The 45,460-nt window shown below is 68.1% G+C and carries 38 protein-coding genes, 1 tRNA gene and 1 pseudogene (1 of these 40 cut by a window edge); 19 read left to right on the top strand and 21 right to left on the bottom strand.

All coding sequences use genetic code 11. The annotated features are described in order from the left end of the window. A pseudogene (locus GA0116996_RS28130) lies at positions 1–154 on the bottom strand (amino acid permease); the annotation flags it as partial. A 266-nt stretch (positions 155–420) separates the two neighbouring features. Further along, positions 421–1,515, bottom strand: coding sequence for a branched-chain amino acid aminotransferase (locus GA0116996_RS23865; protein ID WP_092316539.1), 1,095 nt, complete (start codon positions 1,513–1,515; stop codon positions 421–423). Positions 1,516–2,072: 557 nt separating this feature from the next. Here GA0116996_RS23865 and GA0116996_RS23860 point away from each other — a divergent pair. The 3 genes from GA0116996_RS23860 to GA0116996_RS23850 all read left to right on the top strand — a co-directional run bounded on the left by GA0116996_RS23860 (position 2,073) and on the right by GA0116996_RS23850 (position 4,510). After that, positions 2,073–3,440: a patatin-like phospholipase family protein gene (locus GA0116996_RS23860; protein ID WP_244159968.1), complete on the top strand. Its 1,368-nt coding sequence runs from the start codon at positions 2,073–2,075 to the stop codon at positions 3,438–3,440. A 184-nt stretch (positions 3,441–3,624) separates the two neighbouring features. After that, positions 3,625–4,104 carry a carboxymuconolactone decarboxylase family protein gene (locus GA0116996_RS23855; protein WP_092316536.1) on the top strand — a complete coding sequence of 160 codons (480 nt, stop codon included), beginning with the start codon at positions 3,625–3,627 and terminating at the stop codon, positions 4,102–4,104. Between the two features lie 4 nt (positions 4,105–4,108). After that, positions 4,109–4,510, top strand: a complete 402-nt coding sequence (locus GA0116996_RS23850) for a cupin domain-containing protein (RefSeq protein WP_092316534.1) — start codon at positions 4,109–4,111, stop codon at positions 4,508–4,510. Positions 4,511–4,543: 33 nt separating this feature from the next. On the opposite strand, the gene GA0116996_RS23845 is transcribed toward GA0116996_RS23850, so the two are convergent. From GA0116996_RS23845 to cyoA, 7 genes are all read right to left on the bottom strand, one after another. Beyond that, positions 4,544–5,335 carry a transporter substrate-binding domain-containing protein gene (locus GA0116996_RS23845; RefSeq protein WP_092316532.1) on the bottom strand — a complete coding sequence of 264 codons (792 nt, stop codon included), beginning with the start codon at positions 5,333–5,335 and terminating at the stop codon, positions 4,544–4,546. Between the two features lie 130 nt (positions 5,336–5,465). Next, positions 5,466–6,293 carry a MipA/OmpV family protein gene (locus GA0116996_RS23840; RefSeq protein ID WP_244159966.1) on the bottom strand — a complete coding sequence of 276 codons (828 nt, stop codon included), beginning with the start codon at positions 6,291–6,293 and terminating at the stop codon, positions 5,466–5,468. 172 nt (positions 6,294–6,465) lie between these two features. Beyond that, a complete protein-coding gene (locus tag GA0116996_RS23835) occupies positions 6,466–6,714 on the bottom strand; it encodes a hypothetical protein (protein ID WP_092316528.1) in 249 nt (82 codons plus the stop codon). Positions 6,715–6,752: 38 nt separating this feature from the next. Continuing rightward, a complete protein-coding gene (gene cyoD / locus GA0116996_RS23830) occupies positions 6,753–7,130 on the bottom strand; it encodes a cytochrome o ubiquinol oxidase subunit IV (RefSeq protein ID WP_092316526.1) in 378 nt (125 codons plus the stop codon). Next, the gene (gene cyoC, locus GA0116996_RS23825; protein ID WP_092316524.1) at positions 7,127–7,771 is read right to left on the bottom strand and encodes a cytochrome o ubiquinol oxidase subunit III; all 645 of its coding nucleotides are present in this window, start codon (positions 7,769–7,771) and stop codon (positions 7,127–7,129) included. The genes cyoD and cyoC overlap by 4 nt, the downstream gene beginning before the upstream one ends. A 2-nt stretch (positions 7,772–7,773) precedes the next feature. Next, positions 7,774–9,750 (bottom strand): cytochrome o ubiquinol oxidase subunit I, encoded by a 1,977-nt coding sequence (gene cyoB / locus GA0116996_RS23820; protein WP_092316522.1) that lies wholly within the window; start codon positions 9,748–9,750, stop codon positions 7,774–7,776. Between the two features lies 1 nt (position 9,751). Then, a complete protein-coding gene (cyoA, locus tag GA0116996_RS23815) occupies positions 9,752–10,762 on the bottom strand; it encodes a ubiquinol oxidase subunit II (RefSeq protein WP_092316520.1) in 1,011 nt (336 codons plus the stop codon). Between the two features lie 185 nt (positions 10,763–10,947). Here cyoA and GA0116996_RS23810 point away from each other — a divergent pair, with 185 nt between their 5' ends. Next, positions 10,948–12,312 (top strand): aminotransferase-like domain-containing protein, encoded by a 1,365-nt coding sequence (locus tag GA0116996_RS23810; protein WP_243419756.1) that lies wholly within the window; start codon positions 10,948–10,950, stop codon positions 12,310–12,312. A gap of 31 nt (positions 12,313–12,343) precedes the next feature. Here the strand turns inward: GA0116996_RS23810 and GA0116996_RS23805 are convergent, their stop codons facing one another. From GA0116996_RS23805 to GA0116996_RS23795, 3 genes are all read right to left on the bottom strand, one after another. Continuing rightward, positions 12,344–13,378 carry an endonuclease/exonuclease/phosphatase family protein gene (locus GA0116996_RS23805; RefSeq protein WP_092316516.1) on the bottom strand — a complete coding sequence of 345 codons (1,035 nt, stop codon included), beginning with the start codon at positions 13,376–13,378 and terminating at the stop codon, positions 12,344–12,346. Positions 13,379–13,496: 118 nt separating this feature from the next. Continuing rightward, positions 13,497–13,718 (bottom strand): DUF2798 domain-containing protein, encoded by a 222-nt coding sequence (locus tag GA0116996_RS23800; RefSeq protein ID WP_167355545.1) that lies wholly within the window; start codon positions 13,716–13,718, stop codon positions 13,497–13,499. 100 nt (positions 13,719–13,818) lie between these two features. After that, positions 13,819–14,622 carry an SDR family NAD(P)-dependent oxidoreductase gene (locus tag GA0116996_RS23795; RefSeq protein ID WP_092316514.1) on the bottom strand — a complete coding sequence of 268 codons (804 nt, stop codon included), beginning with the start codon at positions 14,620–14,622 and terminating at the stop codon, positions 13,819–13,821. Positions 14,623–14,796: 174 nt separating this feature from the next. Between GA0116996_RS23795 and GA0116996_RS23790 the strand changes: the two genes are divergently transcribed. The 9 genes from GA0116996_RS23790 (at position 14,797) to GA0116996_RS23750 (ending at position 27,260) form a co-directional block, all read left to right on the top strand. Continuing rightward, on the top strand, positions 14,797–15,747 hold the full coding sequence (locus tag GA0116996_RS23790; RefSeq protein WP_092316512.1) for a GlxA family transcriptional regulator: 951 nt from the start codon (positions 14,797–14,799) through the stop codon (positions 15,745–15,747). A gap of 134 nt (positions 15,748–15,881) precedes the next feature. Next, positions 15,882–18,008 carry a polyphosphate kinase 1 gene (gene ppk1 / locus GA0116996_RS23785; RefSeq protein ID WP_092316510.1) on the top strand — a complete coding sequence of 709 codons (2,127 nt, stop codon included), beginning with the start codon at positions 15,882–15,884 and terminating at the stop codon, positions 18,006–18,008. 32 nt (positions 18,009–18,040) lie between these two features. Further along, positions 18,041–18,937, top strand: coding sequence for an AraC family transcriptional regulator (locus tag GA0116996_RS23780; protein WP_092316508.1), 897 nt, complete (start codon positions 18,041–18,043; stop codon positions 18,935–18,937). A 126-nt stretch (positions 18,938–19,063) separates the two neighbouring features. Beyond that, entirely contained in the window at positions 19,064–19,732 is a 669-nt protein-coding gene (locus GA0116996_RS23775) for a 2Fe-2S iron-sulfur cluster-binding protein (RefSeq protein ID WP_092316506.1), read from the top strand. After that, positions 19,729–20,727 carry an FAD binding domain-containing protein gene (locus GA0116996_RS23770; protein WP_092316504.1) on the top strand — a complete coding sequence of 333 codons (999 nt, stop codon included), beginning with the start codon at positions 19,729–19,731 and terminating at the stop codon, positions 20,725–20,727. The genes GA0116996_RS23775 and GA0116996_RS23770 overlap by 4 nt, the downstream gene beginning before the upstream one ends. Positions 20,728–20,810: 83 nt before the next feature. After that, positions 20,811–23,090, top strand: coding sequence for a xanthine dehydrogenase family protein molybdopterin-binding subunit (locus tag GA0116996_RS23765; RefSeq protein ID WP_092316502.1), 2,280 nt, complete (start codon positions 20,811–20,813; stop codon positions 23,088–23,090). 276 nt (positions 23,091–23,366) lie between these two features. Beyond that, the gene (locus GA0116996_RS23760) at positions 23,367–24,053 is read left to right on the top strand and encodes a (2Fe-2S)-binding protein (RefSeq protein ID WP_092316500.1); all 687 of its coding nucleotides are present in this window, start codon (positions 23,367–23,369) and stop codon (positions 24,051–24,053) included. Continuing rightward, positions 24,053–25,036, top strand: coding sequence for an FAD binding domain-containing protein (locus GA0116996_RS23755; RefSeq protein WP_092316498.1), 984 nt, complete (start codon positions 24,053–24,055; stop codon positions 25,034–25,036). The genes GA0116996_RS23760 and GA0116996_RS23755 overlap by 1 nt, the downstream gene beginning before the upstream one ends. A 13-nt stretch (positions 25,037–25,049) precedes the next feature. After that, entirely contained in the window at positions 25,050–27,260 is a 2,211-nt protein-coding gene (locus GA0116996_RS23750; RefSeq protein ID WP_092316496.1) for a xanthine dehydrogenase family protein molybdopterin-binding subunit, read from the top strand. 40 nt (positions 27,261–27,300) lie between these two features. Here GA0116996_RS23750 and GA0116996_RS23745 read toward each other — a convergent pair whose 3' ends face one another. Continuing rightward, positions 27,301–30,204 carry an ATP-binding protein gene (locus GA0116996_RS23745; RefSeq protein ID WP_092316494.1) on the bottom strand — a complete coding sequence of 968 codons (2,904 nt, stop codon included), beginning with the start codon at positions 30,202–30,204 and terminating at the stop codon, positions 27,301–27,303. Between the two features lie 387 nt (positions 30,205–30,591). On the opposite strand from GA0116996_RS23745, the gene GA0116996_RS23740 reads away from it, so the two are divergent. The 5 genes from GA0116996_RS23740 (at position 30,592) to GA0116996_RS23720 (ending at position 35,912) form a co-directional block, all read left to right on the top strand. Further along, on the top strand, positions 30,592–31,491 hold the full coding sequence (locus GA0116996_RS23740) for a beta/alpha barrel domain-containing protein (RefSeq protein ID WP_116602777.1): 900 nt from the start codon (positions 30,592–30,594) through the stop codon (positions 31,489–31,491). A 173-nt stretch (positions 31,492–31,664) separates the two neighbouring features. Beyond that, on the top strand, positions 31,665–31,991 hold the full coding sequence (locus GA0116996_RS23735) for a hypothetical protein (protein ID WP_141693762.1): 327 nt from the start codon (positions 31,665–31,667) through the stop codon (positions 31,989–31,991). A gap of 168 nt (positions 31,992–32,159) precedes the next feature. Further along, positions 32,160–33,386, top strand: coding sequence for an alpha/beta hydrolase (locus GA0116996_RS23730; RefSeq protein WP_092316488.1), 1,227 nt, complete (start codon positions 32,160–32,162; stop codon positions 33,384–33,386). A 226-nt stretch (positions 33,387–33,612) separates the two neighbouring features. After that, positions 33,613–33,689: transfer RNA gene (locus tag GA0116996_RS23725), tRNA-Asp, on the top strand. 288 nt (positions 33,690–33,977) lie between these two features. Beyond that, positions 33,978–35,912, top strand: a complete 1,935-nt coding sequence (locus tag GA0116996_RS23720; RefSeq protein WP_092316486.1) for a SurA N-terminal domain-containing protein — start codon at positions 33,978–33,980, stop codon at positions 35,910–35,912. Positions 35,913–35,987: 75 nt separating this feature from the next. Here GA0116996_RS23720 and GA0116996_RS23715 read toward each other — a convergent pair whose 3' ends face one another. Further along, entirely contained in the window at positions 35,988–36,674 is a 687-nt protein-coding gene (locus GA0116996_RS23715; protein WP_092316484.1) for an arylesterase, read from the bottom strand. On the opposite strand from GA0116996_RS23715, the gene GA0116996_RS23710 reads away from it, so the two are divergent. Next, the gene (locus GA0116996_RS23710; protein ID WP_092316482.1) at positions 36,673–37,371 is read left to right on the top strand and encodes an ABC transporter ATP-binding protein; all 699 of its coding nucleotides are present in this window, start codon (positions 36,673–36,675) and stop codon (positions 37,369–37,371) included. The two genes, GA0116996_RS23715 and GA0116996_RS23710, sit on opposite strands and share 2 nt — an antisense overlap. A gap of 4 nt (positions 37,372–37,375) precedes the next feature. Here the strand turns inward: GA0116996_RS23710 and pgi are convergent, their stop codons facing one another. The 7 genes from pgi to GA0116996_RS23675 form a co-directional block, all read right to left on the bottom strand. Then, positions 37,376–39,019 carry a glucose-6-phosphate isomerase gene (pgi, locus tag GA0116996_RS23705; protein WP_092316480.1) on the bottom strand — a complete coding sequence of 548 codons (1,644 nt, stop codon included), beginning with the start codon at positions 39,017–39,019 and terminating at the stop codon, positions 37,376–37,378. Between the two features lie 271 nt (positions 39,020–39,290). After that, positions 39,291–40,880: an NAD(P)H-hydrate dehydratase gene (locus tag GA0116996_RS23700; protein ID WP_092316478.1), complete on the bottom strand. Its 1,590-nt coding sequence runs from the start codon at positions 40,878–40,880 to the stop codon at positions 39,291–39,293. A 7-nt stretch (positions 40,881–40,887) separates the two neighbouring features. Further along, positions 40,888–42,195: a D-amino acid dehydrogenase gene (locus GA0116996_RS23695; protein WP_092316476.1), complete on the bottom strand. Its 1,308-nt coding sequence runs from the start codon at positions 42,193–42,195 to the stop codon at positions 40,888–40,890. Positions 42,196–42,240: 45 nt separating this feature from the next. After that, positions 42,241–43,551 (bottom strand): TRAP transporter large permease, encoded by a 1,311-nt coding sequence (locus GA0116996_RS23690; protein WP_092316474.1) that lies wholly within the window; start codon positions 43,549–43,551, stop codon positions 42,241–42,243. Then, on the bottom strand, positions 43,551–44,102 hold the full coding sequence (locus GA0116996_RS23685; RefSeq protein ID WP_092316472.1) for a TRAP transporter small permease subunit: 552 nt from the start codon (positions 44,100–44,102) through the stop codon (positions 43,551–43,553). Before GA0116996_RS23685 ends, GA0116996_RS23690 begins: the two co-directional genes overlap by 1 nt. A gap of 87 nt (positions 44,103–44,189) precedes the next feature. Beyond that, positions 44,190–45,155 carry a TRAP transporter substrate-binding protein gene (locus tag GA0116996_RS23680; protein WP_092316470.1) on the bottom strand — a complete coding sequence of 322 codons (966 nt, stop codon included), beginning with the start codon at positions 45,153–45,155 and terminating at the stop codon, positions 44,190–44,192. Positions 45,156–45,280: 125 nt separating this feature from the next. Continuing rightward, positions 45,281–45,460 carry the 3' portion of an amidase gene (locus GA0116996_RS23675; protein ID WP_092316469.1) on the bottom strand. Its footprint extends 1,194 nt past the window's final position, so the window shows 180 of its 1,374 coding nt (coding positions 1,195–1,374); its start codon lies off the right edge, out of view; it ends in the stop codon at positions 45,281–45,283.

The following is a 45,460-nucleotide window of genomic DNA, read 5'->3' as shown; positions in this document are numbered from 1 at the left end:
GCGCGCCGGTGCCGGTCAGCACGAAGATGCCGGTGCCGATGATGGCGCCGATGCCCATCAGCACCAGGTCGACCGGACCCAGCACCTTTTTCAGGGCGGCGACGTGGCGCTGCGCCAGCATGGCGTCAATGTCCTTGGTTCGGAACAAGCTCATATAGGGATCTCCTAAATGGGTCTTGCCGCGCGCTCGCACGGCTGCGCGCCGGAGATGGCGGCGAGGCATGCGGTGCGCTGGCATACGGGCAGCGTGCCGACGGGTAGACGACACCGCTTGCCGGCACGCAGGTCGCGCGCCGGTCCCGGTAGTTTTTTGGGAATGGCCCAGACCGCCCAGGCGGTGGGACAGACGTCAAATCAGATCAACGCGGCGAGCGTTGCACTGCGATGCCTTGCTCGCCGCCGAGGTCAATCACGCCGATCTCAATCGACGTGATGCACCCATCCGAACGGGTCGGCGATGCTGCCGCGCTGGATGCCGGTCAGCAAGCCACGGAGGCGTTGCGTGACTTCGCCTTCGCCGCCGTTGCCGATGGTGAATTCGCCGCCGGCGTGACGCACCTGCCCGATGGCGGTAACGACCGCGGCAGTGCCGCAGGCGAAGGTTTCCCTGACCCGGCCACTGGCTGCGTCGGCGCGCCACGACTCGAAGTCGTATGGCGTTTCGCTGACCGGAATGCCCTCGTGCCGGGCCAGTTCGATGATCGAAGCGCGGGTAATGCCCGGCAGGATGGTCCCTTTCAGGGGCGGCGTGCGCAGCGAGCCGTCATCCATCACGAAGAACACGTTCATGCCGCCGAGCTCCTCGATCCAGCGGTGCTCCGCAGCGTCCAGGAACACGACCTGGTCGCAGCCCTTGGCCGCGGCCTCGGTCTGCGCGATCAGGCTGGCGGCGTAATTGCCGCCGCATTTGGCGGCGCCGGTGCCGCCGGAAGCCGCACGGGTGTATTGATCCGACACCCAGACGGTCACCGCGGACTTGCCGGGCTTGAAATACGGGCCGACCGGACACGCGATCACGCAGAATATGAATTCGGCCGAAGCACGCACCCCGAGAAAATTCTCCGAGGCGAACATGAACGGGCGCAGGTAAAGGCTGCCCTGGCTGCCAGGAATCCAGGCGCGGTCAATATCGACGAGCGCTTCCACGGCTTGCAGGAAGGTGGCCTCGGGCAGGTCCGCCATCGACATGCGGGCAGCGGAGGCGCGAAAACGCTTCGCGTTCTCCTGCGGCCGGAACAGCGAGATCCTGCCGCCCTCGCCACGGTATGCCTTCATGCCCTCGAAGATCTCCTGCGCATAGTGCAGCACTGCGCAGGCGGGATCGATCTGGAAAGGACGGCGTGCTTCGACCCTGGCGTCATGCCAGCCGCGACCGTCGGTCCAACGGATCGTGACCATGTGATCGGTGAACACGCGACCGAAGGCGGGGTTCTCCAGCCTGGCAGCGATCTGCCCGGCGGGGGTGGGGCCGGGATGGGGCTCCACAACGAACTGCAATGGATTTTCGGTGGTCATGCTTCAGTGCTCGGGGGATGTTGGGCCGTATGGCCTGGCCGCCGCGGTAGCGTTTTCCGGGACGGGTGCGCTGCAAGGGAGGAGTATTGGGCAAAGGCGCGGCGCGGCCGCGGGCGACCGACCGCGGCCTGGTGCAGGCTGGCGCGCAGGGTGGCATTCACGATGTCTGTCTCCTGATGCTTCTTTTTGTCCGGACGAGTGTATGAAGCGGCCGCCCCGCAGTAAATTCAAGAATTCCAACATCTGGTATGTGCAAAACGAATAGCGGGCGACGGTTCTCAAGGCGCTGCCGACCCGAGGTCTTCAGGTCTGGGATCGTGACGGCGATCCCCTCGGTGGCGAGGTACGTGCCGTGCCCGACGTGATGCCATATCATGGCGAGGCAACCGCCATCGGATGCTTGCGGCAACGCATCTCCACTATCCCATCCTGCACCCCGGGCCACGCCAAGCATGTCTCGTCACGATCCCTCTCTCCGCCGGAACAGCTGCCTGCCCGGGTCACCCGGGCGGCCAGGAAGCGGGCGCGGCACCTGCGGCAAGGCCGTCCGCGCCCTGATGGTGCTTGTGCTTGCGGGAGTCGGTGCCTGCGGCTCGCTTTCTCACAATGTCCCCCGCAATCTGCCCCAGGCAACGGCCGCCAGCGCTGCCGTGCCGTTGCGTGAACCTGCCGATGTCGCCGGGCCGACGACCATCGCGATGGCGTTCTCCGGCGGCGGCACGCGGGCCGCGGCCTTCGCCTTCGGCGCGCTCCAGGGGCTTGACGCCATGGGGGGTCGTGACGGCGCTTCCTTGCTCGACGACGTGGCCTTTATCAGCAGCGTGTCCGGAGGCTCGCTCACCGCCGCCTACTACGGCCTGCATGGCAAGGACAGCCTGGCGACGTTCCGCTCGGTGCTTCTGAAAGACGGCGAGGCGCGGCTGCGCTTCAGCCTCCTTAACCCCCTCAACGTTGCGCGGCTCTTTGGCGGGGGCCTCAATAACCGGGAAGACCTCCGGACCTGGCTGGACGAAGACGTGTTCAAGGGGGCCACCTACGCCGACATGTTCCGCCGCGGCAAGCCGCTGGTGTGGATCAACGCCACCAACGTCTATTATCGGGTCGCGTTTCCGTTCAGCCAGCTGGCATTCGATGCGCTTTGCAGCGATCTCGCCAGCTTTCCCGTCTCCGAGGCCGTCGCGGCTTCCATGGCGGTGCCGCTGTTCTTCGCGCCCATCGTGCTGGAGAAGCACCCGCAGGCTTGCCGTGCGCCGCTGCCCAACCTCGATCACGCCGATGCGCCGGGGCAATCGCTGCTGATCGGCGCGTTGGCGGTTGCCGTGCGCGGCCACCGGGATCTGTCCAGGGGCAAGTACATCAAGCTGGTCGATGGCGGCGTGACCGACAATTACGGCCTGGCCACCATCTTCCAGTCGCGCCTGCTGCTGGGCACGGCCTACGGGCCCATGAGCGAGAACGACGCGATCAAGGTGCGGCGGCTGCTGTTTGTCGTGGTCGATGCCGGCCAGGGGCCGCGCGGCGACTGGAACCAAAGCCAGGTCGGCCCGTCGGGGATCGAAGTGGCAAACGCGTCCATCGACGCGGCCATGGCCACCAACGTGCGCATGAGCTATGACGCCTTCGTTCCGATGATGAGGCAGTGGCGCAACGACCTGGTGGCGTATCGGTGCGCCATGCCGCTTGAACGGCAGCAGGCTATCGCCGCAAGTCGTCCGGGCTGGCGCTGCGACGACGTCGAGTTCTTCGTCACACGGATCGCCTTCGACGCTCTCGACAAGGCGCGTGCCGCAAGCCTGAACGAGCTGCCGACCAGGCTCCGGCTGCCCGAGAAGGATGTCGACCGCCTGATCGAAGCTGGCAGGGACGCCATCCTGGGCAACCCGGTGATCCGCGCGTTCGAGCGCGAAGCCAACGCGGCGCGGTAGTTCCGTTGCAGGCCGGTCCGGTGCCGCCGCATCGTGCCCGACGATTGGTGTCGGCGCGGTAACAGTGCGTGTACTTCTGCGGCACTACCGGTGCGCCCGGCGTACGGCTACGCTTCCTTCCACGCGGTCCCTGCCATCCGGCGCAGGCCCGCCGGGTATCCCCGCCATCTCAGCAGGAGCGATCATGACGCAACGCCTAAACTTCTTCCAGCAATCCCCGGAGCTTTCCAAGAAGCTCATGGAACTCAGCAGCCTGTTCCCGAAAACGACGATCGAGCAGCACATTCGCGAGCTCGTCGAGATTCGCGCGTCGCAGCTCAACGGCTGCGCGTTCTGTGTCGACATGCACGTCAAGATGGCGAAAATCCACGGCGAGCGCGAGCTGCGGCTGCACCACGTGGCGATCTGGCGCGAATCGACGCTGTTCTCGCCGCGCGAGCGCGCCGCGCTGGCCTGGACCGAGGCGCTGACCCAGCTGCCCGCGCACGGGGTGCCGGACGACGTCTACGAGCGCGTGCTGACGCAGTATTCCGAGAAGGAGCTGTCCGACCTCACTTTCCTGGTGGGCTCCATCAACACCTGGAACCGGCTGAACGTCGCCTTCCGCACGGTGCCGGGTTCCTCCGACAAGGCCTTCGGCCTGGACAAGGCCAACCTGGAGTAATGCCATGAAACGGTCGATTGCCATGGCGGCGAGCCTGCTGCTGCTGATGTCGGCGCCGCTGGCCAATGCCGCGCCGCCCGAGGTGGTGGTCAAGTCGCTGACCACCAAGGCACTGCCCGATTATGCGGGCAAGGAAGTCGAGATGATCACGGTGGAGTACCCGCCCGGCGGCTTCGACCCGGTGCACCGCCATGACGCGCATGCGTTTGTCTATGTGCTCGAAGGCAGCATTGTCATGGGCGTGAAGGGCGGCAAGGAGGTGACGCTGAAGGCGGGCGAGACCTTCTACGAAGGCCCGGACGACCTCCACACCGTCGGTCGCAATGCCAGCAAGACCAGGCCCGCGAAGTTTGTCGTGTTCCTGCTCAAGAAGCAGGGGGCGCCGGTCTTTACCCCGGTGAACTAGCGGTTTGCGCCGGCGCCAATCTCATGCGCAACGCTACTTCCCCAGCCAGGCCGCACGGCGCGCGTCGAATTCCCCGCCAGCCCTGGCCAGGTGCAGCCACTGGTCGACGTACCGCTTGAACACCTCGTCGCCATTGGGCAGCAGATAGCCCATTTCAGCGTACTGCAGCGGCTTGTCGGGATTGACCGCGCACAGCTCGGGATGGGCCTTGCTCTGGACGATGGCTTCGGCGGCCTCGGTGACGAAGACGTCGGCGCGGCCCTGGATCACCTCGTCGAAGATCGTCAGGTTGTCCTTGTGCATGGTCAGCCTGGCCTGGGACAGGTGCGTGCGGGCGAAGCGCTCGTTGCTGCCGCCCGGATTGGCGATCACGCGCACGCCGGGGCGGTTGATGGCCTCCACGGTCTGGAAGCGCTGCACATTCTCGCAGCGGGTGATCGGCGTCTTGCCATTGACCATGTAGGGCGCGCTGAAATAAGCCTGCTTCTGGCGTTCCAGCGACACCGAGATGCCGCCGGCGCCGATATCGCACCTGCCGCCGACGAAGTCCGGCATCAGCGTGGCCCAGCTGGTCTTGACGAATTGCGGCTTGGCGCCGAGCGAGCTGGCCAGCGATGCCATCAGGTCCACGTCGAGCCCCTCGTACTGGCCTTCCGACTTCATGAAGCTGAAGGGCTTGTAGTCGCCGGGCGTGCAGACGCGCAGCACGCCCGATTGCGCGACGCGGGTCAAAGTGGGCGACAGCGCGGGGGCCGGCGCGGCCGGCTGCGAGAACACCGGGGCGGCGCAGAGCAGGGCAACGGCGCTGACGATCGTCCTTGTCATTGGCATCTTCGTTTTTCTCTGTGTTGGGTTCGGGAAATGAGGCCGGGGCGGCATGCGGAAATATATCGCATGCGTTTGCCCGCATGCGGTCAGCCGATCCGCAACGATACGCAACGGTCCGCCCGTGGCCTTATTCCCGGCTCTGTACGTATGTCGACGACTGGCCGAAGATCCAGCTCAGTGCCAGCCCGGCGGCCAGGGCGTCTTTGCGGCGCACCAGCGGGCTGTCCTCGAAGCTGGCGCCGTCGAGCCGGTCGTAGCGGACGAAGGCGCCGAACCAGACATGGCGAAAGCGCTTGGACAACGAAGCCAGCGCCATGCTGCCGGAATAGCCGCCGCGCGCGACGTAGGCCGGACGCGCCGCGGTCGCGAACTGCGCCTCGACGGAATAGAAATACTGGTTGTAGCGCGCGGTCGAGAACAGCGGCCCCGCCATCAGGCCCAGGTTCCAGCCCGGCAGGCCGCCGACGTTGGCAACGTCGAGGTTCAGGTTCGGCGAAAAGATCCAGCCTATCGCCTTGGGCGACGATTCCACGGTCACGGCCAGCCGTACCGGCAGCCGCAGATCCAGCCTGGTGCGGTCCTCGGCGGAATGCCAGAGCGTGACCGCCAGCGAAGGCCCGATTTCCACGGCGGTCTTGAGATCCGGCATGCCGCGGCGGACTTCATCCTGGCTGCTCCTGACGGGGAGCGAGAGGCCGAGGCTGACATTTGCCTCGATGCGGTCGCTGTCGAACAGCTTGCCGCGCACCCCGCTCCGGTCCGCGCGCAGATGCTCGCCGCGGTAGACAAAGTAGGGGACCGGAAACAGCAGGTTGGCGCGCGAGTCCGAGCCGCGGTAGTGCGGCAGGGTGATGCCGCCGACTCCAAGCCCGGCTTCCCACAACGGCCGCTCGATGGCATCGAAATCCTGTGCCCAGCAGGTCGTTGCGAATGCCGCGGCAATGGCCGGGAGCACGCGGCAGTGTTTGCGCAACCTCGTCTCTGGCAAGGCATGCCGTGGTCGGCTGGCGCAATGCCCGGTTCGCATGGCGTGGCTCCGGAGAACTTCGGTGGAACTGCGGGGGAAAACCGAACACGACGAAAACCAGGGCAAGTATAACCAGAGTGGCTGGCTGTGCGGCTCACTTTCAGCCTCGGTATTTCTCCCACATTTCGCGCACGATCGATTCCGGCGGCGGCGCCGGGGTGAAACCGGCCACATTGCCGAATACTCCGGCAATGCGGCGCCTGAACGAATCGAGGTCCGCCATCGGTTCCGCCGCGGCATGGGCGCTATCGATGATGGTATGCAATTGGCCGGCGGAGAGGCCGGCGATGGCGCGCCATAGTTCTTCGGGGCTGGACAGCGTCCGGGCGACATCGGGCATGGCAAGCATGGCCTTCTCCACGCGGATCCATCAATGCGGGTGCACCGCTAGTCCCTGGCCCGTGCCCGTTCGATCGACATGTCGGTCGGCATCATGTTGAGGTCGGCGTTGTGCATCACCCACAGCGAGCCGGCGACGACGATCGCGATCAGGAAGCCGGTGCAGGCGAAGATGACGGTATTGCCGCGCTGGCCGGGGCCGGTGCCCAGGTGCAGGAAGTACACCAGCTGCACCAGCAGTTGCGCGACGCAGAGGCCGACCACCAGCGCGATCGCGGCATCGCTCCGCAGCATGCCGGTCATGACTGTGGCAAACGATGCCACGGTCAGCGCCACCGACAGCAGCAGGCCGATGGTGTAGCGGCGCACGCTGCCATGGACGGCGTGCTCGCCCGCATGGACGGAATGCAGATGGGACGGCTTCATGCGAACTCCCGCAGGTAGACGAAGGTAAACACGCAGATCCACACCAGGTCGAGGAAGTGCCAGAACAGGCTCAGGCACGCCAGCCGGCGGCGCACGATGTCGTCGAGGCCGAAGCGCCGGATCTGGTGGATCATCACGGCGAGCCAGAACAGGCCAGCGGTGACGTGCAGGCCGTGGGTGCCGACCAGCGTGAAGAACGCCGACAGGTAGGCGCTGACGCCGGGGCCGGCGCCCTGGTGCAGCAGGTGGGCGAACTCGTAGACCTCCATGGCAACGAACAGCGCGCCCAGCACGAAGGTGGCCGCCAGCCAGCGGATCATGCGCGGCGCGGCATTGGCGTCCTGCCGCAGCATCGCCAGGCCGAAGGTGTAGCTGCTGAGCAGCAGCACCATGGTCTCGGCGAACACGAACAGCAGCTCGAACAGTTGTTGCCCGCCGGGCCCGCCCGCGGTGTTGCCGGACAGCACGCCGAAGGTAGCGAACAGCACCGCGAAGATCAGGCAGTCGCTCATCAGGTAGAGCCAGAAGCCCAGCGTGGTATGGGCGGCGGCATCGTGATGGCCGTGCTCGGCGGCGTGGGTGGTCGCGTGTGTGGCGTCCGGACCCGGGTGGTGCAGGGTAGGGGATAGCGTCGGGGTCATGGTCAGGCAGCTTGCTGCAGTTGGGCATAGCGGGCGCGCTCGATGCGCTCGACTTCGGCGGCCGGCACGTAGTAGTCGACGTCGCGGTCGTAGCTGCGCAGCACGAAGGTCGCGATCGCGCCGACCAGCCCGGCAATGGCGACCAGCCACATGTGCCAGACCAGCGCAAAGCAGGACACCAGCCCGAACACCGACACCAGGAAGCCAGCCGCGGTGGGGCGTGGCATGTGGATGTCCTCGTAGTGGGCCGGCTGGCGCCAGGCGCGCCCGGCCTCCTTGTCATCCCAGTGCTGCTCCAGCGAGGTGATATGCGGCACCTTCGCGAAGTTGTAGAACGGCGCCGGCGATGCGGTCGACCACTCCAGGCTGCGGCCGTCCCACGGGTCGCCGGTGAGGTCACGGTTGTGCTTGCGGTCGCGGATGCTGACGGCCAGCTGCACCATCATCGCCAGGATGCCGGCGCCGATGACGAAGGCACCGATCATCGCCACCACCAGGTAGGGATGCCAGTCGAGGTTGGCATAGTGGTTCATCCGCCGGGTCATGCCCTTGAAGCCCAGCACGTAGAGCGGCATGAAGGCCAGGAAGAAGCCGGCCAGCCAGCACCAGAACGACACCTTGCCCCAGAACTCGTTGAGCTTGAAGCCGAACACCTTCGGGAACCAGAAGCTGATCGCGGCCAGGCAGCCGAACAGCACGCCGCCGATGATCACGTTATGGAAGTGGGCCACCAGGAACAGGCTGTTGTGCAGCACGAAGTCGGCGCCCGGCACCGCCAGCAGCACGCCGGTCATGCCGCCGATCGCAAAGGTGACCATGAAGCCGATGGTCCACATGGTCGAGGTATGGAAGCGGATCCGGCCCCGGTACATGGTGAACAGCCAGTTGAACAGCTTGACGCCGGTCGGAATCGAGATGATCGACGTCATGATGCCGAAGAAGGCGTTGACGTTGGCGCCCGAGCCCATGGTGAAGAAGTGGTGCAGCCAGACGAAGAACGACAGCACGCCGATCGACGAGGTCGCATAGACCATCGACTTGTAGCCGAACAGCGGCTTGCGCGAGAACGTGGCGATGATTTCCGAGAACGCGCCGAACGCGGGCAGGATCAGCACATAGACCTCGGGGTGGCCCCAGATCCAGATCAGGTTCACGTACATCATGGCGTTGCCGCCCAGCTCGTTGGTGAAGAAATGCATGCCGAGGTAGCGGTCGGCGGTGAGCAGGGCCAGCGTGGCGGTCAGCACCGGGAAGATGGCGACGATCAGGATGTTGGTGATCAGCGCGGTCCAGGTGAACACCGGCATCTTCATCAGGGTCAGGCCCGGTGCGCGCATGCGCAGGATGGTGACGATGAAGTTGATGCCGGTCAGCGTGGTGCCGAGCCCGGATATCTGCAATGACCAGATGTAGTAGTCGACGCCGACGGTCGGGCTGTAGCCCAGCTCCGACAACGGCGGGTAGGCCACCCAGCCGGTCGCGGCGAAGTCGCCGACGAACATCGACAGCATCACCAGCACCGCGCCCATGGCCGACAGCCAGAAGCTGAGCGAGTTGACGAACGGGAAGGCCACGTCGCGCGCGCCGATCTGCAGCGGCACGATCACGTTCATCAGCCCCACCACCAGCGGCGTGGCGACGTAGAAGATCATGATCACGCCGTGCGCGGTGAAGATCTGGTCGTAGTGGTGCGGCGGCAGGTAGCCCGCGGCATCGCCGTAGGCGATGGCCTGCTGCGTGCGCATCAGGATCGCGTCGGCAAAGCCGCGCAGCAGCATGACCAGCGCCAGGATGATGTACATCACCCCCACCTTCTTGTGGTCGACCGAGCAGATCCACTCGGTCCACAGGTATGCCCACTTGCGGTAGTAGGTGATGGCGCCGAGCAGCGCCGCGCCCAGCACGATCACCACCGCCAGCGTCCCCATGATGATCGGCTCGTGGTAGGGGATGGCCTCGAGGTTGAGTTTTCCTAGCATGTCATTGCTCCATGCGGCCGGGCAGCGCCGGCGGAACGCGCTGGAAGGCCTGCAGAGATTCGGGGGTGTCCGCGCGGCACACCGCGCCGTAGGCCTGCATGTACTTGTCGACCACCTGGTCGAACAGCTGCGGCGCCACCGAGGCGTACAGCGTGACCGGGTCCTTGCTGCTGGGCTGCTCCAGCGCGCGGTAGGTGTTCGCATCGAGCGCCCGGGCCGAAGCGCGGGCCTTGCCGATCCACGCGTCGAATTCCTCGCGCGAGGTGGCCAGGGTCTTGAAATGCATGTCGGAAAAGCCCGCGCCGCTGTAGGCCGCGGACTGGCCGAGATAGACGCCCGGCGACTCGGCAATCAGGTGCAGGCGGGTCTGCATGCCGGCCATGGTGTAGACCATGCTGCCAAGCTGCGGAATGAAGAAGGCGTTCATCATCGATTCGGAGGTGAGCCGGAAGCTGACGGGCGTGCCGACCGGGATGGCCAGCTGGTTCACCGAGGCGACGCCATACTCCGGATAGACGAACAGCCATTTCCAGTTCAGCGCGATGACGTCGACCTGCAGCGGCTTGACCTCGGACTGCAGCGGTCGGTAAGGGTCAAGCTTGTGCGTCGAATCCCAGATCAGCACCGCCAGGCAGGCCACGATCACGCACGGGATGCCCCATACCACGATCTCGATCCTGGTCGAGTGCGACCAGCGGGGCGCGTAGGTCGCGCGCGTGTTGCTTTCGCGGTAGCGCCACGCGAACCACAGCGTCAGGAAGATCACCGGGATCACGACCATCAGCATCACGAACAGCGAAATCAGGATCAGCGATTTCTCCTGCTCGCCGATGCTGCCCTTCGGATTGAGCAGTTCGAGGTTGCAGCCGCTAAGCAGGGCGCTCAGGCCGGCGGCCAGCAGCAAGACGCCGATACGGGGCGGCCGGGCTGGCGATGGACTGTGACGGGAGGACGGGCGGGGCAGCGGGCCTTGTCGATTCTGGTTTGCCGGCCCGGCGGTAGGTTTGAGCATGTCGGACACCTTGGTTACGGATTACCGAAGGCATCCGGCCACGCGCTCCGATTCAAGTGCTGCGTCAGCCCGCGCGGGCGTGGCTTGTATGGATTCCTTCGGCAATGTCTGGCATGCTATTCGAAGACAAGGGCCATACATCGAGGAAAATTTTGGCGACAGGACCCATACAAGAGGCCGACGCCGTGGCCAGGTGGGATCTGCGGATCACCACCTCCGGCGTCGCCCGCTACCTGCAGATCGTCGCTTACATCGAGCAAGCCATCGGCGACGGCCGGCTCGTGGCCGGCGACCGCGTGCCGCCTCAGCGCAGCCTGGCGCAAGCGCTCGGCGTCGACCTGACGACGGTCACGCGCGCCTATAACGAAGCCCGGCGGCGCCAGCTGATCGAGGCCAGGGGTGCGCTCGGCACCTTTATCGCCGCGCCGCGCGCGGAACTGGCGCGGGTGGTCGACATGAGCATGAACGTGCCGCCGCCGCCCGCCGGCGTGGATTTCCAGGACCTGTTGCGGCGCGGCCTGAACCAGGTCCTGCTGCGCAGCGACCCGCAACTGCTGATGACCTACCAGCTTGGCGGCGGCAGTGCTCCGGACCGCGCGGCCGGGGCGCTCTGGCTGGCGCCGATGTTCGGGCGGGTCGACACGGCGCGGCTGGTGGTGTGCCCCGGCGCCCAGGCCGCGCTGGCCGCCGTGATCCTTAGCCGGACCCGGCCCGGCGAGGCGATCGTGACCGAGCCGCTGGCCTACCCGGGCATCCGCGCCGCGGCGGCGCAACTGGGCCGGCGCGTGGTGGTCGCGCCGTGCGACGCCGACGGGATGCTGCCCGACGCGCTCGCCGCCGCCCGCGCCGACGGCGCCACGCTGGCCTACCTCAACCCGACCGCGCAGAACCCGACCACCCACACCATGCCGGCCTCGCGCCGGGCCGAGCTGGCCAGCGCGGCGCAGCGCTGCGATATCGCGCTGCTCGAGGACGACCCCTACTGGCTGCTGACGCCGTCCGCACCGCCTCCGCTCGCGCGCTTTGCTCCCGCACGCACCTACTACGTCGCGACGCTGTCCAAGGCGCTCAGCCCGGGCTTGCGCACCGCCTATGTGCTGTTGCCCGAAGGCCGCGGCAGCGACGACCTGCTGGCGCCGCTGCGCGCGTTTGCGCTGATGCCCGCGCCCATGACCGCGGCGCTGGCGACGCAATGGATCCATGACGGCTCGGCCATGCAATTGCTCGAAGGCATCCGCGCCGAAGCGCTGGCGCGTTGTGCCCTGGCCAGCCGCTGGCTGAGCGGGATGGGCCAGCTGCCGCCCAGCGGCATCCACGTATGGCACCGGCTGCCGTCCCACTGGTCCGCGCAGCAGCTGGCCAGCGCCGCGCTGGCGGAAGACCTTCGGGTCACGCCCTCCGATGTGTTCTGGGACGGCGCGGGCGCACCCAATGCCATTCGGATTTCGCTGGGCGGGGTGGACGACCGCGCCCAGCTGGCGCACGCGCTGCGCAGGCTGGCGGCGCTGCTGGAGCGCGGGCCGCGGCAGAACCCCATCACGATCGTCTAGCGGGCAGGGCGCCGGCGCAGGCGTGCCCGTGTCATGCCAGGTCGTCCCGGATGGGGCGATGCTTGAACACCGCGCGGATGATGCCGTGGTCGTTGGTGCCCAGAGCCTTGTGGTCGCCGAAGTTCAGGTGATCGTTGTTGACGACGAGGCCGTCGAACAGCCAGCGGCGGCGCCGGCTGTTGTCGTAGAGTTGCTCGCTGACCAGGATATGGTCGAGCGATTCGCGAAAGTCCTGGAACACATGGGTGTAGTAGACATCGCGCGTGTCGCGGTATTCCTGCAGCGTTTGCGCCGTATACAGGGCGATGTCGCCGCCGCCGACCGAGTCGCCGACCAGGTAGGCCGGCTGTTCGGTCAGGATATTGGCGGTGTTGCTCAGCTGCCCGTCGTTGATATCGCCCATGACGACCACCGCGGTATTGTTGCCCTTCATGCGGTTGGTCAGGATAAAGCGCAGCGCTGCCGCTTCGGCGGTACGGCGGATGGTCGACAGCGCGGCGCCGATGGCCTTTGCATGCCGGGAATAGATCTCCTTTTCATACCAGGCCTCGCCATCGATCCGGGTCGGCTGCTTCGACTTGAGATGGCACACATACATCTGCATGGCGGGCTCGTCCTCGCGCGGCCGGATGGCGAAATGCAGCACCGGCCGGGAGAAGCCGCGAATATTGACGCTGATCTGCGGGGTCTGCGGGTCGTCCCCCTTTGCCTTGAGCACGAAATCCTCGGGGAAATCGGCGATCCATTCGGACTCGCCCGCCAGCAGCCCGCGGCGGACAATGGCGGCGCAGACGATGCCCTTGCCGTCGGCGTTGTCGGGCACCACCACGTCGTAGTCGGCGGCAAGCCCGGCGGCCTCGACCGCCGCGGTCAGCGCCTCGCCATGCCATAGCTCCTGGAATCCGACCACGTCGGCATCGATCAGCTTGAGCTGGCTTGCGGTCCAGGCGATCTTGCGCTCGTATTCCTGCTCGCTCCAGCCGTTGCTGTCGGTATAGAGCGGCAGGCCCGGCAGGTTGAGGTTGTACAGGTTGAAGGTGGCGATGCTGAGGGTCTTCAGGTCCACGGCGAACTCCTTTTCCAGGGGTGGGCGAATCGCCCGTGGAGTTCAGCAAGCCGGAGACCCGCTGTCTATCTCGCTTCCATGACAATCGCGCAATCCTCGCGCGGCGCGGTACGGGGCATCAACGCACCCAGCGCTCGACCTGCGCCTGCAGGCGCGGCCCGACCAGCAGGATGGCGGGAATGACGATTACATAGCCGACGCCCCACGAGCGCAGCCAGGTCAGCGCGAATTCCTCGGTGAATCCGATATTGAGGGCCAGCAGGGCGAACGAGATGATCCCCGTGGTCACCACGCCCATCGACAGCGCGAAGGCGATTTTCCGTTTCAGTTCCAGGTTCATGGCGAATTTCCTGTCGTAAAGGTTTCGGCCGGCACGTTTGCCGGTGCCCGCGCGTGCGGCGCATATGGCGCAGCCGGGCGGGCGCTCCGGACGTGGACGATTACCGCACAATGCCGTACCGCGCGGCCGGCTGTGCACGCGAAAGATTCGGCCCGAGCGCGGCGCGTGCGGCCTCGAATGCCTGCCAGTCCCCGGCGTCCGGCAACGACGGCAGCGTGATCGCCTCGCCCTGGTCCAGGCCAGCCAGCGCTGCATCGACCAGGTCGTCGCCGTCCATCACCAGCGCTTCCGGCAGGTTCTCGACAGGCTGCCCGGCAACGTCCCAGAACGCCGTGCGGGTCGCCCCCGGCAGCACCGCCTGGACGCGCACGCCCTTGCCGGCAAGCTCATGCTGCAGCGACTGGGTAAAGGCCAGCACAAAGGCCTTGGAGCCGCCGTACACGCCGTTCAGTACCTCGGGCGCGATCGCGACGATCGAGGCAATATTGATGATCGTGCCCTGGCCCCGCGCCACGAAGGCTGGCGCAGCGGCATAGGTGAGGCGGGTCAGCGCCGTGACGTTGAGTTCGACCATTGCCTGCATCGTGTCGACGTCCGACTCCAGCAACGGCCGTGCGCCACCGAAGCCCGCGTTGTTGACCAGCGTGGTGATGCTGGCGTCCGTCCTCAGGATGTTTTCGACGTGGCGTACCTCGGCCGCCTGGCCCAGGTCGGCCGTGACGATCTCGACGGAGCGGCCGGTCTGGTCGGTGATGCGCCGCGCCAGGGCCTCGAGCCGGCCGCGGTTGCGCGCCACCAGGATCAGGTCATGGCCGCGGCGCGCCAGCCGATCCGCGTAGATGGCGCCGATGCCCGAGGAAGCCCCGGTGATCAGGGCGGTGCCAGCGTAGGTGTGAGTTGTCACGTTGAAGCTCCATAACAGTGGGAAAGCAGTGAGAAGTTCCGTGGCAGCCGGCCGTGCGTATCGCCGCTGCGTGCATCGAAGATTAGGTGCACAATGGCGATGGCAACAATGTCGTATATCCCACCTTTCATGCCATGGCGGAGAACGTGCTGCCGCCGCCATCGGGAGTTCACCATGCACCATGTGGCCCTTGCCCTCTATCCCGGCTTCCAGGCGCTGAACCTTGCGGTGTCGACGGTGCTCGAGTTCGCCAACCGGGCGCTTGGCGAGCCGCTGTACCAGGTTCACTTGCTGTCCGAACATGGCGGCCCCGTGGCAAGTTCCGGCGGCTTTGCCGTCAGCACCGCGCCGTTTGGGCGGCGTCGCTTCGATACCGTGCTGGTGGTGGGAGACAATGACGTCCTGCCTGCGCCGCCGGCGCTGGTGAAGTTCCTGCAGCGCGCGGCGCGCACGTCGCGGCGCATCGGCGCCACGTGTACCGGTGCCTTCACCCTGGCGGAGGCGGGCCTGCTGGCCGGCCGCCGCGCCACCACGCACTGGTACTACGCCGAGGAGCTGAGGCGCCGCTTCCCGGACGTCGGCGTGGAGGAGGACCGCATCTTCATCATCGACGGTCCGGTCTGGACCTCGGCGGGGATGTCGGCCTGCATCGACCTGGCGCTGGCACTGGTGGAAAAGGACGCGGGCGCCGCGGTCGCGCGCGGCGTGGCCAAGAGCCTGGTTGTGTACCATCGCCGCGCCGGCGGCCAGTCGCAATTTTCGGCGCTGCTGGACCTGGAGCCGCGCTCCGATCGTATTCGCGGCGCGCTGGATTTCGCCCGGCAGAACCTGCAACAGGAGCTGTCGGTGGAGCAGCTGGCCAATGCCGCGCACCTCAGCGCCCGGCAGTTCTCGCGCGCATTCCGCGACGAAACCGGGCAGAGCCCGGCCAAGGCCGTGGAGCGCCTGCGCGTGGAGGCGGCGCGGCTGATGATGGAAAGCGGACGCCACCCCATCGACGTGGTGGCTCGGGAGACCGGTTTCGGCGATCCCGAGCGCATGCGGCGGGCCTTCCTGCGGGCGTTCGGGCAACCGCCGCAGGCGATCCGCCGCATGGCGCGCGGCGGCGCATTGCAGACGGCCTAGCTGGTGTACGCGTCACATTGGCGAGATATGGGTGTTCCAAGGCAGAACCTCTTACGCCAACGCCGCTAGCGCAATCGCGCCGATGCGCGCTACGCCAGCTAGAATCGGAAAACAGTTTTTCCAGGCACGGCAGCATGAGACACGAATCTGGCGTCATGCAGGACGAATCGCAGGATCCCCGCAGCGGGCGCGACCCGGCGGATGCGGCCACCTTGCCCAACGGCAATGCGCGCTACATCAACCGCGAACTCAGCCAGCTGGAATTCTTTTACCGCGTTCTGCAGCAGGCGGCCGATCCCGCCATGCCGCTGCTCGAGCGCCTGCGGGCCCTGTGCACCTTCAGCAGCAACCTCGACGAATTCTACGAAGTCCGCGTGGCGGGGTTGAAGGAACAATGCGTGCTGTCGTCGCCGGTGGTCGGTCCGGACGGGCTGACGCCGCAGGCCGTTTATGCCGCGGTCCACCAGCGGGTGCGCGAACTGGTCGATCAACAGTACCGGCTGTTCAATGACGTGCTGATTCCCGCCATGGCCCAGGAGCAGATCTGCTTCTTGCGGCGGCCATCGTGGAGCGCCGCGCAGCAGGACTGGATTCGCGAATACTTCTTCGCCGAACTGATGCCGGTCCTGACGCCGATCAGGCTGGATCCGGCGCATCCGTTTCCGCGGGTGCTGAACAAGAGCCTGAACTTCGCCGTTGAGCTGGAGGGCAAGGACGCGTTCGGCCGCAGCTCCGGCAATGCCATCGTGCAGGCGCCCAGGGCGTTGCCACGCGTGATCGCGCTGCCAGCGCCGATCGCCGGATGCGAACACGGCTTCGTGTTCCTGTCTTCGATCCTGCATGCCCACGTCGGCGAGCTGTTCAGCGGCATGACGGTTCGCGGCTGCTACCAGTTCCGGGTCACGCGCAACAGCGAGCTGTTTGTCGACGAGGAAGAGGTCAAGAACCTGCGCGAGGCCCTGCAGGGCGAACTGCCGCACCGGCACCTTGGCGATGCGGTGCGGCTGGAGGTGGCCGACAATTGCCCCCGCGCCATGACCGCGTTCCTGCAGGAGCAGTTTGGGCTCGCGCCCGGCGAGGTGTTCGCGGTCAATGGCCCGGTCAACCTGGTGCGCCTGATGCAGGTGCCGGACCAGGTCGACCGGCCGGAACTGAAATACCCGCCTTTCCGGCCGGGCTTGCCGAAGGCGCTGCGGGACCAGCCCGATATCTTCCGCGCCATGCGCGATGGCGATATCCTGCTGCACCATCCGTTCCAGTCGTTTGCGCCGGTGGTCGATTTCGTCAGGCAGGCGGCGCAGGATCCGGACGTAGTCGCGATCAGCCAGACGGTGTACCGGGCCGGGCACGACTCGGCGCTGTTGTCGTCGCTGATCGAGGCGGCGCGAAACGGCAAGGAGGTCACGGCCGTGGTGGAACTGATGGCGCGCTTCGACGAAGAGGCCAACATCGGCTGGGCGGGGCAACTCGAGGATGTGGGGGCGCATGTGGTCTATGGCGTGGTCGGTTTCAAGGCGCACGCCAAGATCCTGATGGTGGTGCGGCGCGAGGAGGGACGGCTCAGGCGCTATGTGCATCTCGGGACCGGCAACTATCATCACCAGACCTCGCGCAGCTATACGGACTTCGGCTTGCTGACCTGCGATGAAGCGCTGACCCAGGATGTGGCACAGGTGTTCAGCCAGCTCACCGGCCGCGGCCAGACGCAAAGCCTGACGCATATCTGGCAATCGCCGTTTACGCTGAAGCAGCAGCTGCTGGCAGCGATCCGGCGCGAAGCCGAGCATGCCGGGGCCGGGCGCAAGGGGCGCATCGTCGCCAAGATGAATGCGCTGCTGGAGCCCGAGTTGATCCAGGCGCTGTACGATGCGTCAGGCCAGGGCGTGCGCATCGACCTGATCGTCCGCGGTGCGTGCGCGCTGCGTCCGGGTGTCGCCGGACTGTCCGAGCACATCACGGTGAAATCGGTGATGGGCCGGTTTCTCGAGCACTCGCGCATCTTCTGCTTTCACGACGGCGGGGCCGACAAGGTCATGCTGTCGAGCGGGGAATGGATGGAACGCAGCCTGTCCCGTCGCATCGAAATATGTTTTCCGGTGCTCGATCCCCGCTTGAAGGAAAGGGTTCTCTCCGAGGGCCTGGAGCCGTACCTGTCCGACCGGCGCGAAGCGTGGATGATGACGCCTGACGGCAACTACGTGCGCCAGCCCGTGCCGGACGGCGAGTCGGCGCAGCGCATGCTGCTGGCTGCGCTGACCTGAGTGCCACGTATCCCTCCGCAAAAGGAACGACCATGACCCTGACCCCCGCCATCGGTCAAGGCCGCCTCAAGGCACGCCAGGCCAGGACCGCTGCCGCGTACACGACCTCCATGCTCGGCGGCGGCCTGGTTTTTGACCATCGCCACTGGGCCTGCGGCGAGGCGGAATTCCGCTGGAGCGCGCCGCGCCACCTGATCGTGCTGACCGAGCGCGGGTCGACCGGCCGCACTTGCGTCTACAGCGAAGGGCGCCTGATGCACGACGGGCGCGACCGGCCCGGCACGCTCAGTTTCGTGCCCGCCCACGCGGAACGCAGCGGGCATTTCCGCGACGCCGACCTGGTCTACACCGCGCTGTGGCTCGATCCGGCCCTGGCGCTGCCGGGTTGCGACCGCCTGGCGCAATTGCCGATGCGCATCAATGACACCGCCGACGCGGTAGTGCAGGCACTGCTGACCTCGCTCAGCGCCGAGATGGCCGCCGGCCGCGTTCCCGAACTGGTCTACCTCGAGCACCTGGTGTCGCTGGTGGCGCTGCGCATCGCGGGCGCAGCGCCGGCCGCGCCCGCGCGCCGCGTGCAGGGGCTGGGCCAGCGGCTGCTGGCGCGCCTGACCGACTATATCGATGCGCGGCTGGACGCGTCGCTGTCGTTGGGCGACCTGGCCGGCGTCGCGGGCATGCCGGTGGACACCTTCGCGCGGCGCTTCAAGGCGCAGACCGGCATGGCCCCGTATGCCTACGTCATCGACAGGCGCGTGCGGCGCGCGCAAGCCCTGCTGCGCGGCAGCGCGCTGCCGATCAGTGCCGTGGCACTGGAACTGGGCTTTTCGAGCCAGAGCCATTTCACCTCCACCTTCCAGCGCCTGACCGGCACGACGCCGCGCAGCTATCGGCAGCACTTGCGCCGGGATTCTGATAGTTCCGCCTGATATCTGAAAGAAACGCCCCCGCTGGCGCCGACATACTGCCGGTGCCGGCTGTGGCGGCTTCCGCTGGGGAAGTCTGTCGCGCCGCGCGGCAGGGCCGGGCCCTGCCGTCCTCACCAGGAGCAGACCATGGATCAGGCGGACCATCCGCAAAACCCCGGTCGCCGCGCCGTGCTGCGCGCCAGCGCGGCGAGCGGCATGCTGTTCGCAGTCGGCCCTGCCCCGGCGCAGGGCGCAGCGGGCCCATCGTCAGTCTCGAATGCCGCGCCCGCCGCCGTGCCGCTGCGGCCGCTGACCTTGCGCATCAACGGCGCAGACCACGCGGTGCAACTGGATGTGCGCACGACGCTGTTGGACGCGCTGCGCAACCAGCTCGGCCTGACCGGCACCAAGAAAGGCTGCGACCATGGCCAGTGCGGCGCCTGCACCGTGCTGGTGAACGGCCGCCGCATCAATGCCTGCCTGACGCTGGCGGTGATGCACGACGGCGACGCCATCACCACCATCGAGGGCCTCGCCGACGGCGATGCGCTGCATCCCCTGCAATCCGCATTTATCGCGCGTGACGCGTTCCAGTGCGGCTACTGCACGCCCGGCCAGATCTGCTCGGCCGTCGGCATGCTGGCCGAGGTGCGTGCAGGCTGGCCCAGCCATGCCAGCCGCGATGTCGCCGCGCGGACGTTCGCGCTCGACGAGGCCGAGATCGGCGAGCGCATGAGCGGCAACCTGTGCCGCTGCGCGGCCTACCCGAACATCGTCGCCGCGATCCGCGATGCCGCCGACGGAGGCCAGGCATGATGACCTTCAGCTATGAGCGCGCCGGCAACGCCGCCGAGGCGGTGCAGGCCGTCGCCAGCCGGGACGGCGCCCGCTTTATCGGCGGCGGCACCAACCTGCTCGACCTGATGAAGCTGGGCATCGAGCAGCCGCGCCACCTGGTCGACGTCAGCCGGCTGCCGCTCGCCGCGATCGAGGATGCCGCGGACGGCGGGCTGCGCATCGGCGCGCAGGTGCGCAACAGCGACCTGGCGGCGGACCCGCGCGTGCGCGCGCGCTATCCGCTGCTGTCGCAGGCGCTGCTGGCGGGCGCATCCGGGCAGATCCGCAACAAGGCGTCGACCGCGGGCAACCTGCTGCAGCGCACGCGCTGCGCCTATTTCTACGATCCGCACATGCCGTGCAACAAGCGCACGCCCGGCAGCGGCTGCGCGGCGATGCAGGGCCACAACCGCATGAATGCCATCCTGGGCGGCAGCGAGTCCTGCATCGCCGTGCATCCGTCCGACATGGCGGTGGCGATGGCGGCGCTGGACGCGCGCGTGCATACCGTCTTGCCGCAGGGCGGCGGGCGCGTCATCGCGGTGCGCGAGCTGCACCGGCTGCCGGGCGCGACGCCGCACCTCGAGACCCAGCTCCGGCATGGCGAGATGATTGCCGCGGTCACGCTGCCGCCGCCGCCGGCTGGGCGCCAGCTTTACCGCAAGGTGCGCGACCGCGCCTCGTATGCGTTTGCGCTGGTGTCGGTGGCGCTGGTGCTCGACGTGGCCGGCGGCCAGGTGCGCGGCGCCCGCATCGCGCTGGGCGGCGTGGCGCCGCGCCCGTGGCGGGCGGACGGCGCCGAGCAGGCACTGCGCGGCAGGGCGGCGGATGCGGCCAGCTGGCAGGCGGCCGCCGACGCGGCGCTCGCCGGGGCGCGCGGCCATGGCGGCAACGATTTCAAGATTCCGCTGGCGCTGCGCACGGTGCGGCAGGCATTGGCCGCCGCGGCGCAGCCCGTTGCGCAGCGGACATGACACCAACCGTGCTCCGCTGCGCGGCTGCCGATCGGGCTGTCAATCGGCTTGCCGCCACGGGCACATGACGACGGACACCAACCATGACGACGACTATGCAGGGGAATGCGGGCCGGGGGCCGGGCGCTCCCGTGGGACTGCCCATCGACCGGGTGGACGGCAGGCTGAAGGTGACGGGCCGCGCCACCTATGCCTATGAACAGCCAGCGGCAGGACCGGTGCCGCCGGCGTACGGCTATATCGTGGGCGCCACCATCGCGCGCGGCCGTATCGTTGCCATCGATACCCGGCAGGCGCGGCAGGCGCCGGGGGTGATCCATGTGATGACGCATCGGAACGCGCCGGCGCAGCCGGCCTTCGGGCCATCGGTGCCGCCCACGCCGCGCGACGTGTTCACCCGCGCGCGGCCCTGCCTGGCATCGGACCGCGTGCGCTATTACGACGAGCCGGTGGCGCTGGTGGTGGCCGAGAGCTTCGAGGCGGCGCGCGCCGCCGCCGCGCTGGTGCAGGTGCGCTACCAGGCCGAGCACGGCGAATTCGAACTGGCGCCGCGGCTGGCCGGGGCCTACAAGCCCCCGCGCACCAACGCGGGATTCGCGCCCGACAGCGCGACCGGGGATTTTGCCAGCGCGTTCTCCCAGGCGCCGGTGGCGCTGGACGTGACCTATGCCACGCCGTACCAGAGCCACAACCCGATGGAGCCGCACGCCACCATGGCGGTATGGTCGGATGCGGGCCTGACGGTCTACACCGGGTCGCAGACGCTGGGCAACTTCCAGGCGGGCCTGGCCGCCACGCTGCGCATCCCGCCGGAACGGGTGCGCATCGTCAGCCCCTTCACCGGCGGCGGCTTCGGCGCCAAGCTGATCATCCATGCCGACACCGTGCTGGCCGCGCTGGCGGCGCGAGAACTGCGGCGGCCGGTCAGGATCGCGCTGACGCGCCAGCAGATGTATGCGAACGCCGGCCATCGCGCGGCCATGTCGCATCGCGTGCGCCTGGGCGCGGAGCGGGACGGGCGGCTGTCGGCGATGCGCTATGAGGTCTGGTCGGCCACCTGCCGGTTCGAGGAATATTGCGAGCAGACCGCGGTGTTCGCGCGCGCGCTGTATGCCGCGCCCCACCGCGTGACGCGGCACCGGCTGGTGCCGGTCGACCTGAACCGCGGCGAATGGATGCGTTCGCCCGGCGAGGCGCCGGGCATGCAGGCCTTCGAGTGCGCCATGGATGAACTGGCCGAGCGCCTGGGGCTCGACCCCATCGAGCTGCGCATACGCAACGAGCCCGAGCGCGAGCCCGAGACCGGCCTGCCATTCTCCACCCGCAACCTGGTGGACTGCATGCGCACCGGCGCCGCGCGCTTCGGCTGGCAGCGCCGCCGCGCCGCGCCGCGAAGCGTGCGCGAAGGACGCTGGCTGGTCGGCATGGGCATGGCCGCGGCGATACGGCCGAACTATCTCGGCGCGGCGGCGGCACAGGTGGCCATGGACGGCCGCGGGCGCGTCACGGTGCGGCTGGACATGACCGACATCGGCACAGGCACCTACACCATCCTGACGCAGATCGCCGCCGAGAGCCTGGGCGTGCCGCTGAACTGGGTGCGGGTCCAACTGGGCGACAGCCGCTTTCCGCGCACGGCCGGCTCCGGCGGATCCTGGGGCGCGGCCAGCGCCGGTTCCGCCGTGGCCGACGCCTGCACCCAACTGAAGGCCCGCATCGTGGCCGCCGCAAGGGGGCCGGACGAAGCCGCGCCCACGGCGGTGCGCTTCGCCGATGGCAGCGTTGCCCTCGGCTCGCAGACGCAACGGCTGGACGACCTGATGGCACGGGTCGCGCCCGGCGGGCTGCAGGCGGAAGGCCGGGTGGCAGGCATGGGCGAAGCGTACAAGGCGCATTCGCACCACGCCTATGGCGCGCACTTCGCCGAAGTCGCGGTCGATGCCGATACCGGCGAGATCCGCATGCGGCGCATGCTGGCCGTGATCGGCGCCGGCCGCATCCTCAATCCCAAGACCGCGCGCTCGCAGATCCTGGGCGGAATGACCTGGGGCATCGGCGCCGCGCTGATGGAGCAGACCCTGCTGGATGCGCGCTACGGCCGCTTTATCAACCACGACCTGGCCGAGTACCTGGTGCCGGTCAACGGCGATGTGGCGCAGATGGAGGTGGTGTTCCTGGACCAACCCGACCCGAACGCCAACCCGCTGGGTATCAAGGGGTTGGGCGAGCTGGGCGTGTGCGGCGCGGGAGCGGCGGTGGCCAACGCGGTCTACAACGCGACCGGGGTGCGGGTGCGGGAATTTCCGGTGACGCTGGACAAGGTGCTGGCGGGGATGGAGGCGGCGCAGCGGCTGGCATTGTGAGACCAGGCGCTGCGCCGCCTGCAAGACGCGCCGCCGCGCCTGTTAAGTCTTGTTAAGCACCCTTGTAACCATTCGATCTCCGAATAGAGTGATAGTGCCGCGACCCATCGTGCACCGTCTGTTCCCATCCTGCTTGCCTGGCCATCCTCGGCATCGGCGCCCGCCACGCCCTGGCGGCATGGCAACACAGCCGCGGCACGGGCAGGGCTCGTCCATCACGATACCGGGCTCGTGGCGCAACCTTGAGCAGGTTCAGCACGCACAGGAGAACAGCAAATGGCGTCCCCAAAGCATGTGCCCGACGAGCGGCGAGTTCATGACAACGAGCCGGATGGTGGCCCGGCGGTTCTGTCCCGTCGCCGCTTTATGCAGAGCGTCGGTGTTTCAGGGGTGAGCGTGGCAAGCGGCACCCTGTCCGGCACGGTCGCGGCGCAGCCGGCAACGCCGGCGCTGCGGGAGCTGGCCGGCCCGGGCGTGGGGAAAGCCGGATATCCCATCACGCTGACGATCAACGGCACGACGCAGCAACTCATGGTGCAGGCCAATGAGATATTGCTCGATACCCTGCGCGAAAAGGTCCACCTGACCGGCACCAAGAAGGGCTGCGACCACGGCCAGTGCGGGGCCTGCACGATCCTCGTCAACGGTGTCTCGGTCAATGCGTGCCTGTCGCTCTCGGTGATGCATGACCGCGACGACATCACGACGGTCGAGGGCCTTGCCCGCGATGGCAAGCTGCATCCGGTGCAGCAGGCGTTCTGGGACCACGATGCCTACCAGTGCGGCTATTGCACCGCCGGCCAGATGATGAGCGCGGTGGGGATCCTGCAGGACAAGCGCATACCGTCCGACCCGGCGTCGGTGCAGGAAGCCATGAGCGGCAACATCTGCCGCTGCGGTGCCTACAAGAATATCGTGGCAGCGATCCAGGACGCGCGCGGCAAGATGAGGGGGAACGCCTGATGCGGAACTTCGATTATGTGCGCGCCGCCGACGTCGAACAGGCCATCATGCTGCATGCGCGCGGCAGCGACACGGTCTACCTGGCGGGTGGCACGACGCTGCTGGACCTGATGAAACTCGATATCACGCGGCCCGCCCGCGTGGTGGACGTCCACAAGCTAAAGCTGGACCAGATCGAGCCGCTGGACGATGGCCGTACGCGCATCGGCGCGATGGTCAGCAACACCGACCTGGCGCGCCACGAGCATATCCGGCGGCATTATCCGGTGCTGTCGCAGGCCCTGCTGTCCGGTGCCAGCACGCAGTTGCGCAACAAGGCCACCACCGCCGGCAACGTGATGCAGCGGGTGCGCTGCGGCTACTTCCGCGACGGCGTCTCGCCGTGCAACAAGCGTACGCCGGGCTCGGGATGCGCCGCGGTAGACGGCCTCAACCGCAACGTGCATGCCGTGCTGGGCGGAAGTCCGCAGTGCATCGCCGCGCATCCTTCCGACATGTGCGTCGCCATGGTGGCGATCGGCGCCACCGTCCACGTACAGGGACCGAAGGGCCGGCGCGACATTGCCTTTGCCGATTTCCACCTGCTCCCCGGCGACACACCGTGGAAGGAGCACGCGCTCGAAGCCGGAGAGATCATCACCCACATCACGCTGGATGCACCGATGCCCGGCAGCCGCTCGGCCTACCTCAAGCTGCGCGATCGCGGCTCCTACCAGTTCGCACTGGCTTCGAGCGCGGTAATCGTCGCGCTTGACGGCAACACCGTGCGCGATATCCGCATTGCCCTTGGCGGCGTCTCAACCAAGCCCTGGCGTGCCGCCGGCGCGGAGGCGGTGTTGCGCGGCAAGCCGGTTTCCGAAGCGCTGGTCCGCGAAGCCGGCGTGTCGGCGATGGCTGGCGCGCGGTCGTATGGACAGAACGGTTTCAAGCTCAATCTCGGCCAGCAGGCCGTGGTACGCAACCTGTCGCTTCTTACCGCCTGAAGGGAGTGCACGCGTGAACAACACTGCTATCGGCGCGTCGCCACGCCGCATCGACGGCCGGCTCAAGGTCACCGGCGCCGCCTTGTACACCGCCGACCGCGCGCTGCCAGGCATGCTGTACGCATACGGCGTATACAGCACCGTGGCCAGCGGCCGGATCACGGGACTGGACCTGGCCGACGCGCGCCGCGTGCCGGGCGTGGTCGACATCCTGCACCACGGCAACTTCCCGCGCCTGTACCGTACGCCCAAAAGCCCGATCTCCGGCGCAAACATCCTGACGGCGTCGATTACGGACGAACACCGGCTGCCGTTCGAAGACAATGCGATCTACTATGGCGGCCAGATGGTGGCGCTGGTGGTGGCGGACACCTTCGAGCATGCCCGCGAGGCGGCGTACCGGGTCGGGGCGTCCTACACCGGCGAAAAGCCCGTGGTGGATCTGGAACACGGCATCAAGGCCGGCGGCCTGCGCGATGGCGGGAGAGGGCACGCGCGCGGCGCGCCGGCACCCGCCTACGACCGCGCCGCGGTGAAGATCGACGCCACCTACCGCACCCCGGTCGAGACGCACAATCCGATGGAGATGCATGCCACGCTGGCGTGGTGGGAGAACGGCGACCTGCGTCTCTATGAAGCGACCCAGGGCGCAACCGTCCACCGCAATACCATCGCGCAGATCTTCGGCCTGACGCCGGAGCGCGTCACCGTCGATGCGCCCTTCATCGGTTCCGGCTTCGGCTCCAAGCTGTTCCTGTGGCCACACTCCGTTGCGGCCAGCGCGGCGGCGCGCATGACCGGCCGGCCCGTCAAGCTGGTGGTGCCGCGGGCCTTTATGTTCACCACCACCGGGCAGCGCCCCGAGACGCGCCAGCGTGTGCGCGTGTCCGCCGGGGCGGACGGCAAGATCACGTCGATCCGGCATGAATCGGTCAACACCACCTCATTCATCGAGCAGTACGTCGAGAATTGCGGCGGCATGACGCAGAGCCTGTACGCCTGTCCCAACCTCATGGTGAGCCACCACACCACCAATGTGCACCGCGGGGCGCCCACCTCCATGCGCGCGCCGGGCGCTGCGCCGGGCCTGTTTGCGCTGGAGTCCGCCATCGATGAGCTGGCCCTGGCCTGTCGCATGGACCCGGTGCGGTTCCGGCTCGCCAACCTTTCTACGCGCGATGAAAGCCTGAATCTGCCATGGTCGAGCAATCACCTGCGCGAGGCCATCGAGCAGGCCGGCCGCAAGTTTGGCTGGGAGCGGCGCGACCCGCGCCCCGGATCGATGGCGGTCGGCACGGAGATCGCCGGCTATGGCGTCGCCGTCTGCAACTGGGACGCCTGGCGTACCCCGGCCGAGGCACGCGTCCACCTGCGCAGCGACGGCACTGCGTCGGTGACCTGCGCGGTGCAGGACATCGGCACCGGGATGTACACCATCGTCGCGCAGATCGTCAGCGAGCTGACCGGCCTCCCATTCGAGAAGATCGAGGTCAGGCTCGGCGATTCCTCGTTCCCGGCGGCACCCGTCGCGGGTGGGTCCTGGGCGACCGCGAGCGTGCTTCCCGCGGTGGCCGAGGCCACGCGCCATGCCATTGGCCAGCTGCGCGCGTACGCCACGCAGGAAGGCGGCGCCTTTGCCGGAGCGAAGCCAGAGACGCTGACGATGCAACAAGGCCGCCTGACCGACGGCCGGCGCAGCCTCGGATATGCCGAGGTGCTGACGGCGCAGCGCTTCGCCAGTGCCGAGGGATTCGCCCGCACCGGCGCGGCGCCGGCCGACAAGCTGTCGTTCATGTCCTTCGGCGCCCATTTTGTCGAGGTGCGCTGGGACCCGGGGATTTCGCGGCTGCGCGTGGCAAGGGTCGTCAGTGCCATCGATGTCGGTCGGGTGATCAACCCGGTCACCGCGCGCAACCAGGTGGAAGGGGCGATCGTGATGGGCGTCGGCATGGCCTTGTTCGAAGCCACCGAGTACGACGAGCGCAGCGGCATGCCGGGCAACAACAACTATGCCGAATACGCGGTACCCGTGCATGCCGACCAGCCCGAGATCGACGTGATCCTGCTCGACTATCCCGATCTGCGGTTCAATGAGTTCGGCGCGCGCGGCATCGGCGAGATCGGTATCACCGGTCTGGCCGCCGCCGTCGCGAACGCGGTGTATCACGCGACCGGCAAGCGAATCCGGGAACTGCCGATCACGAAGGAAAAGCTGATGGCATGAGGCGGTGCGCTGCGCTGGCGATGCGCGGCGGGGGGATGCGTCAGCCAAGGCGGCCGAGCAGGGCGGCTGCCGCGCGCAGGTCGGCGGTGTCGAAGCCTTCGCGAAAGCGGTCGTACACCGTGCCCAGGACGCTGCGCGCCTGCGCGATCGAACCGGTTTCCGCGGTCAGCGCGGCCAGGCTCATGGCACATCGCAGGGACAGCGCCAGGGCGCCTTGCGCGTCGGCCTGGCGCAGGCCGCTGCGTATCCTCTCTGCCGCCGCGGCGAGCTTGCCGGCGTCGCGCAGCCGTTCGCCCTCGATCCTGCGCAGTTCCGGCAAGCTCCAGGGAACCAGGCCGTGCCGGGCGCGCGCGAAGTCGTCGTCGCCGGCCAGCGTGGCGTCGAACGTGCACAGCATGTCGCGCAAGGGATGGGGCCAGGCGGCCGGCATCCGCGCCACGCCGCCGTCACCGCGAAGACGGCCAAGCACCAGCAAGAAGCCTTCCGCATAACAGCCCCAGAATGTGAGCGAGTATTCCGCGGTGTAGCGGCGCAGCAGGGCGGTATAGCGCTCCGCGCGATCGAGCTCGCCCGTCCAGAACGCGGCCGGACCGCACCCCACGGCGATGGCAAAGCACAGCGACAGCGAATGATCGATGGCTTGTGCTCGTTCCACCGCAGCTTCGGCATGTTCGAGGGACTGTTCGGGCATGCCTTGTATCCACAGGATGCGCGCCAGCGCCGTCAGTGCCGCTACGCCCTGATCGAACTGGAAGCCGATGCGGCGCGCACTGAGATTGATGGCCAGGGGCTGGCAGAGTACGCGCCGGGCGTGTCGCAGCGCCGCCTCGTGATGGCCGGTAAAGTGCATGCTCCATGTCATCATCCGCTCGTGGATGACGGCGTCCGCCGCATCACCGGCGTGGACGGCGAGTGCCCCGAATTCCTGCGCCCTGCGTACGGTCGCGCCGTAGTCGCCAACGGAATTGCTGATGAGCCACAGCCCCCACAACGCGTGCAGCTGGTCGGCGACCGAGCTGGCCTGGCGCGCCACCTCGAGACTGCGTTCGAATGCGGCGATGGCAGCGGGTCCAGCGCCGCGAATATTCCACAGCGCGTGGCCATGCGCTTCGCGCATGGCGATTTCACGCGCCGGTTCGAGCGGGCCCGTGCCAGGCATGCGCTCGAGCAACCGCTCCAGCAGCTCGAGATACTCGGCCATGTGCGACAGCGCGTACCAGAGCGGAGCGGAGGCGGCCGCCAGAGCCGCCCCAAGGCTGACATCGCCGGCATCTGACAGGCTCCAGTGCAGCGCGAGGCGAATGTCGTCCAGCAGATAGGCGTGGCGTGCAAGCCAGTCGCCACGGGCCTGGCGCGGCCTGGCTTGCTCCATCGCGTCGGCGGTCGCCAGCATATGCAGGGCATGAAGACGGCCGACTTGCGCGCGTTCGGGGCAGGCCGACAGTTGCGCCAGGCCATACTCGCGCGTGGTCTCGAGCAGCCAGTACTGTACGGATTCGCCGGCGATGTCCGACATCAGCAGCGACTTGCTGACCAGGTTATGGAGCAATTCGTCGGTATCGCCGGCGAGCAGCCCCTGCGCCACGGCCCGCGCGCCATCCGCCGTAAACCGGCCGCGGAACATCGCCAGGCTGCGCAGCAGCCGCCGCTCGTTCTCCGGCAGCAGTGCATAGCTCCAGTCCAGTGCCGCCCGCAGGGTCTGGTGGCGCGGCAACGCCGTGCGGCGGCCCCGCGTCAGCACCGCCAGGCGGTTGCCGAGTTGCGCGTACAAGCCGCGCATGCCGAGCCGTTCCACCCCCGCTGCGGCCAGCTCCAGCGCCAGCGGGATGCCGTCGAGGGCGCGGCAAATGCCCACCAGCGCCGGGACGTCAGCCTCGCACAGCGCGAAGCTGCCCTGGCTCGCGCGCACGCGCTCGACGAACAGTTCCGCCGACGGATAGCGCAAGGCCTGGTGAACGTCGAGCGTGTCGAGCGACGGAGGAACCGGCAAGGCGCCGAGGCGTTGCACCCATTCGCCCTGGATGCGCAGTGGTTCCCGGCTGGTGGCCAGCAGATGTGCTTCGGGCGCGCCGGTCAGCAGGGATTCCGCCAGTTCGGCCGCGGCCTCGATCACATGTTCGCAGTTGTCGAGCACGATCAGGATGCGGCGGGTCTGGAGATAGGCAATCAGGCTGCGCAACGACACGGCTTCGAGGGCGGGGACGCCGAGCGCCGCCGTCACGGCATTGGTTATGAGCGCGGGGTCGTTCAGCGGCGCCAGGTTGACAAAGACGGCCTGCTGGCCGAACGACGCCGACAACCGGCGCGCGGCCGCCAGCGCCACGGTGGTCTTGCCCATGCCCGCCGGGCCGGTCACCGTGACGCAGCGCCGCGAGGACAGTTCGCGCGCCAGGTCGGCAACCATGTCGTCGCGGCCGATCATGCGCACCAGTTGCGCGGGCAGGGGCAAGGCTACCCGGAGATCGGGCGTGACACTGGCGGGCGTTGCCGCCAGCGCGTCGGCCGATGCCTTGCCTGCCGGCGCGGGCGCCGCGGCCGCCGCGGCTGCTGTAACGCCCACGGGCACGTCCGTGGGCACGTTTGCGGGCACGTTCGCGGAATCGTCAGCGTTCGCCGGAGAGACCGCATGCGAGACCTCCGCGACAAAACAGTACCCTTGGGTAGGTACGTTCACAATGTAGCGAAGAGACTCGCGCCTGTCGCCAAGCACCTTGCGCAGCTCGGTCAGGTGGACCCTGAGCGCGCCGGACTCGATGACCACTTTCGGCCATACGCGCGCAATCAGTTCGGCATTGGAGACGACTTCGCCGGGCCGCTCGGCCAGCGCGACCAGCAGGTCGAAGGCGCGGCTGCCCAGCCTGACCGGGACGCCGCTCTTCAGCAGGATCCGCTGGCGTGGCAACAGGCAGAACGGGCCGAAATTCATGGCGGCGTCGGCTGTCATGTTCGCGCCTCGCCGCCAGCCTTGGGCGTCCCGCCGTTTGCGTCTGCGCGGATTTCTGACGCGCACGACGCGACATCTTCATGCCCACCCGCAATCAGGAATTGACGAATTTCCGACATGGCAGCCTCGGCGTGATCGAGATCCCGAACCGGCGAATTTAGCATAACGGTTGCACTATCGTTGTCATCGCATCCCGGGCCGCCAGGCTGGCGCAATGCGCATGCATCGCGTGCGCAAAATGCAGCCGCGGACGGACTGGCGCGGCGCATTGTATGAGACAAAACCGGGTGTGGCGGCCTGGTGCGCGACGAGACTTAGCAACGCATAACTGGCACCCCGGATGCAGCCCGACCAGACTTGTCACACCAGCCCGATATGCCAGTCGCGATGAGCCAGCCCGTTCGCACACACCTGTTCGCGCCGTTGAAGCTCGGTGCCTTGCCGCTGCAGCACCGGATCGTCCTGAACAGCCCGCGGGCGCTGCAGCATGGCAGGCCTTCTCCATCCCGCAAGCCGCCGTCGGAATCCCTGGATGGCGCCCTGGTCATCTATGCCGTCGCGGAGGCCCACTGTGCCGAGGGCCGGCACCTGGTCACCCAGGGCATCTCAAACGCCGGCGAAGTCAATGGCTGGCTCCGCGCCACGCAGGCGGTCCACGACCGGGGCGGCATGGTGGTCGCGCGGATTGGCGGTTGTCCTGTGCCCGCCGGCATCGCGCTCAACGCCGATCAGGTCGACCTGGCGCTCGATGCCTATCGGTCGGCGGCGGAGAACGCCCATGACGCCGGCTTTGATGGCATCGAGCTGGCTGCGATGGCGGGTACGTTGCCAGAGCAGTTGTATCGGCAATGGGCCGAGGTGCCCGCTGCGGTGCCTGCTGCCCTGACCGAGTGCCCGGTGGCCACGGAATTTCTCTGCGATGCGCTGCGAACGCTGCTGGCCGCATGGCCGCCGGACCGGGTCGGGGCCTGCATGACGCTACCCGCAACCGCTGCCGGGCTGCGCCGGCACCACGCGCTGCTTCCCGCAGTGGCGGCCGGAGAGCTCGCCTACCTGCACCTGCACTCGGCCGGTTCGGGTCACGCGACCTACTGTAAGCCATTTACCGCGAGTGTCCGCCTGCATTACCGCGGCCCGCTCATCGTCACCGGTGTATGGACGCCGGAGCTGGCCGCCACCGCGGTTCGCAGCGGCCGCATCGACGCCGTTGGAGTCTGCAGCGAGGGCGTAGCGCGAGCTGACGAACTGGCAGCGACATGGCGCGCGCAGCTGGGCGTGCATGGATGACGAAGGTATCCCGCGGGATTCGCAAGGCAGAGCAGTCAGGCGATCGGCGCGGCCCTTTTTTCCGTGGAACCGTTCCGGTTCCTTGTTCCACCGCGCTGCAGTCTGCGCACTGTTCCAGGAGTTAGATGATGCGGAAAGACAGACGAATTTCCATTCCGGCGAACGTCCTTGGCATGGCCGCTGGGCTCAGCATGGCGCTGGGCATGGTGGCTTCGGCCAATGCGCAGACCAATGAGAAGCGCGATCCCTTCACCCAGGGCGCACGGTCCGACAAGTTCGAGGCCTATACGCAGGGCGGTCACATCGATACGCGTTCCAGCCTGGCGCCGGCCGGCAATGCCGTGGATCCGCATACGCAAGGCGCCAGGCAGGGCGCGCGCGATCCCTATACGGATGGCAGCAGGACCGGCGCGCGCGATGCGTTTACCGATGGCGCGCGAACCGGCGCGCGCGATCCGTTTGCCGATGGGGCAAAGTCGGGCGACGGCGCTTCGCGGTAGCCTGCGGGTGGCGGCTGCCGTACGCCGCTGGCCCGCGCGCCTGATCGGCCCGCCCTCGACCGGCATAATGCGGGAGCGCGCCCTGCGCGCCGCACCTGTAGCGGCCATGGCCGCCGCATACCGCCGACCACTGAGAAGGAGGGCACATTGCGACTCCGCCGCAAGGCGATGCTAGTCGTCCGCGCAGCCCTGGCCGCTGCTGCCGTGCTGTTGGCCGCATGCGCTGCCAGCGGCCGGCCGCCGCCCATCGCCACGGGCTTCGAGGACTACCGTCGCGACACCATCGACATGCTGCAGGCACGGCGGCATTTCCAGGCCACCGACAAGGCCGCCGAACTCGCATGGAACGCGCCCCGCGAATGGCTGCCCGCGACAGCCTGCGACGGCGCGACTCCGGCGACCACGCCGACACCGGATAAGGGCATCTTGCTGATTCACGGTCTGGGTGACTCGCCCTGGTCGTTCCATGACGTAGCGCGGCAACTTGCCGGGCAAGGGTTCCTGGTACGCACCGTGCTGCTGCCGGGCCACGGCACCCGGCCGCAAGATCTGCTGGACGTGACGCTGGAGGACTGGCAGCGCGTGGTGCGGGAGCAGGCCGATGCGCTGCGACGCGACGTCGCGCAGGTCTACCTGGGCGGTTTCTCCACCGGTGCCAACCTGGCGCTCGACTATGCCTATGCGCACCCGGAGGTGGCCGGGCTGGTGCTGTTCTCGCCCGCGTTCCAGTCAAGCAGCCGCTACGACTGGCTGACCCCGCTGATCGGTTGGTTCCGCCCCTGGCTGCTGGAGCCGGATGGCCGCCGGCCAATGCAGAACGCCGTGCGCTATATGACCGTGCCGACCAATGCCTTCGCCCAGTTCTGGCGCAGCAGCCGCGAGGCACGGCAGCGGTTGGCCGAGCGCCCCTATGACAAGCCGGTGTTCATGGCGGTCGCGCAGCATGATTCCGTGCTGGATACGGCCTATCTGCTCAGCGCGTTCCAGCAACGCTTTACCCACCCGGTCAGCCGGCTGGTCTGGTATGGCGCGCGGCCCGCCGGGCTGGCCGACGGTGGCCGGGTACTGGTGCGCAGCGATGCGCTGGCGCAGCGGCGTATCAGCCGGTTTTCCCACATGGGCTTGATGTTCTCGCCGGCGAACCCGCTGTATGGCGAGCGGGGCAGCTTGCGCATCTGCTGGAACGGCCAGGACGAGGTGGCGCTGCGGGCATGCGAGCGCGGTGAGCCAGTCTGGTATTCCGACTGGGGGTATCGCGAGCCAGGCAAGGTGCATGCGCGCCTGACGTTCAATCCGTATTTCGAGTGGCAAGGCGAGGTGCTGGCGGACGTGCTGAACCGGAGGCCTGGCAGCTTGCCGCAAGCCAGGCATGACGGTCCCGTCCTGGGACCCTGAGCCCGAACCCAGGCGGGGTATTGCGCCGATGCGCGACACAAGCTATAGTTCGGCCTCCTGCAGCAAGGCGCGGCTCGCAAAGGACGCAGGTGGTGTGCCAGGTTCGTGATTCTTAAGGGAAATTTCGCTTCGCTTTCCTTTACGAGACATGGAAACCGGCGGCCGAGATTCTCGGCATGCGCCAGCACTGTCCGCCACAAGCCAACGCCACGCGGGAACCGACACAGGAGTGGTAGTTCAGTCGGTTAGAATACCGGCCTGTCACGCCGGGGGTCGCGGGTTCGAGTCCCGTCCACTCCGCCAGTATCATGAAACGCCCGCGAAAGCGGGCGTTTTTCATTTGTGCGGAGTGGAGGAAGCCGCCTGCGCGGCTTCCGGCGGGAATCGAAGGGCTGCGCGTGTCAGCGCAGCCGCGGCCCGCGGGACGTGGGCGAGTCCCGTCCACTCCGCCAGTATCATGAAACGCCCGCGAAAGCGGGCGTTTTTCATTTGTGGCGCATGTTCGCCACCCTGCACAAAGGGCGCTTGCCTACCGGCTCCTGATAGAATCGCGGAGTTTGTCTTTCGTGCCAATCCACTACCCGAATCCGCATGCTTGATTTCGTACGCAACAACCGGCGCCTGATGCTCTTGCTGCTGCTGGTGCTTGTTTTCCCGTCGTTCGTGTTCTTCGGCGTGGAAAGCTATTCGCGCTTCATGGACAGCTCGCACGATGCCGCCGAGGTCGACGGCCGGGCCATCAGCGTGCAAGAGGTCGACAACGTAGTGCGCGACCAGAGCGAGCGTGCGCGCCAGATCCTGGGCGCCAGCTATGATCCGCGCCAGTTCGAGGGCCCGGAGGCACGCAAGGCCGTGCTCGAGCAGCTGATCCAGCAGCGCGTGATGGCCAATACGGTGGCCAACGAGCACCTGACGGTGTCGGACGCCAAGCTGCTGGAAGAGATCAACAGCCTGCCGGCGATTGCGCAACTGCCGCGCGGCAAGGATGGCAAGATCGACGACAAGGCTTACCTGCAGCTGCTGCAGTCGCAGGGCATGACCCCCGAGCAGTTCGATGCGCGCATGCGCTTCGAGCTGGCCACGCAGCAGCTGGGCGCGTCGATTGCCGCGACCGCGTTCGTGCCGAAATCGCTGATCGAGCGCCTGATGGCGGTGCGCGACCAGCAGCGCGAGGTGCAGGCGCTGCTGTTCAAGCCGGCTGGCTACACCGCCAAGGTGCAGCCCGACGCCGCCGCGCTGAAGGCCTACTATGACAGCCACCAGCAGGACTTCGCGGTGCCGGAGCAGGCCCAGGTCGAATACCTGGTGCTGTCGGGCGAGGCGCTGGCCGCGTCGCAGGCGGTGACGCCGGAAGAGCTGAAGTCGTACTACGAAAGCAATATCGCGCGCTTCCGTGTCGACGAGCAGCGCCGCGCCAGCCATATCCTGATCAGCGCGCCGAAGGATGCGCCGGCGGCGCAGCGCCAGGCCGCCAAGGACAAGGCCACCAAGCTGCTGGAAGAAGTGCGCAAGCATCCGGACAGCTTCGCCGAGGTGGCGCGCAAGAACTCGCAGGACCCGGGTTCGGCCGAGAAGGGCGGCGACCTCGGCTTCATGGGGCGCGGCGCGCTGGTCAAGCCGTTCGAGGACGCCATGTACGCGCTCAAGGACGGCCAGATCAGCGACGTGGTCGAGACCGACTTCGGCTACCACATCATCAAGCTGACCGGCACCAAGCCCGCGGAAACCAGGCCGCTGGAGGCCGTGCGCACCGAGCTGGAAGCCGAGCTGCGCAAGCAGTTCGCCGACAAGAAGTTTGCCGAGCAGGCCGATGCCTTCGGCAATACCGTCTACGAGCAGGCCGACAGCCTCAAGCCCGCCGCCGACAAGTTCAAGCTGACCATCCAGACCGCCGACAACGTCACGCGCCAGCCGAATCCGGCGCTGGGCGCGCAGAGCCCGCTGAACAACGAGAAGCTGCTCAAGGCACTGTTCAGCGACGACGCCATCAAGAACAAGCGCAACACCGAAGCCGTGCAGGTCGCCCCCAACACGCTGGTGGCCGCGCGCATCGTCGCGTATCGCCCGGCGACCGTGCGCAAGTTCGAAGAAGTCGAAGCCAAGGTGCGTGAAGGCTATGTCGCGCAGCAGGCGGCCGCGCTGGCGCGCAAGGATGGCGAGGCGCGACTGGCCGCGCTGAAGCAGGCCGACAGTGCCGAGGGCTTTGGTCCGGTGCAGGCGGTGTCGCGCACCAAGGCCGAAGGCATGACGCCGCAGGCCGTGGAAGCCGTGATGCGCGCCGATGCTGCCAAGCTGCCGGCGCTGGTGGGGGTCGACCTGGGTGCGCAAGGCTATGCCGTCTATCGCATCACCAAGGTCAGCCAGCCGGCGCAGGCCAACCCGGCCCAGCGCCAGGCCGAGGCGCAGCAGCTGGCGCAACTGGCCGGCCAGACCGACCTGCAGGCTTTCTATGAAAGCCTGAAGGCCCGCTCCAAGGTCAAGCTGCTGACGCCGGCAGGCGCGACGCAGGAGCAGGGCGCCGAGTGAGCCGCGCCGGGCCGGCACCACGCCGGCCCTGCCGAAAACAAGAACCCCTGCCACGCGGCAGGGGTTTTTTTATGGTCACTTCGCGGCGCTGCGCTTGAGCAGTGGCTTGAGCTGCGGCCACACCGTATCGAGCAATGCGGGCTGCGCCGCGGCGGTGGGGTGGATGCGGTCGGGCTGGAACCAGTCCTGCCGCGCGATCACCTGGTCGAGGAAGAAGGGCACCAGGCGCACCTTGTATTCGCCCGCCAGCCTGGGATAGAGCGAGACGAACTTTTCGGTGTAGTCCTGGCCATAGTTGGGCGGGATGCGCATGCCGATCAGCAACACGCTGGCGCCGGCCTGCTGCGCCGTGGTGACGAGGTTGCGCAGGTTGGCCTCGGTGGACTGCAGCGGCAGGCCGCGCAGCGCGTCGTTGGCGCCGAGCTCGATCACCACGATGGCGGGGCGATGCCGCGACAGCAGCTCGGGCAGGCGGGTCTTGCCGCCGATGGTGGTCTCGCCGCTGATGCTCGCGTTGACGACGCTATAATCGAAGCGCTCTTGCCGCAGCCGGTCCTGCAGCAGCGTGACCCAGCCCGCGCCGCGCGCAATGCCGTATTCGGCCGACAGGCTGTCGCCCAGCACCAGCAGCGCGGGGGCGCTGGCCTTGGCCGCGGCCTTTGCCGGGGCCTGGGCCTGCGCCGGCCCGGCAGCCGCAATCGCCAGCGCCATGCCGGCTGCCAGCAGCAGCCTGCGCTTTTTCCCTCGGATCCCTATATCCATGTCTTCTTCCATTCTTGCAGTCGAATCCCTTGGAAAGACCGTAGCCGACACGACCGGTTCGCTGACGATTTTGCACGACGTGACGTTTTCCGTCACGCCGGGCGAAACGCTCGCCATCGTGGGCGCGTCCGGATCCGGCAAGTCGACGCTGCTGGGGCTGCTGGCCGGGCTGGACCTGCCCAGCACCGGCACGGTGCGGCTGCAGGGCCAGGACCTGTACGCGCTGGACGAGGACCAGCGCGCCGCGGTGCGCGGCCGGCATGTCGGCTTCGTGTTCCAGTCGTTCCAGCTGGTGGCCCACCTGACCGCGCTCGAGAATGTGATGCTGCCGCTGGAGCTGCGCGGTGAAACCGCGCAGGTGCGCGAGCGCGCGGTCGACATGCTGCAGCGCGTAGGCCTGGGCGCGCGCCTGGGCCACTACCCGCGCACGCTGTCGGGCGGCGAGCAGCAGCGCGTGGCGCTGGCGCGCGCCTTTGTGGCGCGTCCGGACATCCTGTTCGCCGATGAACCGACCGGCAGCCTCGATACCGCCACCGGCGAAGCGGTGATCGCGCTGATGTTCGAACTGAACCGCGACGCCGGCTCGACGCTGGTGCTGGTCACGCACGACCGCTCGGTGGCGTCGCGCTGCGGGCGCGTGCTGACCATCGACGCCGGCCGCGTGGCCAGCGACGAATGGATCGGCGCCGAGGTCTAGCGGGCTAGCTGGCCGCGTCCGCCCGCAGCACCGCGCGGGCACGCGCGATCAGCGCGGCGGTGGAGGCGTCGTGCTGGCCGGTGGCGGTGCCGGCCAGTTCGGCCTCGATCGGCCGCGCCAGGATCTTGCCCAGCTCCACGCCCCACTGGTCGAACGAGTTGATGCGCCATACCACGCCCTGCACGAAGGTGCGGTGCTCATACAGCGCAATCAGCGCGCCCAGCACATTGGGCGTCAGGTCTTTCATCAGCAGCGTGTTGCTGGGGCGGTTGCCGTCGAACACCATATGCGCGATGCGCACTTCATCCTTCAGCCCGGCGGCGCGCAGCTCGTCGGCGCTGCGTCCGCGCATCAGTGCCTCGGCCTGCGCGAAGCAATTGGCCAGCAGCTTGGCGTGATGGCCCGGCAGGCGGCGCGGCGGCACCAGCGGCGCGACGAAATCGACCGGCACCACCTGCGAACCCTGGTGGATCTGCTGGAAATACGCATGCTGCCCGTTGGTGCCGGCCGTGCCCCACACCACCGGCGAGGTATGCGTACGGATGGGCTCGCCGTCGAGCTGTACGGACTTGCCGTTGCTCTCCATCTCCAGCTGCTGCAGGAAGGCCGGGAACAGCTCCAGCGAGGTGGAGTAGGGCGCCATGCAGCTGGTGGGCAGGTTCCAGAAGTTGCGGTACCAGATGCCCAGCATGCCGAGGATCACCGGCATGTTGCGCTCCAGCGGCGCGCTGCGGAAATGCTCGTCCATCGCGCGTCCGCCCGCCAGCAGGTCGGCAAAGGCATCGAAGCCCACCGCCAGCGTGATCGACAGGCCGACCGACGACCACAGCGAAAAGCGTCCGCCGATCCAGTCCCAGAACTCGAACATATTGGCCGGGTCGATGCCGAATTCGCGCACCGCCTCGGTATTGGTCGAGACCGCGACGAAGTGCTTGGCCAGGTCCTGCTCGGCCACGCCGCCGGCGACAAACCACGCGCGCGCGCTGCGCGCGTTGGCCATGGTCTCGAGCGTGGTGAAGGTCTTGGAGCAGACGATCACCAGGGTGCGCTGAGGATCCAGCCGCACCAGGGTCTCGGCCAGGTCGGTGCCGTCGACATTGGAGACGAAGTGCATGCGCGGCCCGGTCTGGCCGTCGGCATCGGCCAGGTGCGACAGCGCCCGGCACACCATGCGCGGCCCCAGGTCGGAGCCGCCGATGCCGATGTTGATGACATCGGTGATGCGCTCGCCGGTCGCGCCCTTCCAGGCGCCGCTGCGCACGCGCGCGGAGAAGTCGCGCATGCGTGCCAGCACCTGCTGGATGGCCGGCACCACGGCTTCGCCGTCGACCTTGTAGCCGGCGCCGGCGGTGGCGCGCAGGGCCACGTGCAGGGCCGCGCGGTCTTCGGTGGTGTTGATATGCTCGCCCGCGAACATCGCGTCGCGACGGCGGGTGACCCCGGCCTCGGCCGCGAGCTGCATCAGCAGGCGCATGGTCTGCGGCGTGATGCGGTTCTTCGAGTAATCGAGATAGAGGCCGGCGGCCTCGAGCGAGCATTGCGCGACGCGCTGTGCGCCTTCGCGATCGAACCAGTCGCGCATCTGGGCGTCGCGAAGGGTGTCATGGTGCCGCAGCAGGGCATTCCAGGCGTGAAGGTCAGTGGGCATGCAGGACTAGCGTGCAGGACTAGCGGGTTGCGGGGCGCGAGCCGCGTGGCATTGCCGGCTTGCAAGACGGAGCGGTAAGTATATCGCCAGCGATCGCGGCATCGAGGCTCGCGGCGGCGTCATATCGTTACCACTTGCAACATAACAGCCGCCGCGCCGAGCGGGTATCGGACGTTGTCTGACGGCAGGTGCGGCGGGCGCCGCCGGTAGTCGCAGGAACGCGCACCTCACGCGCGCCTCACGGGCGCCTCACGGGCGCATTACGCGCGTATTACGCGTGCGCTGTGCTCAGCAACTGGTTGAATACGCCGCGTGCCGGCGCATACAGTTCGCTCGCCGTGACGCCTGCCGGGCCCGTGCCTTGTTCGACCAGCACATCGGCGGCACGGCCGTGGATCCACACTGCCGCCTGCGCCGCGGCCAGCGGCGCCATGCCTTGCGCCAGCAGCGCGCCCAGCATGCCGGCCAGCACGTCGCCGGTGCCGGCGCTGGCCAGCGCCGCGTTGCCGGTCGGGTTCAGCGTGCACGGGCTGCCGTCGGGCGCGGCGATCACGCTGCCCGATCCCTTCAGCACCACCACCGCCTGCCATTGCGCGGCCAGCGCGGCGGCGGCGGCGGGGCGGTCGCGCTGGATCTCGGCCACCGGCACGCCCATCAGCCGCGCGGCCTCGAGCGGGTGCGGCGTCATCACGGTGGCTGCGCCGCGCGTGGCCAGCGCGCCGGCCAGCGCCGGATCGGAGGCCAGCAGATTCAGCGCATCGGCATCCAGCACCAGCGGATGCGTGGTGGCCTGCAGCAGCCGCGCGAGCTGCTGGCGGGCGTTGATATCGGTGCCCATGCCGGGGCCGATCACCAGCGCAGACATCGACGCGAGCGCCAGTGCGTCGACCGCATGCAGCATCAGTTCCGGATGCAGCGGATCGAGCAGCGGTGCCGGCTGCGCCAGGAAGCCGATATGCACCTTGCCCGCGCCGAGCCATTGCGCGGCCCGTGCGCCGAGCAGGGGCGCGCCGGTCATGCCGAGGTTGCCGCCGATCACGGCCAGCGCGCCATGCGTGCCCTTGTTGCTGGCGTGGCGGCGGCGCGGCAGCGCGGCACCGAACAGCGCGGGGCCGTTCACCAGGCCCTGCGGTGTTTCGCGCGGAGGATAGTCCAGGCCGATCGGCGCGATCTCGACCGCGCCGGCGCAGTCGCGCCCGTCCAGCGTCAGCAGGCCGGGCTTGGCGGCGATGAAGGTCAGCGTGCGCCGGGCGTGCACGGCCGGCGCGCCCGCGCCGGTGTCGGCGGACAGGCCGCTGGGGATGTCCAGCGCAAACACCGGCAGCGCGCCGCGGTTGAGTTGGGCGATCCACCACGCCATGCGGTCGTCGGCGGGGCGGTTCAGGCCGATGCCCAGCAGGCCGTCGATGATCGCGGCGGTGCCGGCGGGCCAGTGCGCGTCCTGCGCGGGGTCCACCTCCGCCATCACGCTCGAGGGCACGCCCGCGGCCTGCGCCTGCTGCCACGCGGTGGCGGCATCGGCGGGCAGGCGCTGCGGATCAGCGGCAAGCCAGACCTGCACCGCGCGGCCGGCGCGGTGCAGCTGCGTGGCGGCGACCAGCGCGTCGCCGCCGTTATTGCCGGGGCCGGCCAGGAACAGCAGCGGGCCGTCGGGCGCATGGCAGGCGAGCCATCGCGCCGCCGCCGTGCCGGCGCGCGACATCAGCGTGAAGGCCGGCAGCTGGCCCAGCGCGGCATGCTCGATGCGGCGGATCGCGGCCACGCCGTAGAGCGGCACCGGGGCCGGCGCGGCCGCATCGAGGGCAATCCAGCTGTGTTCGTGGTCGGTGGGCGTGATGACGGTGGCGGCAGGGCGGGTCATGTCGGGCTTAATTGGGCGGCCCCAGCCCGTAGCGGTCGGGCAACAGGCCTTCCATGTCGATGTCCGGGCCGCCGCGGCCGGCGCAGGCGCCAGCGCTGGCGGCGATCTGGTCAGCCGCAATCTTGCCTGATCCGCAGCTCATCGCCCAGCCCGTCGAACCGTGGCCAAGGTTCAGGAACAGCCCGGGCACCGCGGTGGGGCCGATCAGCGGCGGGCCGTCGGGCAGCATCGGCCGGGCGCCGGCCCATTGCGTGGCTTCCTGATAGTTGCCGGCCACCGGGAACCAGTCGCGCGCGACCTTGATCAGCGTGTTCAGCGCGGCGGGGCGCAGGTCGAGCCGGCGCGAGCCCAGTTCCGCGGTGCCGGCCACGCGCAGCCGGTTGCCCATGCGCGTCATCGCCACCTTGTACGACTCATCCATCAACGCCCCCAGCGGCGCCTGCAGTTCGTCGCGGATCATCACCGTGACCGAATAGCCCTTGACCGGATACAGCGGCACGCGCAGGCCCAGCGGGCGCAGCAGCGCGGTACTGTCGGCGCCGGCGGCGACCAGCACGCGGTCGGCAGCGAGCACTTCCGCCGCGCCCTGGCGGCCGGCTCCTGGCAGCTCGATCTCCAGCTTGCCGGCCGCGCCGGGCCGCACGCGCGCCACCGGGGTGTCGAAGCGGAACGACACGCCCGCGGCCTGCGCATGCCGGTGCAGCGCGCGCACGAACATCGGGCAGTTGCCGGATTCATCCTCGGGCAGGTGCAGCCCGCCGGCCAGCGGCGTGCCGGCGGCCAGGCCCGGTTCGATCCGGCGGCATTCGCCGGCGCTGACCAGCCGGTGCGGCACGTTGTTCTCGCGCAGCAGGGCGATGGCGGGCCCGGCCAGGTCGAGGTCGCGCGCGGTGCGGAACAGCTGCAGGTAGCCCTGCGATTGCTCGTAGTCGATTTCCAGCTCGCTGCGCAGCCGGTGCAGGCAGGCGCGGCTGTAGAACGCCAGCCGCTGCATGCACAGCTTGTTGGCGCGGTAGCGCTCGAGCCGGCATTCGCGCAGCCAGCGCGCGATCCAGCGCCACATGGCCGGATCCGCGGCGGGCCGGAACAGCACCGGCGCCTCGCGCGCGAAGAGCGTGCGCAGGATCTTGGCCGGCATGCCGGGCGCGGCCCAGGGCGTGACGTAGCCGGGCGCGATCACGCCGGCATTGCCGAAGCTGGCTTCTTGGGCCGGCGCGCCGCGGCGCTCGAGCACGGTCACGTCGAAGCCGGCCTGCCGCAGGTACCACGCGGAACTGACGCCGATCGCGCCGGCGCCGATGACGATCACATGCATCGGTCTGGCAACCTCCGTGCGCGTCCGTTGCGGTATCCCGCCATGCTATTTGACTTCCTGCTGCATGACCATGTCCGGCAGCCAGGTCACCACGCCCGGCCAGATCGTGACGATGGCGATCGCCACCACCATCATCATGAAGAATGGCAGCGAGACCCGCGCGATGTAGTTGCTGTCCTTGCCGGTCATGCTCTGCAGCACGAACAGGTTGAAGCCGACCGGCGGCGTCACTTCGGCAATTTCCACCAGCAGCACGATGAAGATGCCGAACCAGACCAGGTCGAAGCCGGCCGCCTGCACCATCGGCAGCACCGTGGCGGTGGTCAGCGCAATCATCGAGATGCCGTCCAGCGCCGTGCCCAGCACGATGTAGATCACCGTCAGCACCGCGATCAGCGCCCACGGCGACAACTGCAGCGCGGCCACCCACTCGGCCAGCGCGCGCGGGATGCCGGTAAAGCTCATGGTGACCGACAGGAACGAGGTCGCGCCCAGCACGAACATGATCATCGCGGTCAGGCGCGTGGCCGACATCAGGCTGTCCCAGAATGCCGCGCGCGTCAGCGAGCCGCCTGCCCAGGCCAGCGCCAGCGATGCGACCACGCCATAGGCGGCGGCTTCGGTCGCGGTGGAGTAGCCCGTCACCATGATGCCGGTGATGAAGGCGATCAGCACGATGCACGGCAGCAACTGCCGGAGCGACGCCAGCCGCGCGCGCCAGTTGAAGTGCTCCGACGCCGGGGTCTTGTCCGGGTTGGCCAGCGCCCAGACCACGATGTAGCCGGAGAACAGCAGCATCAGCAGCAGCCCGGGGATGAAGCCCGCCAGGAACACGCGGATGATCGACACATCCGCCGAGACCGCGTACACCACCATCGTGATCGACGGCGGGATCAGGATGCCGAGCGTGCCGGCGCACGACAGCGAGCCCAGCGTGATGCGCTCGTCGTAGCCGCGCCGCGTCAGTTCGGGCAGGGCCGACTTGGCGATGGTGGCGCAGGTGGCAGCCGACGAACCCGAAACCGAGCCGAAGATGCCGCAGCCCAGGATGTTGACGTGCATCAGCCGCCCGGGCAGCCAGCTCAGCCATGGCGACAGCCCGCTGAACATCTGCTCCGACAGCCGGGTGCGAAACAGGATCTCGCCCATCCACACGAACAGCGGCAGCGACGCCAGGGTGTACGAGGCGCTCGATGACCACCACGCATTGGCCAGGCTGACCAGCGCCTCGCGGTCCGAGAACACCACCAGCCCGAGCCACGACGTGACCGCGATGGCCACCGGGATCCACGCGCCCAGCGCGAGGAAGACGATCAGCACCAGCAGCAGGATCAGTGCAACGACGACAGTGCTCATCAGACCGTCTCCCCGAAATCGCCGGCGGCAAGCTTGGCTTCCTGGGCCAGCTGGTAGCGCGGCTTCTGGCGCCGCACCACGCGCAGCCATTCATCCGCGACCGCCAGCAGGAACCCCGCGCAGCCCAGCACCGCGAAACTCTGCGGTATCCACAACGGGATCACGATCTGGCCCTGCGAGACATCGCCGATCTCCCAGCTCTGCCAGGCAAAGGTGCCCAGCGCCCAGCTTGCATAGGCGGCGAACACCAGGCAGATGGTCAGCGAGACCAGTTCCAGCAGCCAGCGCCGGCGCGGGCCGAGCGCCGACAGCAGCATCTCCACGCGCACGATGCCGCCATGCTGGAAGGTCTGGCCGAGCACCAGGAAGGCGGAGGCGGCGCACAGCCAGGCCACGATGTCGTCGCCGCCCTTGAAGATCACCGTGGTTTCGCGCGACAGCGACATCAGGATCATGATCAGGCAGACGGCCAGGATGCACAGCGCGCCGAGCGCGGCGAACAGGTCCAGCACGCGGTCGAGCCAGCGCTTGGAAGAGGGGGCAGTTGGCATGGTGGGCGGCGCAGGGGAAGGATGGGCTTCCTGCAACGCAGCCGGCGCGGCCGCGCTGCAGGCGCTGGAGTGGGTGGGCCCGCGGGGCTACTTGCGGTAGGCGTCGAGGATGGCCTTGCCGTCGGCGCCCGCGCTCTTGGCCCAGTCGTCCACCATGGTCTGGCCGAGTTTCTGCATGTCGGCCTTGAGCTGCGGCGACGGTTGCTGCACCGTCATGCCGTTCTTGGCGAGCGTGGCCAGGTACTCCTTGGTCTTCTGCTCCGACACCTGCCAGCCGCGCTTCTCGGCGTCGGCGACGGCCTTGAGCAGCGCGTCCTGGGTGGGTTTGTCGAGCGCGGCGAAGGCCTTCTTGCTGACCACCAGCATGTTCTTGGGCAGCCAGGCATCGACCGCATAGAAGTACTTCACGCTCTCCCATACCTTGGTGTCGACGCCGGTCGCACCCGAGGACATGAAGGAGTTGACGGTGCCGGTGGCCAGCGCCTGCGCCAGGTCGGCGGCCTGGATGGTCACGGGCTGGGCGCCGACCAGCTCGGCGATGCGCGAGGTGGCGGGATTGTAGGCGCGCCACTTCAGGCCCTTCATGTCGGCGGCCGAATTGATCGGCTTGTTGGCGTAGATGCCCTGCGGCGGCCAGGCCACCGCGTACAGCAGCTTCAGCCCCTGCTTGTCCAGCACCTTCTCCGTGACCGGGCGCGATGCCTGCCACAGCTTGTAGGCATCGGCATAGCTGGTGGCCAGGAACGGCACCGCGTCGACGCCGAATATCGGATTCTCGTTGGCCAGCAGCGACATCAGGATCTCTCCCATCTGCACCTGGCCGGTCTGCACGCCGCGCTTGATCTCGTTGGCCTTGAGCAGCGACCCGTTCGGATGCAGCACGATCTTGAGCTTGCCGCCGGTGGCCTTGTCGACATCGCTCGCCATCTGCTGCAGGTTCTCGGTGTGCAGGTTGGCGACGGGGTAGCCGGTGGGCAGGTCCCACTTGGTGTCCGCCTGTGCGGCCACGGCGGCCAGCATCAGCGTGGCCGCGATCATTGCCTTGACTCGCATCTCGATCTCTCCTGGTGTGCGCGCGGGGGCGCGGTTGTACAGCGGGTTGCGTACTACCTGGTGCCACGCGCAGGCCTGGCTCCGGACCGGGCGCGTGGCGCAAGATCAACGGCGCGGCGGCGGGCTCAGTCGTCGCGCGCTGATGGCTGCACGACGGGCTGCACGATGCGTTCCAATGCAAGCGCCGTGCCGAGCAGCGCGGCGTCGCGCATCGGCCCGTGCGACAGCATCAGCCCGACCGGCAGTTCGTCCGGCGCGTGGCAGGGCATGGACAGCGAGCAGCCGTCGAAGAAATTGAAGGCGGA

The sequence above is a fragment of the Cupriavidus alkaliphilus genome, assembly GCF_900094595.1.
In the GTDB taxonomy this organism is placed as follows: Bacteria; Pseudomonadota; Gammaproteobacteria; order Burkholderiales; family Burkholderiaceae; genus Cupriavidus; species Cupriavidus alkaliphilus.
This window is presented reverse-complemented; position numbering and strand designations above follow the sequence as displayed.

Bases quoted from the DNA above. Each gene is read 5' to 3' on its own strand.
- GA0116996_RS23865 (WP_092316539.1), bottom strand. From the start codon at position 1,515: ATGACCACCGAAAATCCATTGCAGTTCGTTGTGGAGCCCCATCCCGGC.
- GA0116996_RS23860 (WP_244159968.1), top strand. From the start codon at position 2,073: ATGGTGCTTGTGCTTGCGGGAGTCGGTGCCTGCGGCTCGCTTTCTCAC.
- GA0116996_RS23855 (WP_092316536.1), top strand. From the start codon at position 3,625: ATGACGCAACGCCTAAACTTCTTCCAGCAATCCCCGGAGCTTTCCAAG.
- GA0116996_RS23850 (WP_092316534.1), top strand. From the start codon at position 4,109: ATGAAACGGTCGATTGCCATGGCGGCGAGCCTGCTGCTGCTGATGTCG.
- GA0116996_RS23845 (WP_092316532.1), bottom strand. From the start codon at position 5,335: ATGACAAGGACGATCGTCAGCGCCGTTGCCCTGCTCTGCGCCGCCCCG.
- GA0116996_RS23835 (WP_092316528.1), bottom strand. From the start codon at position 6,714: ATGCTTGCCATGCCCGATGTCGCCCGGACGCTGTCCAGCCCCGAAGAA.
- cyoD (WP_092316526.1), bottom strand. From the start codon at position 7,130: ATGAAGCCGTCCCATCTGCATTCCGTCCATGCGGGCGAGCACGCCGTC.
- cyoC (WP_092316524.1), bottom strand. From the start codon at position 7,771: ATGACCCCGACGCTATCCCCTACCCTGCACCACCCGGGTCCGGACGCC.
- cyoB (WP_092316522.1), bottom strand. From the start codon at position 9,750: ATGCTAGGAAAACTCAACCTCGAGGCCATCCCCTACCACGAGCCGATC.
- cyoA (WP_092316520.1), bottom strand. From the start codon at position 10,762: ATGCTCAAACCTACCGCCGGGCCGGCAAACCAGAATCGACAAGGCCCG.
- GA0116996_RS23800 (WP_167355545.1), bottom strand. From the start codon at position 13,718: ATGAACCTGGAACTGAAACGGAAAATCGCCTTCGCGCTGTCGATGGGC.
- GA0116996_RS23790 (WP_092316512.1), top strand. From the start codon at position 14,797: ATGCACCATGTGGCCCTTGCCCTCTATCCCGGCTTCCAGGCGCTGAAC.
- ppk1 (WP_092316510.1), top strand. From the start codon at position 15,882: ATGAGACACGAATCTGGCGTCATGCAGGACGAATCGCAGGATCCCCGC.
- GA0116996_RS23780 (WP_092316508.1), top strand. From the start codon at position 18,041: ATGACCCTGACCCCCGCCATCGGTCAAGGCCGCCTCAAGGCACGCCAG.
- GA0116996_RS23775 (WP_092316506.1), top strand. From the start codon at position 19,064: ATGGATCAGGCGGACCATCCGCAAAACCCCGGTCGCCGCGCCGTGCTG.
- GA0116996_RS23770 (WP_092316504.1), top strand. From the start codon at position 19,729: ATGATGACCTTCAGCTATGAGCGCGCCGGCAACGCCGCCGAGGCGGTG.
- GA0116996_RS23765 (WP_092316502.1), top strand. From the start codon at position 20,811: ATGACGACGACTATGCAGGGGAATGCGGGCCGGGGGCCGGGCGCTCCC.
- GA0116996_RS23760 (WP_092316500.1), top strand. From the start codon at position 23,367: ATGGCGTCCCCAAAGCATGTGCCCGACGAGCGGCGAGTTCATGACAAC.
- GA0116996_RS23755 (WP_092316498.1), top strand. From the start codon at position 24,053: ATGCGGAACTTCGATTATGTGCGCGCCGCCGACGTCGAACAGGCCATC.
- GA0116996_RS23745 (WP_092316494.1), bottom strand. From the start codon at position 30,204: ATGACAGCCGACGCCGCCATGAATTTCGGCCCGTTCTGCCTGTTGCCA.
- GA0116996_RS23740 (WP_116602777.1), top strand. From the start codon at position 30,592: ATGAGCCAGCCCGTTCGCACACACCTGTTCGCGCCGTTGAAGCTCGGT.
- GA0116996_RS23735 (WP_141693762.1), top strand. From the start codon at position 31,665: ATGGCCGCTGGGCTCAGCATGGCGCTGGGCATGGTGGCTTCGGCCAAT.
- GA0116996_RS23730 (WP_092316488.1), top strand. From the start codon at position 32,160: ATGCTAGTCGTCCGCGCAGCCCTGGCCGCTGCTGCCGTGCTGTTGGCC.
- GA0116996_RS23720 (WP_092316486.1), top strand. From the start codon at position 33,978: ATGCTTGATTTCGTACGCAACAACCGGCGCCTGATGCTCTTGCTGCTG.
- GA0116996_RS23710 (WP_092316482.1), top strand. From the start codon at position 36,673: ATGTCTTCTTCCATTCTTGCAGTCGAATCCCTTGGAAAGACCGTAGCC.
- GA0116996_RS23715 (WP_092316484.1), bottom strand. From the start codon at position 36,674: ATGGATATAGGGATCCGAGGGAAAAAGCGCAGGCTGCTGCTGGCAGCC.
- pgi (WP_092316480.1), bottom strand. From the start codon at position 39,019: ATGCCCACTGACCTTCACGCCTGGAATGCCCTGCTGCGGCACCATGAC.
- GA0116996_RS23700 (WP_092316478.1), bottom strand. From the start codon at position 40,880: ATGACCCGCCCTGCCGCCACCGTCATCACGCCCACCGACCACGAACAC.
- GA0116996_RS23695 (WP_092316476.1), bottom strand. From the start codon at position 42,195: ATGCATGTGATCGTCATCGGCGCCGGCGCGATCGGCGTCAGTTCCGCG.
- GA0116996_RS23690 (WP_092316474.1), bottom strand. From the start codon at position 43,551: ATGAGCACTGTCGTCGTTGCACTGATCCTGCTGCTGGTGCTGATCGTC.
- GA0116996_RS23685 (WP_092316472.1), bottom strand. From the start codon at position 44,102: ATGCCAACTGCCCCCTCTTCCAAGCGCTGGCTCGACCGCGTGCTGGAC.
- GA0116996_RS23680 (WP_092316470.1), bottom strand. From the start codon at position 45,155: ATGCGAGTCAAGGCAATGATCGCGGCCACGCTGATGCTGGCCGCCGTG.